We start from the raw sequence: 57671 nt of genomic DNA on the forward strand, positions 1-57671 counted from the left end.
GAAAGCTATCTAATAGTTAGCCCTTGTGTATGCTAAGGAATTACCTGAGAGATTGAGGGGGTTTTCGCCGTGAGCAATTTGAAAAATCTCATTGGAATTGTCGCTGACGGAAACACGTTGGACCGATCTCAGGCCCGCGAGGCCTTCGAGATCATCATGTCAGGTGCTGCAACTCCCGCACAGATCGGCGGCTTCCTCATGGCCCTGCGCTTGCGCGGCGAAACCATCGACGAAATTTCCGCTGCTGTAGAAACCATGCGCGCCAAGATGATCCCGGTGAAAGCACCAGATCACGCTATCGACATTGTTGGTACAGGTGGCGACGCATCCGGCTCCTATAACATTTCAACCTGCACAGCCATTGTTGTGGCGGGCTGTGGCGTGACCGTTGCAAAACATGGCAATCGGTCCCTGTCCTCCAAATCCGGCTCAGCAGAAGCACTTGCCGAGCTTGGCATCAACCTGGACCTGGATGCAAACGGCATCAGCCATTGCATTCATGAGGCCGGTATCGGCTTCATGTTTGCGCCAAATCACCACAAGGCCATGCGCCATGTCGGCCCTGCCCGCATTGAGCTGGGCACCAGAACGATCTTCAACCTGCTAGGCCCGCTCGCCAATCCGGCAGGAGCAAAGCGCCAGATGACAGGCGTATTCGCACAGCAATGGGTTGAACCACTCGCCAACACCCTTCAGGAAATGGGCACCGAAAAAGCCTGGATCGTCAACGGCTCCGATGGAATGGACGAAATCACCACCACCGGAACCACCTTTGTCGCCGAACTGAAGAACGGAAACATCAACACCTTCATAGTGTCTCCTGAAGATGCAGGCCTGCCGCTTGCAAAGACAGAAGAGCTGAAAGGTGGCGATCCAAAAGAAAATGCTCAGGCACTGCGCGAAGTGCTGCAAGGAGCAAAAAACGCTTACAGGGATATCGTCCTGCTCAATTCAGCGGCCTCCCTTATCGTCGCAGATAAGGTCTCCACCCTCGCTGAGGGTGTCCAGATGGCTGCGCAGGCGATTGACCAAGGTGCAGCCCTTTCCCGACTGGACAAACTTGTTGAAGCCTCCGACGCTGCAACAGCTGCCAATATGAAACTCTAAGACCACGGATCCCATGTCAGATATCCTTAAGAAAATCGAAGCTTACAAACGTGAAGAAATTGCTGCTGCCAAAGCGCAAACTTCATTGGCTGATCTGAATGAGGCGATTAAAGCAGCAACACCAACACGCGGCTTTGCAGATGCTTTGAAAGCCAAGCATGCGAACGGTGAGTACGCCCTGATCGCAGAGGTTAAAAAAGCAAGTCCATCCAAGGGGTTGATCCGCGCTGACTTCAACCCGCCCGCACTCGCCAAAGCCTATGAAAACGGTGGCGCAGCATGCTTGTCCGTATTGACAGACACACCATCCTTTCAGGGCAAACCAGAATATCTCGTCACAACTCGCGCTGAAGTCTCCCTGCCAGTTCTGCGCAAGGACTTCCTTTATGACACCTATCAGGTTCATGAAGCACGTGCATGGGGCGCTGACTGTATTCTGATCATTATGGCAGCTGTTGACGACCAACTGGCCAAAGAGTTGGAAGACGCCGCATTTGAACTGGGCATGGATGCGCTTATCGAGGTTCATGACGACGCTGAGTTGGAACGCGCACTGAAGCTCTCCTCTCCGCTTGTTGGCATCAACAATCGCAATCTAAAAACCTTCGAGACATCTCTGGAAACCAGCGAGCGGCTCGCACCACTGATCCCGCAAGATCGGATCATCGTTGGCGAGAGCGGCCTGTTCACTCCGGAAGACCTCTCCCGAATGGAAAACTCCGGCATCTCCACCTTCCTCATCGGCGAAAGTCTGATGCGTCAGGAAGATGTGGAAACCGCAACCAAAGCTTTGCTTAAACGCTAAAAATCAACTGCTTGGCAAAAGCAGACACCTGAACAAACTGTGTCCAGAGGCAAGAAAATGTCAGAACTTTCTCCAAAACTCACTCACTTAGATGACAGCGGTGCGGCTCATATGGTCGACATTTCGGAGAAAGAGGTTACCTCACGCATTGCCCGTGCAGGCGGTCAGGTAAAAATGCAGCCTGAGACTCTGAACATGATCCTTTCAGGCAACGCCAAGAAAGGCGACGTACTTGCAACAGCGCGCATCGCTGGCATCATGGCTGCAAAGCGCACACACGAGCTGATCCCTCTCTGCCATCCTCTGGCGCTTTCCAAGGTTCAGGTGGACTTCACACCCAACCCTGAGCTGCCAGGAATTGAGATCGAAGTCTTCGCAAAAGTGTCAGGCCAGACTGGCATCGAGATGGAAGCACTTACAGCCGCCTCCGTTGCCTGCCTGACAATTTACGACATGGCAAAAGCCGTTGACCGTTCTATGGAGATCGGTGAAATCCGGTTGCTGGAGAAGAAGGGCGGCAAGTCCGGTCACTATCTGGCTGAGGAGGATAACTCCCAATGAGCTTGATCAGTATTGAAGAAGCGCTGGACCGCCTCCTGAAAGATGTGAAGCCAACCAACACCGAGCAGCTTCCACTACTTGAAGCTGGAAAACGCATTCTGGCAGAAGATGTTGCCGCAACACGAACGCAGCCTCCATTTTCCGCCTCAGCGATGGATGGATATGCCGTCAAAGCTGCTGATACGGTCGATCCAGAGACTGCCTTGAAAGTTATTGGAGAAATTGCTGCCGGGCATAACTTCGATGGCACGCTGCAAGCCGGAGAAGCTCTGCGCATCTTTACAGGTGCACCTGTTCCAGCAGGCGTCGACGCAATTTTGATGCAGGAAAACGCTCGCCGTGACGGGGATAACCTGTTTTGCGAGGAAGCCGTTTCTATTGGTAAGTTCATCCGCCCAGCAGGCCTCGACTTCAAAGAAGGCCAGACCCTCCTGAAGGCGGGCGCACCACTCGGCTTCCGTGAATTGTCTCTTGCAGGCGCCATGAACCACGCAACCTTGCCAGTGCGCAAAAAGCCAGTCGTTGCGATCCTCGCAAATGGTGATGAACTCGTCGAGCCAGGTCAGATACCAGGTCCGAATCAAATCATAGCGTCCAATCAGGTCGGCATCGCAGAATTCGTCAGAAACTGTGGCGGAACGCCAATGATGCTGGGCATTGCACCAGACCAGCCTGAGGAAATCACGGCACGCGTGAAACAGGCTATTGAAGCAAAAGCCGATGTACTGGTGACACTCGGCGGTGCCTCTGTGGGCGACCACGATCTCATTCAGGACGTACTGGGCGCTGAAGGCATGGAGCTAGGCTTCTGGCGCATCGCCATGCGCCCGGGCAAGCCCCTCATGGCCGGAGCCCTTGGCCCCATGAAAGTCCTCGGCCTTCCTGGCAATCCAGTCTCCAGCCTTGTATGCGCACTCCTCTTCCTTGGCCCGCTTCTGGATAAGATGCTAGGCCGCACGGTCTCTGTGACAAATCAAGGCGTTACCAAAGCCACATTGGCAACTGATTTGCCTGCAAATGATATGCGCCAGGACTACCTGCGCGCTAGCCTGAGTACAGATGAACACGGAGATCTGATAGCAACGCCGTTTGGCAAACAGGACTCTTCCATGCTTGCCTTGCTGACAAAAGCAGATGCCCTGATCATTCGCCCACCACACGCACCAGCTGCAAAGGCAGGTGAAAAAGTGGAGCTGCTCAAGCTACGCTAAATCCAGTCATCAGGAGTGGGCAACCCCTGCCCACTCACCCACCAGAAACCAAATCCCCCAGTTCTAGCAGGGCTTAACCTCAACAAACCCATTGCAGAACACAATGAGAACAGGTAGAGTACGTTCGTGTTTTGTCCTTCCAATCGCAGAAGTTGAAGTCTTTTAGCTTCTTGGAATTACAAAACCGCGATTGGTCAGGAATGGCCGCTCACTTTCAATCAGCGCCTTAGGAGCGAACGGGGATAAAAGATGCTTACACAGAAGCAACACGAGCTTTTGATGTTCATCCATCAACGCTTGAAGGAAGCCGGTGTTCCGCCCTCCTTCGATGAGATGAAGGACGCGCTGGACCTCCGTTCCAAATCCGGCATTCACCGGCTGATCACAGCTCTGGAAGAGCGCGGCTTCATTCGCCGCTTGCCGAACAGAGCTCGTGCACTTGAAATCCTCAAACTGCCAGACTCCATTTCTCCGGGCCTGAAGCCTGCCGCCAAGGAAAAAGGCTTTGCACCTGAGGTGATTGAGGGCTCCCTGAGCAAGAAAGTAGCAACGCCGCCACCTCCACGCGCCACATCACCAGACGAAGTGCCAACGCTGGAAATCCCGGTCATGGGCCGCATTGCTGCAGGCGTCCCAATCGAAGCAATCCAGACACAAAGCCATACCATCGCAATGCCTGCTGATCTGATGGGTCGCGGCGAGCATTATGCGCTGGAAGTCAAAGGCGATTCCATGATCGATGCCGGTATCTTCGATGGAGATACCGTGTTGATCAAACGTGGTGACACGGCTGATAACGGCGAGATTGTTGTGGCGCTGATTGATGAAGAAGAAGCAACCTTGAAGCGCCTGCGCAAAAAAGGCGCCTCAGTCGCGCTGGAAGCGGCCAACCCCGCCTACGAAACTCGCATCTTCGGCCCGGGCCGCGTCCACGTGCAAGGCAAGATGATTGCGCTCTTCCGCCGCTATTAAATCATTGGTTGCCTGAGGCAATTTCGGATTCCAAGGCCTGCGCTGAGCATCATATGCCCAGCGCACTTTTTTTATTCTTTCCCCGCCCTCAGCACCAACAGAAAGCCAGATGTAAGCTGAACCGCGCTCTCCGAAAACCTTCTGGTCAATAACCAGCTCAGCCCGGCAAGCCGGAGGCGCCTGAACCTGCGTGATGACGATGGTGGCAAGATGGCAGTCAGCCTCCAAAACATCAGCCACTTTGGACTGTGCCAACAGGATCGGCGCAGAGCTTATCCTCCCTCCCTCTGCAGGCTGCTGAGGGAATATCTCAATCACACAGCCGCGATCATCACAGGACCGATCTGAAGCCCTCACCTTGTGTTGCTTGAACGAACCCGCCGAAACTCCACCAGCGCGCAACAGGCTGTCAGCAGCAAACGACATACGTGAGGACGTCAGTCGAAACGCACCATCCTGCCCATAATAAGCAATGTGCTTGCCCGCATCCGCAATCATCAGATCAGGCGCCTTGCCACCGGCAAACATCAGGACACTCACCGTAAATGCCGGAAGTGAAAGCCATTTCAGGCGCAGCGGCATCACACACAGTACGACAATCGCTAGGATCACGAGCAGATACCCTGGAGCACTGGAAACCCCGAGACTGGTCAGCCCCTCACTGAGTGAGCTCACCCAGTAAGCAGCTTTCAGCACCAGCGCCAACCCAGCCTCCATCCCTTGCAGAAAGAACGCATCCGCACCAAACGGGATCGCCAACAGACTCAATAACCCAAGGGGCATAACCACAAAAGTCACCAATGGCATAGCAAGAATATTCCCCAGAACTCCATAAGGCGCAACCTGCTCAAAATGCATCGCCGCAACTGGCCCCGTGGCAGCACCTGCAATCAACGAGGTCAACGCACAAGCTAGAATCCACTTTAAGATTACACGACTAATCCTATGAAACCATGAGGTATTCCGTCTTCGCGAACTATCTCGATTACCGAGCAACCAATCCTTCCCAAGCATATAGGCTGAGAGCAAGGCGAGCACTGCAATGAAGGACATCTGAAACCCGGGAGCCAGAACCTCCTCCGGCCTCAGGCTTAAAAGCACAAGGCAAGCCAGCGCCAGACCACGCAGACTGAAGGCCCGCCGACCAAGCAGACCCGCGCATAAAATCATCGCCGCCATCAAAAAAGCCCGCTGCGTTGCCACAGAAGCTCCTGACAAACCAAGATAAACAATCGCCGCAATCAGTGCTGCCACGCTGGCATAAACGTGAATATGTCCTTTCAGCGCAAGCGACTGGCTGAGGGATAGGATCAGGCGGGCACCAAGGAAGACCAGAGAGGTCACAAGTCCCATATGCATGCCGGAGATAGCGAGCACATGAGCAAGCCCTGCATTGCGCAAGGCATCCTTGTCAGCGGTGGCAAGATAGTCTCGCTTGCCCACCAGAAGTGCAACAGCAAACGCACTTTCCGGGCTGTTATCCAACACCCGCCGGATCCGCTGTGCTATCCCACTGCGCACACGCTCTATCCCTTGCAGAAAACTTGTGCCCTCTACCTGTGCCACAACAACCGGTTTGGAAAGCGCATAGCCGACCGCACCAATCCCACTGAAAAACGCAGTTCGGGCAAAGTCATACCCACCGGGGCGCACCGCACCTCCCGGCGGCAACAACCGAGCCTTCAGCTGCATCCTGTCCCCCATCACGGGTGCCTCTTTCATCCCCTTGATGCTAATCCGGATGCGATAAGAAAGAAGAGTTACGCCCTTCTGCGAAAGTGTTGTCACATCTGCAAAAATGACGGAGTAAGCCCCTTTGCCAGAATGCTTCACTCCAGCAACCACACCCTCCACTTTGCGTGTAACCGGGCGCTCCAGCGGGTCACCGCGCGCATACTCCACGCGCAAATCAGCAAGGAAGAACCCGGCAGTAAAGAACAAAAGCGCGGTCAGCCCAACCGTTAACCGCCCGATCTTCCAACGACGAAAAGCGAATACTCCCAATAAGATAAAAGGAGTTCCGCTTAAAACACTGTAAGGCTCGGCGGGGAGTGAGAAATAAACCAGCACACCAGCTAAATGGCAAAGCGCATACCAGAGGATGCCATGCCCCTTGTTCCAATCCTGCACGAGCGCAGAGCGGGCATAAGTCATGACAGCTGACCAATCCGGCCTCAGCACGAAACCCAGCAGCTTACGTGCCCTTTGAAGCACATCACGAAGACTAAGGCGCTGTTTCTCTTCAGCAAAACGCATGCTTGCGTTGCTATGTGCGTTTTTTGCGTTGACTTGCGTTTTTGTGCGTTGCTGTGTAGTTCGCCCAGCAAGCGCCGTATCGGTCTCAAACGGCGCAGAAGAAAACTTATCCTCCTCAAGGCAAAGCTCACCTATTCTGGGAGCACAGCCACCAGATTGCGTCTTGTCTGAGGATGATTGCCCCTCGCGCACCCTTAAGTCCCTTTCTGCCACTTGGGAACTTTTCAATGCTATGGTACACAGCCCGCAGAGGTACGGCGCCCCGCCGTAATTACCCCAAACTATTCGAAGTAACTTGAAACTTTTCCGGAACACCTATGACTAAACCTGTTGTGACGCGCTTCGCGCCTTCTCCTACTGGCTACCTGCATATTGGCGGCGCCCGTACAGCCCTGTTCAACTGGCTTCTGGCAAAACACAGCGACGGTAAAATGCTGCTGCGCATTGAAGACACCGATCGCTCCCGCTCCACTGAGGAAGCCGTAGATGCGCTGCTGGACGGTCTGTCCTGGCTGGGCATGGACTGGGACGGCGAGCCGATCTCCCAGTATGGCCGCGTTGACCGCCACCGCGAAGTTGCTGAGCAGATGGTCAAGGACGGCACTGCGTACTACTGCTACTGCTCCCCGGAAGAAGTGAACGAGATGCGCGAGAAGGCCCGCGCAGAAGGTCGCCCGCCGCGCTATGACGGCACCTGGCGTGATCGTGACCCATCTGAAGCACCAGAAGGCATCGCCCCTGCCATTCGCCTGAAAGCACCGCTTGAAGGTGACACCATCGTGGAAGATCAGGTTCAGGGCACCGTCAAGTTCGCCAACAAGGATCTGGACGACCTGATCCTCGTGCGTTCTGATGGCAACCCAACCTACATGCTGGCCGTTGTGGTAGACGATCACGACATGGGCGTCACCCACATCGTTCGTGGCGATGACCACCTGACCAACGCAGCACGCCAGTCCCTGATCTACAAGGCTCTGAACTGGGATGTCCCGGTCATGGCGCACATTCCGCTGATCTACGGACCAGATGGCGCAAAGCTCTCCAAGCGCCACGGCGCAGTAGGTGCAGAAGCGTACCGGGCTATGGGCTACTTGCCATCCGCCATGCGCAACTATCTGGCACGCCTCGGCTGGTCCCACGGCGATGACGAGATCTTTTCTACCGATCAGATGATCGAGTGGTTTGGTCTGGACGCTGTCGGCAAATCCCCGTCCCGTTTCGACTTCAAGAAGCTGGAAAACCTGAACGCTCACTACATGCGCTCAGAAAGCGATGAGGAGCTGCTCGGTCACTTCCTCACCTATCTGATGGACGTGGAAGGCGGCGCAGACGTCATGGCGTGGATTGCAGGCGATGGAAACCAGGACAAACTGGTTGAAGCTCTGCCTGGCCTGAAAGAGCGTGCAAAGACCCTTGTCGAACTGCAGGAATCTGCTCGTTACCTCTGGGTTCAGCGTCCGCTGGATCTGGATGCAAAGGCTGAAAAGATCCTCTCTGACGAGGCACGTGCTGTTCTTGGCAAGGTTCTGGTTGCTCTGGAAGCACTGGACGAGTGGACCGTGGAGAGCACCGAGACTGCCGTTAAGGCAGTTGCTGAAGCAGAAGAGCTGAAACTCGGCAAAGTTGCTCAGCCATTGCGCGCTGCACTCACTGGTCGTGGCACATCCCCAGGCATCTTTGACGTGCTCAAAGTGCTCGGAAAAGACGAATCTTGCGCACGCATTCGTGATCTTTCAGCTTAATTCGCTGAATTCTAAAAGAAACTACCGCTGCAAATACTAGTCATTCGTAGCGGTAGTTACACTTATAGCTAAAAGCATTGGTTGCGGGCGCTTGCCCCATCGCGGCAAATGATATAGGCAGTTCCACGACAACACTCTCCTCCGGGCGGAAACGTCAGATCATGCAGTGTATTCATTTGTACACAAATGAAGCAAGTCGCATGAGGAGATACAAAATGGGGGTTGCCTGATATGAGCGACAAAACAGCGAAACTGACTATTGGAGACAACAGCTGGGACTTTAACGTCCACTCTGGCTCCATGGGCCCTGATGTTCTGGACATCGGTTCGCTTTATAAGCAAACTGATCACTTCACACTGGACCCTGGTTTCACATCAACTGCCTCATGCGAATCCAAGATCACTTACATCGACGGTGACGCAGGCGTTCTGCTTTACCGCGGTTACCCGATTGAACAGCTCGCCGAACACGGCGACTTTTTGGAAAGCTGCTATCTGCTGCTGTACGGCGAACTGCCAACACGCGCAGAGAAGGACGATTTTGTTCATCGTGTAACTTATCACACCATGATCCATGATCAGATGAGCTCTTTCTTCAAGGGTTATCGTCGTGACGCCCACCCAATGGCAGTCATGACCGGTACCGTTGGAGCTCTCTCTTCCTTCTATCATGACAGCACCGACATCTCTGATCCACACCTGCGCATGGTTGCATCCCTGCGCATGATCGCAAAGATGCCGACCATTGCTGCAATGGCCTACAAATACCACGTTGGCCAGCCATTCGTTTACCCAAGAAACGATCTGGACTACGCATCCAACTTCCTGCACATGTGCTTCGCAGTTCCATGTGAGGAATATAAAGTAAATCCGGTTCTGGCACGTGCCATGGACCGTATCTTCATCCTGCACGCTGACCACGAGCAGAATGCTTCCACATCCACCGTACGTCTTGCTGGTTCTTCAGGCGCAAACCCATTTGCATGTATTGCAGCTGGTATTGCATGTCTGTGGGGTCCATCTCATGGCGGTGCGAATGAGGCAGCTCTGAACATGCTCTCCGAAATCGGTTCTGTTGACCGTATTCCTGAGTATGTAGCACGTGCAAAAGACAAGAATGATCCGTTCCGCCTCATGGGCTTCGGTCACCGCGTCTACAAAAACTACGACCCACGCGCGCGCATCATGCAGAAAACCTGTCATGAAGTGCTTGCAGAGCTGGGCCACCAGGACGATCCGCTTCTTGAAGTGGCAATGGAACTGGAAAAAGTTGCTCTCACCGATCCTTACTTCGTTGAGAAGAAGCTTTATCCAAACATTGACTTCTACTCCGGCATCACCCTGCGTGCTCTGGGCTTCCCAACCACCATGTTCACCGTGCTCTTCGCACTGGCTCGTACAGTAGGTTGGATCGCACAGTGGAAGGAAATGATTGAAGATCCTTCCCAGCGTATCGGTCGTCCACGCCAGCTGTACACCGGCTATTCCGAGCGTGATTATCAGCCAATCGACCAGCGCCGCTAAGAACATTCTCCGAAAAACGGATACCGGTTTTCGGGAAGTGTAGCAAAGCTGCTTGAGCTGATAGACAGACTTAGAAAAAGGAGGCATTTTGCCTCCTTTTTATTTGAATAGCGCCCATTGCGTTCAACACACGCAAACCATGAGGCGGCTTAATCCTGTTCATGCCTCACCACATCCCTATCCTTGATGTTTGACCAAGTGCCCGGCACTACCACTGGCATCAGAAAAGGATGTATTGATGCGTCTTGCCCCCCTCCCTGTTTTTGCAGCTTTCACGCTCCTCTCTGCTGGTCTGGCAAGCTATTCCTTAGCAAACACCGACACCACACAAGCCTCCAGAGACGTTGTCTTTTCAAACCTGAGCATGCAGGACGGCACATCAGACAATTCCATCTGCGTTGAGCGATATGGTGACGGGTATACAGTCTCCCCCTCCAAGGAAGCCCCTAAGCGCACCTACATCAGCGATAAAGGGCACACGGTAACGCTGGTCGATACAAACGAGATCCTGGGACACGGCATTTTTGCAGAGCACGACCGGTTTATGATGACGTTTCCCGGCAATAAAGAGGAAGAGATCGAGGTCACTCAGTTCGTAACCGGCCTGATTGGCGGAGACCATTACAGCGGCGTATTCACAGACGGCACATGCACCGGCAAGGTCTTTGTTGGCCCGCTGAAACTCCAGTAAAGCCCGCTCACCACCGTTCCGTTGAACTGACACAGACAGAGCCAGATAATCTGAGAGGTTCCCCAAACCGAAATGGTCCGGTGCAAAAGGCACGTCCGGTTCATCGTCCAACAGCATTTCGCAGCCGCACCAATCCTGACCGTTCAGGTACAAGAGATGGGACGCAACAGGTTTAAAACGAGAGAAAGCATGCGAGTTAAAAAGCTGAAGCAGTCCGGTGTTGTTCTCCTCATCACCTTTGGACTGCTAGGGCCAGCCAGCAGTCAGATCGTCAATCGCGTCAATAAGGCCAATCCGTTTTCCGACATGAAGCGCGCGCTTCCAACACGGCAAGTCTTAATTGACAACCTGACAGTCCTGACTGATGCCGTGGGAATTGAGTTTTGCGAGGGACGTTATGGCAAAGGCGGCACCATTTTTCCTGACCAAAACGGGAAACAAGGGCAGTTTATCAGCAAGTTGAACGACAAAGTCTCCCTCTACGATCGCAGTGAGTGGCGTCAGGATGGCATTTATGCAGAACACTCAAAACTGCTGATCACCTTCCACAATGCCCCGGACGTAGAGGTCGAGGTGACTGCCTTCATCACCGGCTTCGTCAACTCCAAGATGTTCAGCGGCGTCTTCTCTGATGGCGTCTGTAGCGGGCACTTCTCCATCGTAGCCGCCAATTGATCCCGCAAAACGCTGCTTCGAGAAATTGATTAAATCCGGACAATCGCGCGAAACACATTCTTCATCCTAAAGAAAATCAAATTGAACCCAGAGCATTTACATTAACGCAGCAGGACTATTCTTTGCGGGTCGTAAGGCCTGAACAGCAACGAGTGGAAGCTCCCCATGAAGAAGATTTTCTGTGCAGCAACAAGCCTCAGTCCTGTCGCCGACAGATCCGGGACGAGAGGTCAGGCACAGCAGGTTTGAAATGGGAGTAGACATGCGCCTTACAAAACTGAAACAGTCCGGTGTAGCTCTCATCCTCACCATTGGGATGCTGGGGCAAGCCAATGCTCAGATCACCCACCGCGACAACCGGGGCAATCCCTTCACAGACCTGAAACGCCTGTCTGTATCACGGCAAATCGCCATCCAGAACCTGACAGTCCTGACAGATGCAGTTGGGGTCGAGTTCTGTAAAGAGCGCTATGGCAACGGATACACTGTCTACCCCGATCCAAACGGACGGCGCGGACAATTTGTCAGCGACAAAGGACACAAATTCTCCCTCTACGCCCGCAGTGAGCTTCGCGGTGACGGCATTTATGCCGAACACTCACAAGTCCTCATCACCTTCCCCAATGATCCAGATGAAGAAGTCGAGAACACCCAGTTCATAACCGGCTTCGTGAACTCAAAAATCTTCACCGGCGTCTTCTCAGATGGCATCTGCTCCGGAAGGTTCTCTGTCGTCGGCGTCAAATGATCATTTCTGGACAGGCGCAGTTGCCTCAGTCAGCTCAAAACATTTACTGACAGAACTCTCGTTGGTCTTATAGGTGCGAAAGCCAACCGCCTCATAATAACCCAACCCCTCCGGGTTGGAGGCACCAATCGTGGCATCAATCTTCTCAAGACCGGCTTGTCTGGCAGCATCAAGCGTTGCAGCAAACAAGGCCCGCCCGACACCGCGGCGCCCAGCACTCGGGCGCACATGGGTGCCGATCATGCCCCAACCCGGCGTCACACCATAAGTGTTGCCCTCTGATGCCCGTTTCAGGATCTGCAGCCCAAGCAGGGTCCCATCCACATCTTCAACCACAGAACAGCGGACTTTATCTGCATGAGCAATATAGTGAGAGGTCACATAGGCCTCATCACTCGGCAAACTGCGCTTTCCCAACGCAGCAAGTTCCTGCAAAAAACTGCTGATTTCTTCAACATCGGCCAGAACCGCGTCTCTGACTTTCATAAAAACCTCAAAATCTGTAGCTGACCTGCACACTCATTCTCAAAACAAACACGACAGGCGAAAACCCACGATGCATCAATGCAATGAAGAGCATAGCCTATCACAAGCCCCGGATTTTCCAGCCCCTGCACTGCGTAAATCTTCAGTTTTCACGGATGTTTATGCGTAGTGCATTAGAAACTGGCTAAATCCAGCAGTATCCCCAAAACCCATTCTTCATCCTAAAGAAAATCGAAGCTCAGCAAAAACATCTACGTTAACGCAGCAGGACTACTCTTTGCGCGGTTTTAAGCCTGAAAATAACAAGTGGTGGCACCCATGAAGAAATTTCTCTGTGCAGCAGCAAGCCTTGGCGCAATTGCCTATATCAGCAGCACGGCTCTGGCAGACGATCACAGTCTGGGCAATGACAATGAATCCGTCACATTCTCCGAGCTGACATTGGCAGACGGCACGCCAGACGACGGCACCTGCGCAAAACGCTACGGAACAGGTTACAAAACCGCAGACCATCCCGACACATCTTCACCAAACGCTCAAAAGACGACGACAGAAGGCCACGACATCATCATCTCCTCCACCGGAGGCACCATTGGGGATGGCATCCTGTCCATCGAAAATGAATACGAGATCATCTTCCCCAATGACGAACACAAAGAAACAATTGATGTGAAGATGTTCGCAACCGGCCTGATTGGCAGCGGAACAGCCTCAGGCGTGTTCTCGGATGGCACGTGCCGCGGCAAGGTCACCATTCAATCGGCCCAGCAGTAGGACCCGAGCCCGATGAAAGCCGCCCTTTGCACAGTGATATCCCTGACAGCCCTGACGCTCACAAGCATCAATGCAGACGCGATGAGCCTGCGATTGGGGCGCGGCGACAAGTTTTCCGCATTCACCGACCCGTCACTGGTGGACGGAAGTCCGGACAACGGGATCTGCACAAGGCGCTACGGGAAGGGCTTTACTGTAAAAGCACACCCCGGCTCCCTCCCTGAACAGCGGGAATTCAACACTTATGAAGGGCACATTATCAAGATGACCCATGTAGGTGGCAGCTTGGGAGATGGCGTATATTCGCTGGAAAATGAATACTTCTTCACCTTCCCCGATGACACCGAAGCTAAACCTATCAAATTTCAACTGATAGCAACCGGCCTCATTGGAGACAGACAAGCTTCCGGAGTTTTTTCTGACAAAATATGCCGCGGCACCGTACAGATCATGCTCGTAAAGAATACAGCAGCACAATGATACAACACTGCACCATACCACTCAATAAAACGGGACGGATAGAACAATGAAACCATTCCTCCTGACTTCCGCCTGCATTCTGGCTATGACCATTGCCAGCACATCAGCACAGGCCCTCACACAACGATTAGGCCCCGGCAACAGAACAATCACCTTCTCTGAATTGTCCATGACCGATGGAAGCCCTGATGATGGCACCTGTGAAAAGCGCTATGGCACCGACTTCACAACGCAAAGTAATCCAGATTCAGCAAGCAACCCACTCAAGCGGACAACCAAAGAAGGACATAACATCGAAGTCATTGCACTCGGCGGAAACGTAAGCGAAGGTATCTTCTCCATCGAGAACCAATATGAAATCATCTTCCCCGATGATGAAACCAAAACACCTGTAGATGTGGAACTGGCAGCAACAGGATTGATCGGCAGCCAGGAAGCCTCCGGTGTCTTTTCCGACGGTACGTGTAGAGGCGTCATTCAGGTCAAAGTGGTCAGCAACTAAGCCACCATATAAAAAGGCCTGAAGATCCCTTCAGGCCTTTAAACTCATAGCTTAAAGCATCACTTTAAGCGCAACGCCAAATGACTCTTGGTTTTCAAAGAGCTACACCCATTTAATGAATCACTTTCAAAAGCACCTAAGCTGAAACTCCAGCCGTTTCCAAAATGATCCGGGCAGCCTTGCCTGCCTGGCTTTCCCCTTCAGGCAAACGCATCTTTTCATCAATACGAGAGAACGCGTCCAGCTGCGCCCGCCGCTCTGGACTATCAGACAGCAGCGCAAGTACGGCCTGACTAAGCACTTCAGGGGCCGCTTCGTCTTCAATATATTCCTTGATGCTGTGATCTCCAAGCACAAGGTTGGGCAGCACAATGGTGTCCACCGCAACAATCTTGACGAACCGGTTGATCTGCTTCAGGCGGCGGAAGAACCAGTCCAGCTTGTAAGCTATGACCATAGGCACACCAGCAATCGCCAGCTCCAAAGACACAGTACCGCTGGCCGCAAGCGCTGCATTTGCCTGTCGCAATGCCGCAAACTTTTCCGCTTCACCCGTCACAATACGCGGCTGCACCTTCCAGGAAGCCACACCATCGCGAATGCGCTGTTCCTGATGAGGCACTGCTGGAATGATCACATCCACATCTGGGTCTTGTGCGCAAACCAGCTCAACAGCCTGACCAAACGGCTCCAGCAACCGCGAAACCTCACTGGTACGCGAGCCAGGAAGCACCACCAACTGCTTTCTGCCTGTCCCGAGCTCTGCGCGCTCCCCCGGAGCAGGCCGCAAATCCGCAAGCCGTTCAATCAACGGATGTCCCACATAATCACAGGGCGGTCCACCAAGGCGCTTGTGGGCCTCAGGCTCAAACGGCAACAGAGCAAGCAGCTGATCCACATAAACGGCCATCTTCTTCGCACGTCCCGGACGCCACGCCCACACAGACGGGCTCACATAGTCCACCACCCGAATATGAGGCGCTTTTTTGCGCACGCGCTTTGCCACATTGTGAGTGAAATCCGGAGAGTCGATGATCAGCAGTAAATCAGGTTGCTCGGCAATAACCGCATCAACAGTTTGATGTACACGGCGAATAATTGTCGGCAAACGTTCCAGCACCGCCGTAATGCCCATCACAGCAATATCATGCAGCGGAAAGATCGACTGCACACCTTGAGCCGCCATGCGCTCACCGCCCAGACCACAGACCTGAAGACGATCGCCAATTGAGGCGCGCAAGGCTTTTATGACTTCGGCACCCAGCTGATCGCCAGACTCCTCACCAACAACAAAGAAAACCTTGAAGGGTTTGACAGCTTCCAATTCGCTCATACCTCAGCGCTCACCAGCTTCAAAGTCTTCATCACGTGCGCAGCCATAAAGGAAAACACCCAGCTCATCGCAAAGGCGCTCAACCTCATCACGATGAGCAACCAGCACACGCCCAGCCTCAACACACACGCCTTTTAATTGCGCGTCAAAAGCTTTCTGTATGGTTTCCGGTCCAACGGTCGGCATATCAAGACGAAGGTCCTGCTGAGGCTTAGAACACTTTACAAGCACACCCGCAGCCCCCTTGGACCGGACACGGCCATTTGCACGCAAGCCAGCAACTCGCTCAAGCATGGCATCCGTGCCTTCAGCCCCCTCAACAGCCACAACACGCGCGCCAACAGCAACAGCACCCTGCCCGATATCCAATCGGCCCACAGCATCGACAGCCTCAATGGCAAGCTTCATGTCGCTCAGAGCTTTGGCATCAGGCTTTGGCCCAGCCACATGACCCGAACCTGCGACCAGCCCCGGAGCAACTTCATGAGCACCAACCACGTGTAATCCCTCTCGTTCAAATATTCCGGCTACCTTCACCAGCAAATGATCATCGCCGCCAACAACAGCCTTGATGATACGCGGCAAACGCCAAATCGTTCCAAAATCACCAAGGATCGATGTGAAGTCAGGCCGCTTCCGCACAGCGCCGATCAACACCACATCCTGAACACCATTAGATTTCAGCGTTGAGAACAGTTTGCCGATTTGCCCCCAGCCAAGTTCAACGGGATTAAACGCAGAAAGGGAGGCATCTGCCTCCCCCTTGATTGCGATGGTCACCACATCGCGACCTTGTTCCATAGCGGAGCGAATGACCAGACCGGGCAAATCGCCGCCGCCAGCAATCACAGCAATAGGTGCCTGTTTCACCATGAATTCAAAACAGACCCTTATTCACCGGTGTTGCGCGGCGTACAGAACCGGCGCTTTTCATCTTCTAGCATGAACGACGTCATCGTCTGCACACCTTCAAATTCAGCGTACTTGGTCCGCGCAATGTCAGCACGAGCACGCAACGTACCCTCTTCACTGTTGAAGACTTCCTTATACGCACCGCGCAGGGCGTGGATTTCTTCGCGAGAGAAGTTGCGGCGCTTCAAACCAATCAGATTCAGCCCTGCAAGACGTGCACGATCACCAATCACAGATCCATAAGGGATCACGTCAAACTCAACGCCAGTCAGACCACCAATGATGGAATGAGCACCCACACGGCACCACTGACGCACAGCAGACAGTCCGCCAAAGATCACATGATCTTCAACTTCAACATGCCCGGCAAGCGTCGCGTTGTTGGCCAGAATAACGTTGTTGCCCACGATGCAATCATGCCCGACATGAGTACCCATCATGAACAGGCCACCATTCCCAACGCGCGTCACACCACCACCGCCGGCAGTACCAGGGTTCATAGTGGAGTGCTCGCGGATCTGATTGTCTTCACCGATTTCCAGTAGCGTATCTTCGCCGGAAAACTTCAGATCCTGCGGCTGATGCCCCAAGCTGGCAAACGGGTAGACCTTCGACCGGGCACCGATCGTTGTCCGTCCAGCGATCACCACATGGGAAACAAGCTCTACATCATCGCCAAGGGTTACCTTGGGACCCACCATGCAGTAAGGACCGATCTTGACATTCTCTCCAAGTATGGCCCCGTCCTCGATAATCGCGGTGGGATGAATCTGTTGCATCAATGACCTCAATTCGCCTCGTCAGAATCGACAAGCATTGCGCTGATTTCCGCTTCAGCAACCTTCTGCCCGTCTACCATTGCAACACCTTCAAACTTCCAGATGGTCGCGCGGTTGCGGACTTTTTTCACATGAAAGTGCACCTGGTCACCAGGAACCACAGGCTTGCGGAACTTACACTTATCAATGGTCATGAAGTAAACCAGAGAAGGCACATCTTTCTTTTCACGACCATGGACGCAAAGCGCACCAGCAGTCTGAGCCATCGCTTCGATAAGCAACACACCTGGCATTACAGGCTGGCTTGGAAAATGTCCCTGAAAATGTGGCTCATTGATGGTTACATTCTTAATACCAACACCTGAGTTGTCGCCATCCATATCAACGATACGGTCAATCATCAAAAACGGATAACGATGGGGCAAAAGCTCCATAACCCGCATGATATCAGCGCTTTCAAGTGTTCTGGTCTCTACATCACTCATAATAATGCCTCAGCAATATCGGTTTGACTGGCATATGTCTCACTTGGAGCATCTGAGGACACGCCCTCCTCATTCACCAGCCAATCTAGTTAACTATCGGGATCAGATCCCGGGTCTAATCTGTTATTTCTTGCCGCCTTGAGCGGTCAGGCGGCGAAGCGCCGTCATTTCCTTGAACCACTCACGGATCGGCCGTGCCGGTACACCACCATAACGCCCACCTGGCGCCAGATCGTCGTGTACAGCACTTACGCCAGCAACTTGCGCGCCCATTCCAATGCGAACGTGCCCGGAAACACCGGTCTGTCCGCCAAGAACCACATAATCCTCAAGGCTGGAACTTCCAGAAATCCCTACCTGAGAAACAATGACGCAATGCTTTCCAATATTAACGTTGTGACCAACCTGAACCTGATTATCAATCTTGGTTCCATCACCCACAGTCGTATCACGGTTTGCACCGCGGTCTATACAGGAGCCAGCGCCAATTTCAACATCATTTCCTAGCACAACTCGGCCCAGCTGGGGAACCTTGATATGTCCACCTGGCCCCATCGCAAACCCAAAGCCATCCTGCCCTATGCTAACGTTTGGGTGAATAATGACACGGTCACCAAGCACTGCGTGCTGCAAACTGGAATTTGCTCCAATGGAGCAGTTCTCACCCAACTGACAATTGGCAGCGATCACCGCATTGGGTCCAACACGAGATCCAGCCCCAATCACCACATGCGCGCCAATGACAGCACCAACTTCAACAACAACACCTTCACCCAGCTGCGCGCTCTCATCAACAAAAGCACGCGCACTGACAGACGTCTCGCTGGTTACCGGAAGTGGCCGCATTGCGGTTGGGTAAAGCTCAGCCAAAACTTTCGCCAGTGAGCGGTACGGCTCCTTGGCGAGCAAAGGAACAACACCCTCGGGCACCTTGTCAACATGCTTTTTGCTCACGAGACAAGCTGTTGCCTTCGTGCTCTCAAGCTGATCCAGATATTTCGGATTATCGATGAACACAAGCGTTCCGGGAACGCCTTCATCAAGAGGAGCAACACCAGTAATGGCAAGCTCACTATCACCACGAACAATCTCCGCCCCAGCCCATTCAGCTACTTGTTTCACTGTTATTGATCGAGCTTCAGGGAAGAAAACCGGGCTAACTTCAGATTGATTTGATGGTTCTGTCATAGGATCCTACAAAAAAACGGCCGCCGAGGGTATCGGCGACCGATTATAATCAAATTTTCACTAGATCAGAAGCGTGTACCACCACTGAGCTTGAATACCTGCGTTTCATCAACATCGTTTTTGAGCACAGGCCAAGCAAAGTCAGCACGCAGCGGCCCAAACGGCGACTGCCACAACACCCCAACACCAACGGAAGCACGAAGATCGAAGTCTTCAGACTGGATACCGCTTCCGATTACAGAAGACAGTTCGCTATCCACACCCCAGAGAGAACCCGCATCAGCGAAGACTGCGCCCGACAATCCAAGTTCTTCAGGGAAGACTGGGAATGGGAACTGACCTTCAACGGTACCTGCAACGTAGTATTTACCACCCAAGGCATCGCCACCGTTTTCATCACGAGGACCATAACCGTTGGTTGCAAAACCACGAATTCTGTCAGGTGAACCCTGGAACTGATCAGTCACGCGCAGACGGTTACCGATAGATTCGATGTAACCGGCAGAACCCTTCACAAAACCAACAAGACCCCATTCAGCGTAGAGCTCTTCAAATGCGCTACCCTTAAACTGACCACGAACATACTGAGACTCTCCGCCGAGACCCGCAACTTCCTGCTCGTAGGAAGCGACATAACCGTCACGTGGGTTCAGGTTGTTGTCCAGAGTATTGTAGACGAGCGAGAAGCCCGCAAGTGAAGTCGTGTACTGCCCAAGGGAGTCACAGACACCCAAAGACACACCAGGCTCACAATCGCTAATGCCAGTAGAGTCACTACGTGTCAGATCGCGCTGGTAAAGCTTGTAGAACAGGTTAAGCGTCAGTTCGTCTTCGCGAAGCGGAAGGCCGAAGTTAATCGCACCACCAGTTGTCTGCTCTTCATAAGCACGGGAGCTGTTCTGATCGTATACGCGGCGGTATACATCCAGACCTGCGGAGATACGACGCCCCATGAAGAACGGCTCAACGAATTTGAACTCATACTTCTGGTTATCGGTACCACCACCAACAGCAGCTTTAACGTACTGACCGCGACCAAGGAAGTTGCGCTCGGTGATGGAGATATCACCAATCACACCGTCAGAGGTGGAGTAACCCACACCGAATGAAACTTCACCGGTTGGCTGCTCTTCAACATCCACGTTGATGATCACACGGTCAGGAGCACTGCCCTGCTGACGCGTAATACGCACATTCTGGAAGTAACGCGTGTTGCGCAGACGACGCTCAGCCTTATCCAGAAGGATACGGTTGTAAGCATCACCTTCAGCGAGATCGAATTCGCGGCGGATCACGTACTCACGTGTACGGTCGTTACCACGAACGTTGATACGCTCAACATAAACGCGTGGACCTTCTTCGATCAAATAAGTAATCGAGACTGTCTTGTTCTCATAATCACGCTCACCACGAGGGCGAACCTGAGCAAACGCATAGCCTGCCTTGGAAACTTCCAGCGTCAGAGCTTCAAGCGTCTTTTCAACTTCTAAAGAGTTGTAGGTATCACCAGACTGAGTGCGCAGATACTGGCGCATCGCCTCTGGGTCAACAGCAGACAAGGAGGTATCGATTTCGATATCACCGAACTCGTACTGCTCACCTTCATCAACAGTGAACGTCACGTAGAAGATGTTTTGCTCACGGTCCAGATCTGCAACAGCAGAAACAACGCGGAAGTCAGCGTAACCCTTCTGGTAGTAGAACTGACGCAAAGATTCTTCATCTACATCGAGACGATCAGGATCATAAACATCAGTTGTACGCAACCAGCCGAGGAAGCCACTTTCGCGGGTCTGGATCTGCTCACGCAGGTAGCCGTCAGAGAAGGCTTGGTTACCGATGAAGGAAATACGGGCAACACCCGTCTTATCCCCTTCTTCGATTTCAAAAACCAGATCCACACGGTTATTAGCGCGCTCAATAATCTTCGGCTCAACAGACGCACGATAGCGACCGGAGCGACGATAAGCTTCCAGAAGGTTCTGAGCATCAGACTGAACACGCGCACGTGTCAGCATGGACCGTTCAGAAGAACGAACGACTGATTGCAGAGCTTCGTCTTTCAGTCGCTTGTTACCCTCAAAGGAGATTTTGCCGATAACTGGATTTTCTTTAACATCAACAACAAGAGTGCCGCCGCGTTGCTCGATGGAAACATCAGCAAACAGACCGGTCGCATAAAGCGTGGTCAGGCTCTCGTCGATATCAATTGCAGAAAACGATTTCCCTGGACGGATAGTCAGGTAGTTGCGAACTGTTTCGCTTTCGATGCGCGTTGCACCGTTAACGACAATCTTGTTAACCACCGCGGCCTCGGCAACCCCTGTTCCGATAAACGGAACCCCAACCGGAGCAACTGTAGTAGTAGCTGCAACGGCCATTGCCAAAAGCGACACACGTGACAGGTTCTTAAATGACTGCATAGAACTGCTATGCCTTTTATTTTCAGCCTAAAGTTGCATTAGTCCCCTGATCCTCAGATCACTAATGCGCCTCAGGGTAATGGATAGAATCTGAAACACCTAGGAACTTTGTACAAGGTTTTCAGAGTAAAGCAAGGCGACACAACTGGATTTAATGCAATTTGCCCAATCCTTTGCCCAACCTTTGGTTACGCAACTTACCTAAGAGCCGATTATCGACCGCAGATCATTCCAGGTCGCAAAAACCATTAGAAGCAGAACCAGAGTGATTCCTATCCGGAACCCGAAATCCTGCAGTTTTTCACTCAACGGCTTACCCCTTACGATCTCGATGATGTAGTACAGCAGATGCCCGCCATCCAGCATGGGAACAGGCATAAGGTTGAGTAAACCAATAGAAATTGACAAAACTGCGGTAAGGTTAATTAGCGGTAAAATACCATGGGTCGCAACTTGCCCGGAAATTTGTGCTACGCGAATCGGACCACCTAGTTGGTCCGGATCTTCTTTACCGAGGAAAAGACCGCCAATATAACCTAATGTCCTATCAAGAATGTACCATGTCTCTTTTACCCCTTCACCCACAGCTTCCACCGGGCCAAAACGCTTGACTATGATATCTTCCTGAGAAGTATTTCGCTGAATTCCAAGAATTCCAACCTTCTGCGTATTCCCAAAACCATCACTGATTTCCTGTAGTTCTGGCGTTGCAGTAAGGCGCTCGACAGCATCCCCGCGCTCCACATCGATCTGCATCGGAACGCCCGCACTCGCCGTCACGACCCGCTGCACATCATTGAAACTTTCTACTGGATTGCCATCAATCGAGAGGATCAAATCCCCTGGCAAAATGCCGGCCATTTCAGCCGCACTACCAGGTCGCACCTGATCCACACGCGGCAATGTTTCGAATTTTCCTAAAAATCCAAACATTCCTGCAAAGATAAGAATAGCGAGGATAAAATTGGCAATAGGCCCTGCGGCCACAATTGCGGAGCGCTGCCACGGGTTCTTCGCAAAGAACGCAGTCCGGCGCATCTCCTCATCCATTTTGGCTTGCTCATCACGGTCTGGCACGCTTGCAGCATTCTCATCACCTGAGAACTTCACATAGCCACCCAGCGGAATGGCACAGACCTTCCAGCGCGTCCCATGCTTGTCATTGCGACCCAACAGTTCCGGTCCAAACCCGACTGAGAATGCAAGAACCTTCACCCCGCACCAACGCGCGACGAGGAAATGCCCTAGCTCATGGAAGAAAACAACCACAGTAAGCACAGCCAAGAAGGGAATGATGACTCCGAGCGAACCACCAAGAACTGAACTCAGAACGTCCATGCGAACAGCCTTACCTTATTTTTTAAAGGAAGCGCCGGATTAGGCGGCCATCTTCCCAATAACTTCGTTTGCAACTCGACGCGCTACCTGATCCAACTGAAGAATCTCCTCCAGCTGATCTGAACAATCTAGCATATTTTGCGTATGAAGCCGATTCAGAACATCCTCAAGAAGCTCTGGGATCTGGAGGAAGCCGATCTTCCGTCCAAGGAAGGCTTCCACCGCCACTTCGTCAGCTGCGTTAAAAATCGTCCCTGCCCCATCGCCAAGTTCCATCACTTTACGTGCAAGTGACAGCGCAGGAAAACGCTCAAAATCAGGCTTTTCAAAGTCCAGACGCCCAATCATCCCCAGATCAAGATCCGCAACCGGAGCCGTCTTTCGGGTTGGGTATGCCAGACAATGAGCAATTGGCCCGCACATGTCCGGAACCGCCATATGGGCCAATAATGACCCATCACAATATCTAACCATGCCATGGACAATTGATTGTGGATGGACAACCACATCCAGCTGATCAGCGGTAATAGGGAACAGGTGATAGGCTTCAATCAGCTCAAGACCTTTGTTCACCATAGAAGCACTATCAATGGTAATCCGCCGCCCCATGGACCAGTTTGGATGCTTCAGCGCCACCTCAGGCGTGGCAACACGCATCTCATCCAGTGTCGATGTCCGAAACGGTCCACCGGAAGCTGTGACAATCACTTTGTCGACAGCTTTGGGGTCATCCTGCTCAAACACCTGAAAAATAGCGTTATGCTCTGAATCCATCGGCAGCAGTTTGGAGCCATGCTTTTCAGCCAGCTCACACACAATCGTACCTGCACACACCATGGTTTCTTTATTGGCAAGAGCGATATTGCTGCCTGCCTTGATCCCCTCAATGGTCGGCTCCAGCCCTGCGGCTCCCACCATAGCAGAAACCAGCACATCTACCTTCTGGCTAGCCGCCTCCAGCACAGCCTCACGACCTGCAGAAACCTCAACGCCAGTACCGGCGAGTGCTGCTTTAAGATCTTCGTATTTAGAGGCATCACCAATGACCGCATGCTTTGCGCCAGTCTCCCGGCACGCCTTCGCAAGCGCATCAACATTGCGGCCTGCAACAAGTACATTGACTTCATAACGCTTAGGGCTGTGCGCAATAACTTTGAGCGTACTGGCTCCAACCGATCCGGTTGCTCCCAACACAGTGAGAGATTTTGTCATATCAACAACCCTTGCAAATCAACAGAACCGTGGGCGAAGCACAAAAATCAGCAGTATCAGGATGCAAACAGCATCAACCCTGCATTTGGATCAAACAGCTGACCGCCAAACACTACACCAACCACATAGGCAAACACAGCGGCAGCGACAAGGCCATCAACGCGATCAAGCAGCCCACCATGCCCGGGAATAAGGCGACTGGAGTCTTTCACCTTAAAGCGGCGCTTCATGGAGCTTTCAAACAGGTCTCCAAGCTGAGAGACTGCAGAAAGAACAACAGCAAGCCCAAAAGCCCAGACCAGCTGAGAACCACCCGCAACAGCAACAAAGCCCATTCCTAAAAGCGAAGAAAAGACCACGCCGCCAATAGCACCGCTCCAGGTTTTGTTTGGAGAAACAGCAGGCCAAAGCTTAGGTCCGCCAAAGCTGCGACCACACACATAGGCCGCAATATCGGTCCCCCAGACCACAAGGAAGAGATAGATGATGAAGAACAGCCCTTCATCCCCTTCCCGCAGCGCCAGCAATGAAACAAATGTCAGGCCAGCGTAAACGTAGCCCTCACTCACCCAGCGCGCCGTCCGGTCAAAGCCACCAGCACCGTAAAGTACCACAGCACCAGCAATCAGCGCTCCGGCAATCCAGAGCGGCTGCGCCTGAAAGTAACTAAAGCCAATGAAGAGAAGAAACAGGTAGCCCAGCAGCACAACAGGTCGCTGAGCATTTTGCAAAATGATCTTGTACCATTCCCAGTAAACAATCAGCATGCCAACAAGCACGAGGCCAGCAAACCAGAAACCACCTGCCCATGTCAGCGCCAGCGCGACAGGAGCAAGAATAACTGCAGAAAGAGCGCGTACCAGCAAATCAGGATTTGCATTTAGCACGCGCCGGATAATTCCTCCGGAAGCGCCTTCAGAATTGTTCTGATTGTTTTTGTCAGGCATTACGTCCCAGTCGCGTCAGAGCTCAAACCCCCATACCGCCGGTCACGGTTAGAGAACGCCAGCAAAGCATCATCAAAAGCATCTGAGTTAAACTCAGGCCAGGGCGTAGGAGCAAAATAAAATTCGGCATAAGCAGCCTGCCACAACAGGAAGTTGGAAAGTCGCTGTTCTCCCCCTGTGCGGACTATGAGGTCTGGATCCGGAATATCACGGGTATCCAGACAAGTACTGACATCATCCTCCCCAATGTCAGCAGCTCTCAACTCACCAGCTTCCACGCGCTGCGCCAGTTGCCGTGCAGCTCGGACGAACTCGTCCCGCGCTCCGTAGTTAAAAGCAATAACCAGCACCAGCCCGGTACAATGAGCGGTCTCTCGTTCCGCATCATTAAGCAGGGTCAGCATGGATTTATCGAGATTTTCTTTGGACCCGATGACACGAACCCTCACATTAGTCTTAGTGAGTTCCTTAATGTCATCGCGTACAAACCGGCGCAGCAAGGCCAACAGGAAAGAAACTTCCTGTTGCGGGCGCGCCCAGTTCTCAGAAGAAAAGCTAAAAAGCGTCAGGTAGGAGATCCCGCGCTTTTGTGCGTGTTTAACGGCTTCGCGCAGTGTTTTCACACCGCGCCGATGCCCTTCAGTGCGCGGAAGGCCCCGGCGAGTTGCCCAACGGCCATTACCATCCATAATGATGGCGACGTGACGAGGCACACTCAAAAGTCCGATTTCGGAATTTGCATCAACTGCCTCAAATTCAACGCTCGCCGCCATATAGCCCCCGCTTGCAAACAGGATTAAACCTGCTTGATTTCCTGTTCTTTTTTGGCAAGTACAGAATCAACTTCACCAATAATGTCGTCAGTCATCTTCTGAACCCTGTCAGAAGCTGACCGCGCATCGTCTTCCCCCATCTCACCAGCTTTTTCGAGCTTTTTGATGGTTTCCATGCCATCGCGGCGAACATGACGTGCAGCGATCTTCGCTTGCTCGGCAAATTTATGCGCAACTTTGACAAGTTCTTGACGACGCTCTTCATTAAGCTCAGGAATTGGCAAACGCAGCACCATGCCATCCACAACCGGGTTTAGACCAAGGCTGGATTCACGGATAGCTTTTTCAGTGGCCTGCATCATGGAACGATCCCAGACCTGAACAGAAATCATGCGCGGCTCTGGAACACTGACTGTCGCGACCTGGTTGATCGGCATTGGAGCGCCATAAGCCTCCACAGTGATTGTGTCCAGCATACTTGCAGAAGCACGACCAGTACGAAGACCAGCAAATTCATGCTTCAAAGCTGTGATCGCACCATTCATGCGGCGGTCAAGATCGTCATAGTCCAGCTCTGACATAATTTCCTCTTTCACCTATCATTTTAACGGACCGGCATTCCAAAACAAAAACCGGCCCGGGTCAAAATCCGACAGTTAAGACACCAGCTGATGCCCGTTAGTCTTCAATGACCGTAAACAGCCCCTGCCCGCGCAGCACATTAACAAGCGCGCTGGAGGTCTTGATGGAAAAGACAACTACAGGAATAGAGTTGTCCCGGGCAAGTGCAATCGCGGTCGCATCCATGACTTTAAGGTTCTTTTCAAGAACTTCCCCCGGTGTAAGCGTGTCAAAACGCTTTGCATCAGGCTTAAGCTTAGGATCAGCGTCATAAACGCCATCAACACTGGTACCCTTGAGGAACACATCACACTGCATCTCTGCCGCACGCAGTGCCGCACCAGAATCAGTGGTAAAGAACGGATTGCCCGTACCACCGGCAAACAGAATAACGTCCCCGTCTTCCATGTAACGCTCTGCGCCGCGCTGAGTAAAGCTCTCACAAATCGACGGCACAGGAACAGCGGAAAGCACACGCGCCTGAATACCGCGCTGACGAAGCGCATCGGCAAGCGTGAGCGAATTCATAATGGTTGCCAGCATACCCATATGGTCGCCGGTCACACGGTTAGCGCCTTTGGCTGCCAGAGCCACACCGCGGAAGATGTTACCGCCACCAACAACGATGCCGAACTGGGCACCCAGATTTACAGCCTCTGAAATTTCCGCTGCTACCCGTTCAACCACCTTTGGATCGATACCAAAGTCCTGGTCGCCCATCAGCGCTTCCCCTGAAAGTTTCAGAAGAACTCGTTTCCAGCGAACACCCTCAGACATAGTAAACCTCTTTTCATGCATCCAGATACAAAGAGGGCGTCGACTGAGTCGACGCCCTCAATAAATTAGTTACCAGCAGCAGCAGCAACTTCAGCTGCGAAGTCTGATTCTTCTTTTTCAATACCTTCACCAAGGGCGATGCGAACAAAGCCGGTGAGTTTGATTGGAGAACCGATTTCTTTAGCTGTTTCTTCAACGGCCTTCTCTACAGTCAGATCAGGGTTGATAACGAAAGACTGCTTAACCAGCGTAACTTCTTCATAGAACTTACGCAGGCGACCTTCAACCATCTTCTCGATGATGCTTTCAGGCTTACCAGACTCACGAGCCTGTTCCATGTAAACAGTGCGCTCACGCTCAACAGCGTCTGCATCCAGCTCGTCAGTGTTCAGTGCCATTGGGTTGGTCGCTGCAACGTGCATTGCAATCTGTTTACCCAAAGCTGCCAGCTTGTCTGCATCACCTGCAGATTCAAGAGCAACCAGAACACCGATTTTGCCAAGGCCGTCGCCAGCAGCGTTGTGCATGTAAGAAGCAACAACACCTTCAGAAACAGACAGACCAGCAGAACGACGAAGGGTCATGTTTTCACCGATGGTGCCAACAGCTTCCTTCAGTTCGCCTTCAACGCTCTTGTCAGAACCTGGGTAAGGTGCTGCAGCAAGCTTCTCAACGTCACCATCAACAGTAAGCGCGGTTGCAGCGATATCGCGAACCAGCTTCTGGAAGTTTTCGTTACGAGCAACGAAGTCTGTTTCGGAGTTAACCTCAACAACAACAGCTTTGTTGCCATCTGCAGCAACTGCAACAAGACCTTCAGCCGCAACACGGCCAGCCTTCTTAGCAGCCTTTGCAAGGCCTTTGGTACGCAGCCAGTCAACAGCTGCTTCCATATCACCGCCTGTTTCTTTCAGGGCAGCTTTACAATCCATCATGCCAGCACCGCTTGTTTCGCGGAGCTCTTTTACCATAGCAGCGGTAATGCTCATCGTACGCCTCATGGACGGGAGTGTGTCATAAAAAAATCAGAGGAAGCCGACTTCCCTGCGGATTCATCCGATTTATCGCATAGCGACCGTGACCCTTCGCAGTAAAACAGACGAAAAATCACATAAAAACTGGAGGGGAAGCGCATAAATGCGCTTCCCGAGAGAAAACCTTAGCCTTCGCTCTTGTCAGCTTCAGCTGCAGGAGCAGCTTCTTCAGCAAGAACAGGCTCTTCAAGGAGTTCTTCAGATTCGCCGAGATCGATACCCATAGAACCGGATGCGCGTGCGATGCCGTCAATAGCAGCGCGTGCGATCAGGTCTGTGTAAAGAGTAATTGCACGACCAGCATCATCGTTACCCGGTACAGGGTAAGTAATGCCATCTGGATCACAGTTGGAATCCAGGATCGCAGCAACCGGAATGCCCAGACGACGAGCTTCCTGAATTGCGTTAGCTTCGCGGTTGGTGTCGATAACAAAGATCAGGTCGGGAATACCGCCCATGTCTTTAATACCACCAAGGTTGCGCTCAAGCTTCTGACGCTCACGGTCAAGGAACAGACGCTCTTTTTTGGTCATGCGGTTTGCATCACCACCGTCGAGCAGTTCTTCAACTTTACGCAGACGCTGGATGGACTGAGAGATCGTCTTCCAGTTGGTCAGCATGCCGCCGAGCCAACGAGCGTTTACGTAGTACTGAGCAGAGTTGCGAGCAGCTTCTGCAACAGCTTCCTGAGCCTGGCGCTTGGTACCAACCAAAAGCACGCGACCACCAGCAGCAACAGTGTCAGACACAGCTTTAAGAGCCTGGTGCAGAAGCGGAACTGTCTGACCAAGATCAAGAATGTGAATGTTGTTGCGAACACCGAAGATGTAGTTGTTCATCTTTGGGTTCCAGCGGTGCTTCTGGTGACCAAAGTGGACGCCTGCTTCAAGAAGCTGACGCATAGTAAAATCAGGCAAAGCCATGCCTTTATTCTCCTTAGTTTTCCGGTTTAATCCTCCGCAGGGCAGCACAACCGTGCAACTCTCTAACCGGATGGAGCTCGCCACAAGGACAAACCCCGCCCTGCGTGCGGGATGGGGCGCTTATAGAACCCCTTTTCAAGAAGATCAAGCACTCAAGGATTAAGATCAACACATAGGCCCGAATTAGTAAAACAGATGCTCTCCAGCCCTGTTTGCACAACTCCAAATTTTATCATCTCTACCACAGCAACCAGACACCAAACCAAACTGTGGGTATGCGCATTACATATTAGTAATTCCGAAAAGTTATAGTTAACAAAACATCAACAAAATGACTCAATTCGGACACATTTTAAAATGGCACCAAACAAACTGATAGTAGCAGCACTTGTGGCTTTGACATTGGGTGGCTGCGCCAAAACCGTCAAGCTCTCGGACATTGATGCAAAGACGATCTCCAAATCCTCAGTAAAGCCCATCAAAAACCGACATGTGAGAGAAGGCCACATCAACACCCATGGCATCCAGCATGGTCTGCTGGGTATTGTTGTGACCACAGCCATGAATGCAGCCTCTGGCGCCTATGGCGAGATGGCCTCCATTCCCGCAGCGAAACACGATCCACAAACCGCCATGCGCGACCGGTTGACCAAATATCTGCAGAGCACCCACAAGTTCCGCTTTAAGGGCACGATCAAGGGCCCATATAGCAAACCGACCATCAGCGAGGAGAAACGCGCAAAAGCTCTCACAAAGCTCGCCAGAGAAACCGGTTACTCTGGTTATTACTTGGATGTATCAACAGTCACCTATCAGTCAGAAATGCAGGGCGCAGGCTGGTTCGCAAATCTCGCTTACCGCTACCGCGGACGCGCACTCCTGGTTTCTGCCAAGGATGGCAAAATCCTCGCTGCCTCAACCTGCAACGTTACTGATCATGCCGATTTAACTGATCTGGCTGAGAAAGGACAAAAGAGCGTAGACCGCTTCGCCAGAAACCTTGGTTACTCCTGCGCTGAACAGGTCATACAGAAAATCTTTTAGTATCGGAGCAGCTGGCATGAACACCAATAAACGCAACATGCTCTAAAATAGAAAACCCCGCCGAACATCTTCCGCGGGGTTCTTTTTTGCATATACCGAAGCATCCTAGGACATCTGGACGTCCATCACGCCCGGTAGGGTTTTCAACGCACCAGACAGTTGCGGTGAAAGCTGATAATTGCCGGGGAGTTTGACCTCCACTTCGCGCTGACCGTTATCCAGCAGCACAACGCAGCTCACTTCACCATCACCGCCGCGGCGGAGTTGGCGCTGCAGGCTCTGGATCGGTTCACTGGACCCGAGGAAAATCCGCAGGGTTCGATGCACCCTGCCCGCCACTTTCTCCAGCGGCTCTACCTGTGAAATGCGAACACTGACTTCCTCATCGCGCATATCTGCCTGCACCAGCAGCACAACAGATTGCCCTGGCTCCAGCAAATCGCGGCATTGGTTCAGCGTCTCAGAGAACATCACCGCTTCATACTGCCCGGTCGGATCAGAAATACGAACGATGCCCATCTGGTTGCCGGTACGGGTTTTGCGCTCCTGCTTTGCCGTGACAGTTCCCGCAAGCCTCCCCGCGGAAGACCCAGCTTTCACAGAGCGCTCAAAATCCTTCCAAAGCTGCACACGCAACTTGGTGAACAGCTCGCGATACTCATCGAGCGGATGGGCTGAAATGTAAAAGCCGACCGCCGCATATTCTTTTTGCAGCCGCTCGGATGGCAGCCACGGATCCGTCGGATTAAGGATCAAAGGCTCAGGCGCATTATCTCCGCCAAAGAAATCATTTTGACCAGATGTCTTATTCTCTTCCGTCCGCTGTGCCATGCCGATGATGCGATCCAGACCGTCAAGCAACTGCGCACGGTTTGGATTAAGTTCATCAAAGGCTCCAGCGGCAATGAGATTCTCGATTGTGCGCTTATTAAGAACCTTCGGACTGATGCGCGTTGCAAAGTCACCCAGATCCTTAAACGGTTCATCTCCACGCACGTCAACAATGTGTTCAACCGCCTGCTCGCCCACACCTTTGATCGCACCCATGGCGTAAACGATCTTGCCGTCAAGCACGCCAAAATGCACACCGGATTTATTGACGGAGGGTGGCACGACCTCGATGCCCATACGCACCGCTTCCTGACGGAAGTCACTCAACTTGTCCGTATTACCCAGATCAAGCGTCATGATGCCGGCAAGGAACTCAACCGGATAGTTCGCTTTCAGCCACGCAGTTTGATAGGCCACAAGCGCATACGCAGCCGCATGGGATTTGTTAAAACCGTAGTTCGCGAACTTGGCCACCAGATCGTAGATCATCCCGGCCTGATTTTTATCGACCTTCTGCTCAACCGCCCCCTCAACAAAGCGGGCGCGCTGGATCTCCATTTCAGCCGCAATCTTCTTACCCATCGCACGGCGCAGCAAATCCGCTTCACCAAGAGAGTAACCAGACAGCACCTGAGCAATCTGCATCACCTGTTCCTGATAAACGATAATGCCGTTTGTCTCGGTCAGAATTGGCTCCAGCAACGGGTGGAGATAATCAGGCTCCTGCTCGCCATGTTTTACCGCGTTGTAGATCGGGATATTGTCCATCGGGCCCGGGCGATAGAGCGCCACCAGAGCAATGATATCCTCAAACCGGTCAGGCCGCATACCAGCAATGGCGCGGCGCATGCCCTGACTTTCCAGCTGGAACACGCCAACCGTCTCACCAGCAGCCAGAAGCTTATAGGTCGCGGGGTCATCAATCGGTATTTCATCGATCTTAACTTCAATGCCACGCTTCTTGATGTGCGAAACCGCAGTATCAATCACTGTCAGCGTTTTCAGACCCAAAAAGTCAAACTTGACCAGACCGGCTGCTTCAACCCACTTCATGTTGAACTGAGCAACAGGCATGTCAGAACGAGGATCTCGGTAAAGCGGCACCAGCTGCTCCAGCGGACGGTCCCCAATCACCACACCCGCTGCGTGGGTAGACGCGTGACGATAAAGTCCTTCCAGCTTCTGCGCCATCTTCAGCAGGCGGTCGACAACTTCTTCCTGCTTGGCTGCTTCACGCAGCCGCGGCTCCTGCTCCAATGCCTCTGGCAGTGTGCACGGATTGGCCGGGTTGCCGGGAACCAGTTTACTTAGGCGGTCCACCTGACCGTATGGCATCTGCAGAACACGGCCCACATCACGCAACACCGCCTTGGCCTGCAACGTTCCATAGGTGATGATTTGTGCCACCTGCTCGCGGCCATACTTGCGCTGTACATACCGGATCACTTCTTCACGACGGTTCTGGCAAAAGTCGATGTCGAAATCCGGCATGGACACGCGGTCCGGATTCAGGAAGCGCTCGAACAGCAATGAGAACCGCATTGGGTCAAGATCGGTGATGGTCAGTGACCAGGCAACAAGCGACCCCGCACCAGAACCACGCCCCGGCCCCACAGGAATGTCCTCGTTCTTCGCCCACTTGATAAAGTCCGCAACGATCAGGAAGTATCCAGGAAACTTCATACGGATAATGATGCCAAGCTCATAATCCAGACGGTCCCAGTAATCTTTCTCTTCAAGGTCGGGTGCCAGACCATGCAGATCGAGACGCGCCTGCAAGCCTTCCTTCGCCTGCCGCGTCAGCTCTTCCGCCTCAGCACGCTCCGCTTCGCCAGCATCAGCATCCGCACCAGCAAAGCGCGGCAGAATAGGATCTCGCTTCAATGGCCGGTAATGACAGCGCCGTGCAATCACCACGGAGTTCTCAAGCGCCTCCGGAAGATCGGAGAACAGCTCCATCATCTGCTCACGGGTTTTGAAGCAATGATCTGGCGTCAGCTGACGGCGATCCGTCTCGACAAGAACACGACCTTCGGAAATCGCGATCAAGGCATCATGCGCTTCATAATCATCCGGATTAGGGAAATAAGCCTCGTTGGTCGCAACAATTGGAATATTCAGATCATAGGCAAGGTTCAGGAGCGCAGGCTCAACATCTTCCTCGCCTTTCATATTGTGGCGCTGCAACTCCACATATAGACGATCGCCAAATGTGGATTGCAAAACCTCTAGGCGAGACTTGGCAAGATCAACATGCCCCTCTCGCAGTTGCGAGTTAATAGGACCATCACTTGCACCGCTCAGAACAATCAGGCCATCGGATTTATCCAACACACGAGAAAGGGGAACATTGGCTTTGAGTCCCGGCTCTGTATCAAGAAAGGCTCTTGATACAAGATCCATGAGGTTCTCATAGCCCCCTTTATTCACGGCGAGAAAAACCAGATCGCTAACGGCTTCATCTCCCACCGCGTCAGGTTGATCGTCAAAGGTCACTGATATCTGACAACCAATGACAGGCTGTATACCCGCGCCAAAAGCTTTTTCAGAAAACTCAAGCGCACCAAACAAGTTCCCGCTGTCAGTAATGGCCAGCGCCGGTTGCTCATCCTTGGAAGCCAGATCAAGCAGCTTTCCAATTGGGAGAGCCCCTTCCAGCAAAGAGTAAGCCGAGTGAACACGGAGATGGACGAAACCTGGAGATGACATCTGGAGCCTTTTGGTTCGCAAGGTATGTGCGACAGTAGCACCTCATTTGGAGGACCCAAAAGCAAAATGCAATTGCCTGGCAAATCGCACCACCGGTTATCCCGAGTTTCCCAACCTCTCTTCCTCAGTATTTTCTAAGGAAGCATCCGGGTCAGCGCATCACCCCACATCAGGCAGCTGCTTGCAAAAAGAACGATAGAACCGAATGCTGCTGCTTCACGAAGTACAAATGACATAACAAACACCCTTATTTTGAACCCTATTTGTATTTGTTATGTTCTATCAATGTTCTCATTCTTTCAACCCTTAATTTGGCTGGGTCAAACTCATAGTTAATGAGTGGTATACGCATTACTCCCCCAACATCACCGCTCAAACACAGCAAGGTATTTCCCTCAGCAACTCAATAAGTTGCAGTGCCAGTCAGCGTTAACACGGCAGGTATACATCACGAAACACCAGCCTCGCTTGAGCGATCAGACAGAGAGAACAACAGGCATCAAAACAAGAACATCCCCTCAAAACAAAAATGCCAGCGAACAGGTCGCTGGCATTTGATTCTCAATGGAACGCACTCTCATTTCCAATTTAAGGAAGCTCGACCACCTTGCCTTCGCGCAGTGTAATCCGTCGGTCCATCTGTTTTGCAATTTCCAGATTGTGGGTTGCCAGCAAGGCCGCTACACCGGAGGCGCGAACCAGCGCGGTCAGCGCCTCAAACACATACTGCGAGGTGTTCGGATCAAGGTTCCCCGTTGGCTCATCCGCCAACAGAACACGCGGCGCATTGGCAACTGCACGCGCAATCGCAACACGCTGCTGCTCACCACCGGAAAGCTCCGCAGGACGATGAGTTTCCCGCTCAGATAGACGCATATAAGAAAGCAGCTGACGTGCACGTTCTTCCGCATCCTGACGTTTCAGTCCGCAAATCATCTGCGGCAATGCAATATTTTCCAGCGCAGTAAACTCTGGCAGCAACTGATGGAACTGGTAGACAAAGCCCACCTCAGTCCGCCGAATGGCTGTGCGCGCATCATCATTGAGCTTGGAACATTCCCGCCCGCCAATCAGCACCTCACCGCTCTGCGGCATTTCCAAAAGGCCAGCCAGATGCATCAGCGTCGACTTACCTGCGCCAGAGGGTGCCACGAGCGCAACCATTTCCCCTTCATAGAGGTTAAGGTCAGCGCCCTTAAGAATTTCCAGTTTGCTGTTGCCCTCAACATAACCGCGGACAACATTCTTCAAACTCAGAACAGGAACGCGTTCCTCACCCTTAAGCGAAACACCAGCAACCGGTTTTGTTGGTTTATTCATCATTCGTAGCGCAAAGCCTCAACAGGATCGAGCCGGGCTGCGCGCCAGGCAGGGTAAATCGTAGCAAGCAGGCTCAATACCAAAGCCATAATAACAACACTGGTCGTCTCACTTGGATTCATTTCAGCCGGCAGCTTTGAAAGGAAGTAAAGCTCAGGCGAGAACAGCTCGGTCGAGGTCAACCAGGAAATCCCCTGACGAATGCTCTCAATGTTCCAGCACACCACAGTACCCAAAATAAACCCGGCAAACGTACCAATGGTTCCAATGCTGGCCCCCGTGATGATGAAGATCCGCATCACCGCGCCGCGAGTTGCACCCATCGTACGCAGCACGGCGATATCACGGCCCTTATCTTTCACAAGCATGGTCATGCCGGAAATGATATTCAGAGCGGCCACAAGAACAATCAGCGTGAGGATCAGGAACATCACGTTACGCTCAACTTCAAGCGCTGAGAAGAACGTCATATTGCGCTGGCGCCAGTCAGAAACGAACACAGGCCGTCCAGCCTCTTCTTCAATGACAGGTCGCAGCGGACCAACAGCATCCGGGTCATCAGCATAGACCTCAATGCCCGTCGCCAGACCTTCTTTATTGAAGTACAGCTGTGCTTCATTAAACGGCATGAAGGCAATCGTGCCATCATATTCGCTCATACCAATCTGGAAGATCGCAGAGACCGGATAGCCCTTCACGCGCGGGGTCATCCCCATCGGCGTGATGCTGCCACGCGGAGTAATCACGCGAACCGTATCACCAACAGTAACACCCAGCTGACGCGCAAGACGGGAGCCAATGGCAACACCTTCACCATCATCAAACCCATCCAGCGTTCCAAGCAGAACATTCCCGGACACCAGATCCAGCTTATCAAGATCAGCCTTATGAATGCCGCGGAACAAAGCGCCCAGATCAGCGCTTGGCCCGGAGATCATCGCCTGCCCTTCAACAAACGGCATAGCAAAATCAACACCGTCAATGCCAGCTAGTTTGACCGAGGTCGCCTCATAGTCATTGAGCGGACTATCGATGGGCTGCACAAGTACATGTCCGTTGATGCCAAGAATTTTGGTCAGCAGCTCCGTTCGGAACCCGTTCATCACCGCCATAACGATGATCAGAGTTGCAACGCCCAAAGTGATGCCCAAAAAGGACAGACCGGCAATAATTGAAATGAAAGTTTCTTTGCGTCTGGAGCGCAGATAACGCCCTGCCAGCATCCACTCAAAGGGTGCAAACCACCGGTTCTTTCCGGGATGAGCCGCCTGAATCTCTGCCGTCATACTAGACTATTCTCCGTTTCCGCCTGTTCAACTACCCCGTGGAATATAGGGAGCATGAAGAGCAAGTGCCATAAGCTCTGGCAAAAAGGCCCGGCAGCAGAAAGGCCGCCGGCACCTAGCATACCATTGAAGCTACTGAGTTACCCCAAGCTTCGCTGATATCAGCCTTTTAAGGCAGAAATCAGTTTGTTGACAGCCGCTTCCGGGGTCAACATTTTGCGATCACCAGTTGCACGGTCTTTGACTTCCACTTCACCAGTCTTCAGACCACGTGGGCCAACAACCAGCTGATATGGCAGACCAATCAGATCCATGCTTGCAAATTTCTGGCCTGCACTGGTCTTGCGGTCATCATAAAGAACCTCAACGCCAGCCTTTTCCAGCTCCGCGTAAACGCTCTCACAAACGTCATCGCACTCAGAACCAACCTTCATGTTGATCAAACCAACATGGAACGGCGCAACTTCTTTTGGCCAGACAATGCCATCATCATCATGGCACGCTTCAATGATCGCACCCAGCAGACGAGATACACCAATGCCGTAGGAACCCATGTGAACAGGCTGTTCCTTGCCTTCAGCAGTCATCACTTTCGCGCCCATAGGCTCGGAATATTTGGTGCCGAAGTAGAAGATGTGGCCAACTTCGATACCGCGTGCAGACACTTTCTTGTCTTCTGCAACAGCCTCAAAGGCAGCCTCATCATGCATCTCATCAGTTGCAGCGTAAGGCGTGGTCCACTGGTCAATAATGCCGGAAAGGTCACCATTGAAATCAATGTCTTCCGCCGGAGTTGGCAGGCCAAGAATATCCTTATCAAGGAACACTTCGCTCTCACCGGTAGACGCCAGCACGATGAACTCGTGAGACAGGTCGCCGCCGATTGGGCCAGTGTCCGCCTTCATAGGAATTGCAGTCAGACCCATGCGGGCAAAGGTGCGCAAATAAGCGACAAACATGCGGCGGTAGGCTTCTGTTGCCCGCTCTTTGTCCAGGTCGAAGGAATAAGCATCCTTCATCAGGAACTCACGACCGCGCATCACGCCGAAACGAGGACGCACTTCATCGCGGAACTTCCACTGTATGTGATAAAGGTTCAGCGGCAGGTCCTTGTAGGAGCGCACATAGCTGCGGAAGATGTCAGTGATCATCTCTTCATTGGTTGGACCAAAGAGCATTTCCCGTTCATGACGGTCTTCTATGCGCAGCATTTCTTTGCCGTACGCATCATAGCGGCCACTTTCGCGCCACAGGTCAGCAGGCTGAATGGTTGGCATAAGCAGCTGGACAGCACCGGAGCGGTTCTGCTCTTCTTCAACAATACGCTGAATCTTGTTGAGCACACGGTGGCCAAGCGGCAGCCATGCATAAATCCCGGCTGACTGCTGACGGACCATACCCGCACGCAACATCAGGCGGTGCGATACGATCTCGGCTTCTTTCGGAGTTTCCTTCAAAATAGGCAGGAAATATCGGGACAAACGCATTAGTTTAACTCTTCAGGTTTAAAGGCACGCAAGCTCTGGCTCACCACCAAACATCATTTCTATGTCTTCTTAGCAAGCAGAACGCCTGTTGTAACTGCCAACATGGCTATATGCCAATTTTCTAAGACATATTTCCCCATACACGCAGCTTTTTGCCTACACCTTTGGGTTCAACTCATGGAATCTCCGAAAAATTATAGCTAAAATTTTAGGCAAGCAAAAAATTGCGGCGAATTGATACAAAATGATGACAAACTAATGTGATTACGTTAGTGTCTGTTCAACAACAAAAACAACACCCTTAAGCGGTGTTGCAAGGTATCGCGATCTTTAGTCTTGGGAGGAAGGTTCTCGGGCGCCCGTTTGGTTGCAGCCGGCACTCTACGCAAGTGCAAAGAGAACATTTAGACGCGGAACTCGTTCTAACAGCAAGGCTTCGGCCTTGCTTTTTTTTCGCCAATTTCTGCCGTTTCACTCCATGATATTCTATGAATACCGCATTCAGTTTACTCATATCAGCATACTCACCAGAGTCTGAATACAGCAGGGACAAGTGTCTCTCTAACAACACCCCTCTAAACGCAAAAAAAGCGATTCTAGAGAATCGCTTTTTTTGACACTTGATGGATTTGCTCTGTAACTCGCTGATTTTACGCCACACAATTGATGTGCAAAACCAAAATCAGGAAGGAGCGTTGCCCATTAATTGATCAACAAGTGGAAACAGATGCGCGCCAAGGCCGGACTCAAGGAACCAATAGAAGGCAACGAACACAATTGTCGTTACAATCGTGTTGATGATCACCTTCTTCAGCATCTGAGGATTTTTGGGCGCGCTCTCAGTCGTTCCCGGAACTACTTCGCCCTCTTCCGCCTGAGTGCGAACACCAAACGGCAAAATGGCCAGAAACAAAATCCACCACATCATGAAGTAGAGTGCAACGAGTAGCGGCGTAGCCATAAATGTGCTCCTGGAACGTTCTTGTTTCTTCTGCGGCTGGTCACCTTACTGTTGTATCACAAAGCGACCAGCGCACTACAGGTTTTTACCTACAAGAATTAGGCCCGAACCGAAAGCCTTCCAGTTTCCTCAAACCACAAGTCTTTCAAGGCAAACTTAAGCCTGTTCCAACTCGGTCAATGTTCCAAGGAAGTCTTTTGGGTGCAAGAACAACACCGGCTTGCCATGTGCACCAATCTTCGGCTCACCATCACCCAGAATCCGGGCTCCGTTAGCAACCAGCTGATCGCGCGCTGCAAGAATGTCATCAACTTCATAACAGATGTGATGGATACCACCTTGCGTGTTACGCTCCAGAAACTTGGAGATCGGAGAATTCTCGCCAAGCGGCTCCAGCAGTTCGATCTTCGTGTTTGGAAGCTCGATAAACACGGTCGAAACACCATGATCCGGCTGTGCCACTTTTTCTGAGGCAATGCCGCCGAGTGCATCACGATACACCTTCAGGCCTTCTTCCATATCCAACACGGCAATCGCGACGTGGTTCAATCGTCCAATCATGACGGTCCTCCCAATAACTCTTTGTTCTAGAGCGCGTTCCATTCGATTGCACACAATCAAATGACAAGAAGCTGCTCAAACAAAATGTCAGAGCACAGCACCTATCTGCAGATGAACGCCTATGAGTTCTAAGGAACAGATTTCATTCACAAAGTCCATTGGATCAAAAGTCAAAGGCCGCAGATGATATGCTCATCTGCGGCCTTTGACTATCTCAAAAATGTGTCTGAGGATCAGACGCGCTGCACCAATGCCTTACAAAGAGGCTTCTTGCCCCAATGCTCTACAACTGCATAACGCCCCGCCCGTCTGGCAGCTTCACGCACCAGTTCCACATCACGGCGGCGGCTCTTTGGAATGGAAATCACCGCACCATAAACGGCATCACGAACGGCATCCTCAAACGGTGTCCCGTTTTCAGTTTCATCCGGCATCCCGAACAGAACCACATCGATATCACCAAGCAACTCGCCGCGACCATCCACAATCAGAGAGACCGTCACGCAGCCGCCATAAGAAAGCTTCCGGCGTTCCTGAACACCAGTTTCCTCAGGCGCTGCAATCAAATGGCCATCGCGAACCAGAATACCGGCAGGTGCTTCATCAATAACCTCAAGCCCACCTGGATGCAGGCGCACCATGTCGCCATCACGGATGATCTTAACGTCCTTCACGCCTTTGCTGATCGCAAAGTCCTTATGACACTGCAGGTGCAGCGGCTCACCGTGAACCGGTAGAACTTTCTTCGGGCGCACAAGATTGTAAACCTGATCCAGCTCACCACGACGCGGATGCCCAGACACGTGCACCAGCGCATCACGATCTGTCACCACCTTCAACCCTTCGTGGGTCAGCTGGTTGATGATATTGGAAACAGCCTTTTCATTGCCCGGAATAGTCCGACTGGAGAAGATAACCATATCACCAGCAGACAGCGCGACCTGACGGTGTTGATCACCTGCAATACGGGCCATCGCAGCGCGCGCTTCGCCTTGCGAACCAGTGCAAAGAGCAACAACCTTATCACGCGGCAAAGATCCATAGGTCTCTTCATCACGGAATGGCGCCAGTCCATCAAGATAGCCCAGATCACGTGCAATCTCGACAGTGCGCTGCATACTCCTGCCAATCACAACAATCTCACGCTCTGCCGCCATCGCCGCTTCAGCCACCGCGCGCATACGCGCAACGTTGGAGGCAAACGTGGTCACAGCAACGCGGTTCCGTGCCTCTTTGATAATCCGTGTCAGCTCTTCCTTCACATCCGCTTCACTCGGGCTGACCCCGTCACGGACTGCATTGGTGCTGTCACAGACAAAGACATCAACGCCTTCATCTCCCAGTTCACGCAAACGCTGAAGGTCGATCGCTTTACCAATGCCCGGTGTCAGATCGATCTTCCAGTCACCGGAATGCAACACCAGCTGACCGCCAACACGAATAGCCAGAGCACACGGCTCCGGGATCGAGTGGGTCATGGTCACCATCTCAATATCAAAGATACCGGCTTTGAAACGATCTCCCTGATTAACAACAGTCACCGGAATTTCATAATCCGCACCATCGCCAATCAGCTTGGCTTCCAGAAGGCGAGCAGTGAACTCGGTCGCGTAGACCGGTAATTCGAGCCGCTTCCAGAGGTAGGACAATGCGCCGTAATGGTCTTCATGAGCATGCGTGATGACGATGCCATCGATGCGAGAACGCTCTTCTTCCAGAAAACGAATATCTGGCAGAACAAGGTCCACACCCGGTAATTCCGGTCCGGCAAATGAGACACCAAAATCAACAATCAGCCAGCGACGGTCGTCCTCAGGTCCATATCCATAAAGACCAAGGTTCATTCCAATTTCGCCAACACCGCCCAAAGGCAGGAATACGAGCTCTTGAGTGCCCGACATCTAAGACTCCTTCAAAGCATATTCTCAATAAATGGTTCCGGTTCCCGGAATGAGCATATGCGTATAAACTCTAGAGCGCGTTCCGTTTGATTGGGAACAATCAAGCGACAAGAACTAGCTCAAACAAAAGAACTAAAAGCGAGATGCGTGAATGCAACTTGCTCTATGCCCTGACAGACGTGTGGCCTTAGTATTCAAAAAGCCAGCAGAACACGCTTTGCACGTCTTCAGGAAAAGAAAACATCTCCGGCTGTCACCAGCCGCTCGCCCCCATGATCCATTTTTACGATCAGGCGACCCATTTGATCGATGTCCATAAAGACACCGGAAAACTCTTCATTGCTCAGGCGGACACGGATCGGTTTCCCGCGCCCCACGGCGCGTCGCAGCCATGCAGATCTGATCTCTTCAAACCCACTGGCAGCTTTCCACGTTTCCAGCCATCGTGCAAAACTTTGCGCAAGAGCGTCAAAGACCTGTTGCGGCTCACACATGTATCCCATGCTGCGTAAATCTGTAACAGCATAATCACCCAGATCCGGGTGATGAGACACGTTGACGCCAAAACCGCACACAAGGCACAGCTCACCATTAGGCCCACTTTCGCTCTCAAGCAATATGCCAGAGACTTTTTGTCCGTCGATGAGCACATCATTCGGCCACTTCAGTTGCACCAGATTGTGCGCACCAGTTGCCCGTTCAATAGCCTCTCCAAGAGCAAGGGCTGCTACAAAGGGCAGCTGAACGATCTTCTCGTTCTGTACATCCACCCGCAGCAACACCGAGGCAAACAGATTGCCGGTCTCCGAAGTCCACGCCCGTCCACGACGTCCGCGCCCGCTCAGCTGAATATCGGAGCGGACCCACAGATTACCCGGATGCCCTTCCCGTGCCTTGTGCAGGCCGTGAGTATTGGTGGACCCGATCTGGTCGTAGTACTCAAAACAAAAGCCCGGTGCAGATCGCACCGGGCCTTCGTCTTTTAATTGTCCAAGGTTCATCATAGGAAACTAGAACAGAACGCCAGCCGCATTGGCAGCCGCATTCATAATTGGTTCCGGCATGATGAAGAACAGTCCGACAACTGCGCTGGAAAGACCAAGCACAATTTTCATTTCACCAGACATTGGCAGGAACTCGCCAGTTGCATCATCAAAGAACATGACCTTGATCACACGCAGGTAATAGTAAGCAGCCACAACGCTGGTCACCAGACCAATCACGACCAATGGAGCAAGACCTGCATCCATCGCAGCGATGAACACGTAGAACTTACCAAAGAAGCCGATGAGTGGTGGCAGACCGGTCAGGGAGAACATGATCACTGCAAGCAACACTGCCATTGGCAGGTTGGTCTTGGAAAGACCAGCAAGATCGGAGATCTCTTCAACCATACCTTCCTTGCGGCGCATGGACAGAATGCAAGCAAACGCACCCAGTGTCATCGCAAGGTAAGCAGTCATGAACACGATCAGACCGTGGACACCAGCTTCAGTACCAGCTGCCAGACCAACCAGAGCGTAACCCATGTTACCAATGGAAGAGTATGCCATCAGACGTTTGATGTTCTTCTGACCAATCGCAGCAAAGGCACCAAGACCCATAGACGCAATAGCGATGAACACAACGATCTGCTGCCAATCCGTGGTCACATTGCCCAAAGGCTCAACCAGCACACGGATCAGCATACCGAACGCAGCAATTTTAGGCGCTGCTGCAAAGAACGCAGTAACCGGTGTTGGTGCACCCTCATAAACGTCCGGGGTCCACATATGGAATGGAACCGCAGAGATCTTGAAGGCAATACCTGCCAGCATGAACACGATACCGAACACCAGACCAAGGGATGCACGATCGTCTGTCAGAGCCGCCGCGATGCCAGTAAAGTCAGTGTGGCCGGTAAAGCCGTAGATGAAGGACATACCGTAAAGCAGCATACCGGAAGACAACGCGCCAAGGACGAAGTACTTCAGGCCAGCCTCAGTAGAGCGAACAGAGTCACGGTTAATCGCAGCAACCACGTAAAGAGCCAGAGACTGCAGCTCAACACCCAGATACATGGAGATCAGATCGTTGGCTGAAAGCATCAGCATCATACCAACGGTCGCGATCACGATGAGGATCGGGTATTCAAAGCGGTCAAAGTTCTGAGAACGTGCATAAGCAACGGACATCGCAATCGCAAAGCCGGACCCGATCAGCACCAGTATTTTCATATACTGGGAGAACGCGTCCTGTACGAATGCGCCGTCAAATGTTGTGCCGTAATGCGGGCTCACCAGCAGGATCAGACCCGCAACAGTAAGCAACGCAACGCAGATACCAGTTACCAGCGGAGTGGATTTCTCTCCACCAAAAGCTCCAACCATCAGCAGGACCATTGCGCCGAGAACCAGAAGGATCTCGGGCAATACCGGCATTAGATCAGGAATAGCTAGAAGCTCAGCATTCATGAGTGCACGGTCCCCTGTTAATGGCTAGACACAGCAGCGGCTGCATGGGCAAGACCCCCTGCATCAAGCGCGGCATTGTAGTTTTCGATAAGGGCACCAACGGACGCGGACGTCACATCCAGCACTGCTGCTGGGTAGAACCCGAAGAAGATAGTCAAAATGATCAGCGGAGCCAGGATGAGCTTCTCACGGCCTGTCAGGTCCAGCATAGACTTGAGGCTTTCCTTCTCCAACGCACCAAACACGACGCGGCGGTAAAGGAACAGAGCGTAAGCAGCAGACAGGATCACACCAGTCGCAGCGAAGAACGCCACCCACGTGTTCACCTGGAACACACCAATCATAGTCAGGAATTCACCCACGAAGCCGGCAGTTCCTGGTAGACCAACGTTTGCCATGGTGAAGATCATGAACGCCACCGCATAACGAGGCATGTTGTTCACGAGACCACCATAAGCCGTAATCTGACGGGTGTGCATCCGGTCATAAATCACGCCAACACACAGGAACAGTGCGCCAGAGATCAGACCGTGAGCCAACATCATAAAGATCGCGCCTTCAATACCCTGCGCATTGGCAGAGAAGATACCCATGGTCACGAAGCCCATATGAGCAACGGATGAGTAGGCAATCAACTTCTTGATGTCTTCCTGAGCCAGCGCCACCAGTGAGGTGTAGATGATCGCCACAACAGACAGCGTAAAGATGAACGGTGCGAACATATCACTGGCAATTGGGAACATTGGTAGTGAGAACCGAAGGAACCCATAACCACCCATCTTCAGCAGGATCGCAGCCAGAACAACAGAACCAGCCGTCGGCGCTTCCACGTGAGCATCTGGCAACCAGGTGTGAACAGGCCACATTGGCATCTTCACTGCAAAGCTTGCGAAGAACGCCAGCCACAACCACGTCTGCATCGCAGCCGGGAATTCGCTCTCATTAAGCAGAGTTGGAATATCCAGTGTACCAGCCTGCCAGTACATGGCCATGATAGCCGCCAGCATCAGCACGGAGCCGAGCAAGGTGTACAGGAAGAACTTGTAGCTTGCATAAACGCGGCGCGGACCACCCCAAACACCGATGATCAGGAACATCGGAATAAGGCCAGCTTCAAAGAACACGTAGAACAGAACCAGATCCAGCGAACAGAACACACCGATCATCAGTGTTTCCAGTACGAGGAAAGCGATCATGTATTCCTTGACGCGGGTCTGAATGCTTTCCCAGCTCGCCAGAATACACAGCGGCATAAGGAAAGTAGTCAGGATCACGAACAGCATGGAAATGCCGTCAACGCCCATGTGGTAGGTGAAGGTGTCACCAAACCAGTTGTGCTTCTCCACCATCTGGAAGCCAGGGTTCTCGTTAGTGAACCCGCCCCAGATGAACAAGGAGACGATAAATGTGAAACTCGTCGTAATCAGCGCAACACGCCGAATATTCGTTTTCGCATCTGGGTCATCTCCCCGCACCAGCAGGATGAAGAACACACCGACCAGTGGGAGAAATGTTGTGATGGAAAGGATGGACCAGTCGTTCATTAATGAACTCCCCCACCGGAGAACATGGCCAGGGTCACGAAGAAGGCAACCCCGATCAACATGGCGAATGCGTAGTGATAGATGTAGCCAGACTGCAGGCGAACAACCCAACCGGTAACCTGCTGAACGCGTGAAGCAACACCGTCAGGACCAAGTCCGTCAATCACAGTGCCGTCACCGCGCTTCCACAGGAAGCGGCCAAGAGCCAGGGAAGGTTTTACGAACAGGAAGTCATAAAGCTCATCGAAGTACCACTTGTTCAGGAGGAACAGGTACAGAGGCTTATGACGCTCTGCCAGAGCCTTCGGCATGTCTGGTTTAGCGATGTAGAAGAGGTAAGCGATGATGAAACCGCCAGCCATTGCGAGCCATGGGGAAAGCTTCACGAGCCAATGGACGTGATGCATTTCTTCAATGACTGCGAGCTCACTGTTCGTACCGCCAAAGACATTCTTCCAGAAGCTGAGATAGTCAGCACCAATAAAGGCATCCTTGAACACCATACCGGCAAAAGCAGCACCAAGTGCAAGCAACAGCAGCGGTACAAGCATAACCCATGGGCTCTCATGGATGTGTTTCATCACATCAACAGAAGCACGGGTCTTGCCGTGGAAGGTCATGAACACCAGACGCCAGCTGTAGAAACTGGTCAGCGCAGCTGCAAGCACCGTTGCCCAGAAGGCATAGGAGGCAAACATGTTGTGACCAACATAAGCAGCTTCAATGATCGCATCTTTGGAGATGAAGCCAGCTGTACCGATGTAGGTAAACGGAATACCGAAACCAGTCAGAGCCAGCGTACCAATCATCATGGTCCAGTAGGTCCATGGAATGTGCTTACGCAGACCACCCATTTTACGCATGTCCTGCTCGTCAGACACAGAGTGAATAACGGAGCCAGCGCATAAGAACAGCAGTGCTTTAAAGAACGCGTGTGTGAACAGGTGGAAGATACCAACACCGAACGCACCAACACCCAGCGCAACGAACATGTACCCCAACTGAGAACAGGTGGAATAGGCAATCACGCGCTTGATATCGTTCTGCACACAGCCAATGGTCGCTGCAAAGAAGGCAGTCGTTGCACCAAAGAAGGTCACAACAGTCAGGGCCGTTGGTGCAAGTTCAAAGATTGGCGCAAGACGCGCAACCATGAACACACCAGCTGTCACCATGGTCGCTGCGTGGATCAGCGCGGAAACAGGCGTTGGGCCTTCCATCGCATCCGGCAACCAGGTGTGAAGCAGGAACTGAGCTGATTTACCCATGGCACCCATGAAGAGCAGCAGACAGACAACTGTCAGCGCCGCTTCAGGCATCAACTCATAACCAAGGAAATTCAGAACAGGCTCTTTGTTCTCCAGAAGAGAAGGACCGCTGCTGAAAATCGTTGCGAAGTCGATGGAACCGTACAGGTAGAAAACACCGAAGATACCCAGAGCGAAACCAAAGTCACCCACACGGTTGACGATGAATGCTTTCATCGCAGCCGCATTGGCAGAAGGTTTCTTGTACCAGAACCCGATCAACAGATAGGATGCCAGACCAACGCCTTCCCAACCAAAGAACATTTGCAGCAAGTCATCAGAGGTGACCAGTGCCAACATTGAGAAGGTAAAGAAGGACAGGTATGCAAAGAACCGCGGACGATGCGGATCGTGGTGCATGTACCCGATAGAGTAAATGTGAACCAGACAGGAAACGGAGTTCACAACCACCAGCATCACTGCGGTGAGTGTATCAACACGAATTGTCCAGTTAACCGATAGATCCCCAGAGGTGATCCAGCGGAAAATTGTCACAATCTGCGTGCTCTCCGACCCAAGGCCGTATTGAAAAAACACCACCCATGACAAAAGGGCTGCGACAATCATGAAGCCGCTGGTGATGTACTCGCTGGCTTTGACCCCAAGCCGATTGCCGAACATTCCGACAATCAGGAAGCCAAGCAACGGCAGAAAAACGATTGCTGAAAACATCCGCCCCTCAGCCTTTCATCATATTGATGTCTTCCACGGCAATAGAGCCGCGGTTACGGAAGTAAACAACCAGAATAGCAAGACCAATGGCCGCCTCTGCTGCTGCAACGGTAAGGACCAGGAGCGCAAAGATCTGACCAACCATGTCCTGCATGAAGTAGGAAAATGCCACCAGGTTGATATTAACTGCGAGCAATAAGAGCTCGATAGACATCAGGATCACGATGACGTTCTTTCGGTTGAGAAAGATGCCAAAGATCCCGATGGTGAATAGGATCGCTGCGACCCCGAGATAGTGCGCTATGCCAATTTCCATGGGCGCCTCTCAGTGCTCCCCGTGTTCTATTCAAATTCCGGAGAAGGAACCTTCAAGAGGAAGGCCTTTTCTCCGGCACGAATTAATGATGAAGACCCGTTACAAACGCGTCTTACAACCCCTTGCCTCTTTCAACTTTGACCACTTCGATCGAAGTTTCAGGACGACGGGCAACCTGCTCAGAGATGTTCTGACGGCGTACGCCCGGCTTATGGCGGAGGGTCAATACAATCGCACCGATCATTGCAACCAGCAGCACCAGACCAGAAACCTGGAACCAGTAAATGTAGCGGGTGTAAAGCAATTCACCGATAGCGGCGATATTTTGTGTCTGCTCAACAGGAGGTGTCGGGGCGGACCCTTCACCTAACATGCCAGGAGCGATGTACCAGCCACTGGCAACCATCAAAAGTTCAGCCAGCAGAATTGCACCAATCAGCGCGCCGATTGGCAAATACTGCAAGAACCCCTGACGCATTTCGGCAAAGTCAACATCCAGCATCATGACCACGAACAGGAACAGCACCATGACCGCACCCACGTAGACAACAACCAGAAGCATCGCCAGATACTCGGCACCAATCAGTACAAACAACCCGGCTGCATTAAAGAAGCACAGGATGAGGAACAGCACTGAGTGAACCGGATTGCGAGAAGCAATCACCATGAAGGCAGAGGCCACCGCAAGTGCGGCAAACAGATAGAAAAACAGGGCCTGCAAAACCATTTTTAGGTTGCCTTTGTCCTATTGTCTCGCCCGGTCAGTGCAAAGCCCCAACCGGACACAATCCACTCCCGTTACCTTAACGGTACGGAGCATCCAATTCGATATTGCGAGCGATCTCACGCTCCCAACGCTCCCCATTCGCAAGCAACTTGTCCTTGTCGTAGAACAGCTCTTCCCGCGTCTCGGTAGCAAATTCAAAGTTCGGGCCTTCCACGATCGCATCCACCGGACACGCTTCCTGACAGAACCCGCAGTAAATGCACTTGGTCATGTCAATGTCGTAGCGAGTGGTACGGCGTGTCCCGTCATTACGACGAGGTCCAGCTTCAATCGTAATGGCCTGCGCAGGACAGATCGCTTCACACAGCTTACAAGCAATGCAGCGCTCTTCTCCATTCGGATACCGGCGCAAGGCGTGTTCACCGCGAAAACGCGGGCTTACAGCACCCTTCTCAAAGGGATAGTTAATCGTCGGCTTTGGCTTGAAGAAGTAACGCATGGCAAGAAAAAACGCCGATACGAACTCCTTCAAAAGCAACGACTTTGCGGCCTGTCCCAGTCCCATAGCCTTTACAGCCCTTTCTTGATCGAACATGCCACCGGCATGGAAGATCGATTACAATCCAAGAGAACCTAGGAGCACTTCTAAGAAGTCATACTAGGTTCTCGTTACCCTTTCCTCTCGAATTAAGGAGCAATGCTAGCTCCGGCGAGATATCCGATAATCGGAATCCCGATTATCGTCAGGGTAAAAATGAGTTTGCGGATCGTCGGTTCCGCCAGCTCAATCCAACCTTTTTCAGCTGGGTTGCGCTCTTTTCCTTTGTTGATGGCTGCCTCCATAAATCCAAGAAGGAGACGGTAGTTCAGCCATCCAAGGTAAATTCCCATGACACCACCGATTAACCCGGCGATGGAAATCATGCTCCGAACCCACCCACTGGTGGGGTCCAGCCCATGAACATCAGCACGAAGGCCACGATGAACACCATTGCCAGTGATAGCGGCAGGAAGACTTTCCAACCCAGACGCATCAGCTGGTCATAGCGATACCGTGGGACCATTGCTTTGGCCATGGAGATGAAGAAGAACACCAACAGACACTTGAGCAGGAACCAGACGATACCAGGCACCCATGTGAATGGTGCGATATCCAATGGAGGCAACCAGCCACCCATGAACAGGATGGTCATCAGACCACACATCAAGGAGATCGCCACATACTCACCCAACATGAACATCATGTAAGGGGTAGAGCCGTATTCAACCATGAAGCCTGCAACCAGTTCGGATTCCGCTTCTGCCAGATCGAATGGCGGACGGTTTGTTTCAGCAAGTGCGGAAACAAAGAACACCACGAACATCGGGAACAGCGGCAACCAGTACCAGTTCAAAATAGACAACCATGGAACGCCCAGCACGTGAGCAAGCCCGCGAGCCTGTTGCGCATAAACGATCTCGGTCAGGTTCAACGAACCAACGCAAAGCAGAACAGTCACGATCACGAAGCCGATAGACACTTCGTAAGAAACCATCTGAGCTGCAGAACGCAGAGCTGACAGGAACGGGTATTTGGAGTTGGAAGCCCAACCACCGATGATCACGCCGTAAACTCCAAGGGAGCTGATCGCGAACACATACAAAATACCCACGTTGATGTTTGCAATCACCCAGCCATCCGCAACAGGCATAACCACCCATGCAGCGAGTGACAGAACCACTGTAATCAGCGGCGCAAACAAAAACAGGAACTTATCAGATCCCGATGGGATCACTGGCTCTTTCAATACGAATTTCAAAAGATCCGCAAAACTCTGCAGCAAGCCCCAGGGGCCAACAACGTTAGGACCACGACGGATCTGGACAGCAGCCCAGATCTTACGGTCAGCGTATAGAATGTAAGCAACGATCAGCAGCAGCACGACCATCAACAACACGCTCTGGAAGAGCATGATGATCAGCGGCCAGCCATAATCCCAGAAAAAAGCTTCCATGCTCACCGTCCCCTTATTCCGCCGCCTCAGCTCGGCGCTGCATGGCAAGTGCGGAACACTCGGCCATCACCGCTGAAGCTCGGGCAATCGGGTTGGTTAGATAAAAATCACTGAATGCCTGTGCGAAACCGGCACCATTCATGTCACCACCGCGTGCGGTAAGCTTGGAAACATCCGAAGCAACACCGGTCGCGATGCAATTTACATTCGCCATATGAGGAACTGCCTCGACAACAGCACCGCGCAACTGCGCAAAACTGTTGAAGGAAAGCGGCTTACCAAGTGCACCGGAAAGTGCACGAATGATCGCCCAGTCCTCACGTGCATCACCAGGAGGGAATGCAGCGCGGTTTGCCAGCTGTACACGGCCTTCCAGGTTCACAAATGTCCCTGGTTTTTCAGTGTAAGCAGCACCTGGTAAAATAACGTCAGCGCGGTGTGCACCGCGGTCACCGTGTGTACCGATGTAAACAACAAACGCATCACCGAAGGACGCCATGTCCAGTTCATCTGCACCAAGCAGGAACACAACATCAAGGTCGCCTTTGGCAGCTGCGTCTTGAATACCACCAGTATCCAGACCGCCCTCACCCGGAACAAGTCCGATATCCAGACCACCAACGCGGCTGGCAGCAGTGTGCAGAACGTTAAAGCCGTTCCACTCATCGCTCACAGCACCAACGCTTTCAGCAAGCTTGGCAGCAGCAGCCAGCACAGCTGCACCGTCTTCACGGGCAATCGCGCCTTCACCAACGATAATCATTGGATTCTTCGCGTTCTTCAGGACCTCTGCAAATGCATTCTTGCCAGAAGCAAGATCCGCCAGAGTGTCCGGACCAGCACCGAGGTAATCCACATCGTAGGTCAGGTCCGCAGGCTGGCCAATCAGACCAACTTTTGCACCGCTATGACGCCACACTTTACGGATGCGAGCATTGAGAACAGGTGCTTCAACACGTGGATTAGCACCCACGAGAAGAATTACGTCAGCGTCTTCAATACCTTCCACGGAAGAGTTAAACAGATAGGTTGTCCGGCCAAGCGATGGATCAAGCTGTGCACCATCCTGACGACAATCCATGTTGGCGGAACCAACACTCTCCATCAAAGCCTTCAGAGCAAACATCTCTTCAACAGTTGCAAGGTCACCGGCAATTGCAGCAGTTTTAGAACCACCAGCCGCTTTCACCTTGGCCGCAACCGCGTTCAGAGCGTCAGTCCAGCTAGCAAGAGCCAGCTTGCCCCCCTGCTTCACATATGGGCGATCCAGACGTTGTGTCTTCAGACCATCCCAGATGAAGCGGGTTTTATCGGAGATCCATTCCTCGTTCACCTCTTCATTGAGGCGAGGCATGATGCGCATGACTTCTTTACCGCGTGTATCCACACGGATAGCAGAGCCAAGAGCATCCATCACGTCGACGCTTTCTGTCTTCACCAGTTCCCATGGACGAGCATTGAACTCGTATGGACGGGAAGTCAGAGCACCAACCGGGCAAAGGTCAATCACATTGCCCTGCAGCTCGGAAGAAAGCGCTTCTTCAAGATAAGTGGTAATCTCGGCATCTTCACCGCGACCAATCAGGCCCAGTTCGGAAACACCGGCAACCTCGGTCGTAAAGCGAACACAGCGCGTGCAGTGAATGCAGCGTGTCATGATCGTCTTCACAAGCGGACCGACATATTTATTTTCAACTGCGCGCTTGTTTTCCGCATAACGGGAACTATCTACACCGTAAGCCATGGCCTGATCCTGAAGATCACACTCACCGCCTTGGTCACAGATAGGGCAGTCTAGCGGGTGGTTGATCAGGAGAAACTCCATCACACCTTCACGCGCTTTTTTCACCATAGGAGATTTTGTAAAAATCTCTGGTGGCTGACCTTCTGGTCCCGGACGCAGATCGCGCACGCCCATTGCACAAGAGGCAACCGGCTTTGGCGGTCCACCCTTTACTTCTACAAGGCACATGCGGCAGTTGCCGGCTACTGAAAGCCGGTCATGAAAACAGAACCGAGGAATTTCCGCGCCGGCCTCTTCACAGGCCTGCATAACGGTATATTCCGCAGGAACTTCAATTTCTTTGCCGTCGACGACAAGCTTGGTCATGCGTTGGCATCCTCACCCTTAGCTTCTTTAGCCCGATAAGCTTCAAGAAGCTCAGTCACTTCAATTCCATCGATGGTCATGCCCTCAAGCCGGCAGCTTTTGAGTTTAGCGCCAGCCAGATTGGCATTTTCAAGGATCAGCCCAGAAAGATTGACTTTCTCGACTGACCAACCAGAAAGGTTTGCATCAAGGATAGACCAGCCCGAGAGATTAACGTCGTTGATGCGGCCACCGGACAGATTCACATTCGTGAAAGAGCAACCAGACAGATTGCAATCCACAAACAAAGAACCGGAAAGGTCGCTTTCGTTCACATTCAGACGTTTTTTCTCATTGCTGATCTTCATATCCCCTACTCCGCTGCAATCTTGTCGGTCGGTGTGCGCTGCGTAGCAACGTATTGATCGATCCGATCTTCAATCACAGGGCGGAAGTTTTTGATCAAACCCTGAATAGGCCATGCAGCCGCATCACCAAGCGCGCAGATCGTATGACCTTCCACCTGCTTGGTTACTTTGAACAGCATGTCAATTTCTTCATAAGAGCTCTCGCCCTTGACCATCCGCTCCATCACGCGCCACATCCAGCCCGTACCTTCACGGCACGGCGTACACTGACCGCAGCTCTCGTGTTTGTAGAAGTAGGACAGACGGGCAATCGCTTTGATGATGTCCGTGGAGGTGTCCATCACGATCACAGCAGCTGTACCCAGAGAAGAGCCAACTTCGCGCAGACCGTCAAAGTCCATCTTGGCGTCGCGGATCTCTTCGCCCTTCACACAAGGAACAGAGGAACCACCCGGAATAACCGCCAGCAAATTGTCCCAGCCGCCGCGGATGCCACCGCAGTGCTTTTCAATCAGCTCCTTGAACGGAATACCCATGGATTCTTCAACGGTACAAGGCTTATTCACGTGTCCGGAAACACAGAACAGCTTTGTGCCAGCGTTGTTTTCGCGGCCGATACCGGAGAACCATGCACCACCACGACGCAAGATGGTCGGAGCAACAGCAATGGATTCCACGTTGTTCACTGTGGTTGGGCAGCCATAGATACCCATGTTCGCAGGGAACGGAGGCTTCAGACGCGGTTGACCTTTTTTACCCTCAAGACTTTCCAGCAGTGCAGTTTCTTCACCGCAGATGTAAGCCCCTGCACCGTGGTGCACGTAGATATCAAAGTCATAGCCGTTCTTGTTGTTCTTGCCGATCAGGCCAGCATCATAAGCCTGATCAATCGCGGCCTGCAGGCGCTCACGTTCACGAATGAACTCGCCGCGCACGTAAATGTACGCCGCAATAGCACCCATCGCGAAACCAGCAAGCAAGCAACCCTCAACCAGATGGTGAGGATCGTGACGCATGATTTCACGGTCTTTACAGGTGCCCGGCTCGGACTCATCTGCATTGACCACGAGATAGGCCGGACGACCGTCGCTTTCCTTCGGCATGAAGGACCACTTCAAGCCAGTCGGAAAGCCCGCACCACCACGACCACGAAGACCGGAAGTCTTCATTTCGTCAATGATCCAGCTGCGACCTTTGTCAATAATGTCTTTGGTACCAGACCATGATCCACGCTGACGAGCTCCTTCGAGCCCCCAGTCATGCAGACCATAGATATTGGTGAAGATACGATCGGAATCGTTCAGCATCGCTTACCCCTCACCTTTCGCTTTGGCTTCCTGAGCTTTGCGGTGGCTCTCCAAGAACTCCGCAACACCAGCCTCAGCTGGACGAGGAACACCAGTATAACCAGCACCGCCAGTATTCAGAGCAGCACCTGCATGGTGCCGTGACGCTGCATCGGAACCGTCAACAACGATAGCTTCCTGAGGCGCACCCTTTGTGGTGTCCTCAATGTTCAGCAATGTGGTTGGACCACCCTCTGGCGCCGCGAAGATACGGTCAACACCCTGAGGGCCCGGCAGAACCGGCTTTCCGCCTGCAATGTCATCAAGAAGCTTTTCAAACTTCTCAACATCCAGATCCTCATAGAAGTCTTTGAAGATCTGCACCATCGGCGCGTTTACACAAGCACCAAGGCACTCAACCTCTTCCCAGGAGAAGTTTCCATCTTCGGAAAGGGTATGAGGGGTCTCAGAGATCTTGCTTTTACAAACTTTGATGAGCTCTTCAGAACCACGCAGCTGACAAGGGGTCGTACCACACACCTGAATGTGTGCTTTTTTACCGACCGGCTGCAGCTGGAACATGGTGTAGAAGGTTGCCACTTCCAGAACGCGGATGCGAGGCATATCGAGCATTTCAGAGATCGCACGGATCGCTGGCTCGGTCACCCAACCAACCTGCTCTTGCGCACGCCACAGAATTGGTACGACAGCAGATGCCTGACGCCCTTCCGGGTAACGCGCGATAACTTTATTCGCCCATTCCAGATTTTCTGGAGAGAACTCAAAAGACTCTGGCTGTTCGTGATGAAGACGACGCACTGACATTACCGGTCAATCTCCCCAAATACGATATCGATGGAACCGATGACAGCGGCAACGTCAGCCAACATATGGCCGCGACACAGGTAATCCAACGCCTGCAGGTGAGCAAAGCCAGGAGCCTTGATCTTGCAGCGGTAAGGCTTATTGGTTCCATCAGAAACGAGATACACGCCGAATTCGCCTTTTGGCGCCTCAACGGCTGCATAAATCTCGCCTTCAGGGACTTTGTAACCCTCGGTGTAAAGCTTGAAGTGATGGATCAGAGCTTCCATGGAGCGCTTCATTTCATCGCGCTTTGGTGGAACCACCTTACCATCGGTTGAAGAAACAGGGCCAGTTTCCTTACCCAGCATCTCCAGACACTGCTTAATGATGCGAACAGACTGGTGCATCTCAAACATGCGGATCAGGTAACGGTCGTAACAGTCGCCGTTCTTACCGATTGCAATGTCGAATTCCATCTCATCGTAGCACTCGTAAGGCTGCGACTTGCGCAAATCCCACTTCGCACCAGAACCACGAACCATCACACCGGAGAAGCCCATAGCCCAGGCTTCATCAAGATCAACAACGCCGATATCAACGTTACGCTGTTTGAAGATACGGTTGTCAGTCAGAAGGCCTTCAATGTCGTCAAGGGTTTTGAGGAACGGATCACACCAGTTCCACATGTCCTCAAGCAACTGAGCAGGAAGATCCTGATGCACGCCGCCCGGACGCACATAAGCCGCGTGCATACGAGCACCACAACCGCGCTCATAAAACGCCATAAGCTCTTCGCGAGGCTCAAAGCCCCACAGCGGCGGCGTCAACGCACCAACATCCATCGCCTGTGTCGTCACGTTCAAAAGGTGTGACAGCAAACGTCCAATTTCAGAGTAAAGCACACGGATCAGCTGACCGCGCTTTGGCACCTCAATGCCCAGCAAACGTTCAACTGCAAGAGCAAAAGCATGCTCCTGGTTCATCGGTGCTACATAGTCCAACCGGTCGAAGTATGGCACAGCCTGAAGATAGGTCTTGTGCTCGATCAGTTTTTCAGTACCCCGGTGCAGCAGACCGATGTGCGGATCAACGCGAGTGACCACCTCACCGTCCAGTTCAAGAACCAGACGAAGCACACCGTGCGCCGCAGGGTGCTGCGGACCAAAGTTAATATTAAAGTTTCGTACCTGAGCCTCAGCCATTCTCTACCCGTGCCTCAGTTCGATGCTTTTTCATCACCAGGAAGCACATAGTCAGTACCTTCCCATGGTGAGAGGAAATCAAAACTACGGAATTCCTGAGTAAGCTGCACAGGCTCATAAACAACACGCTTCTTGGTGTCGTCGTAACGAACCTCTACATAACCTGTCAGAGGAAAATCCTTGCGAAGCGGGAAACCGTCAAAACCGTAGTCAGTCAGCAAGCGCCGCAGATCCGGGTTACCGGTGAACAGAATGCCGTACATATCGTAGGCTTCACGTTCAAACCATTCAGCACCCTTGAAAATGGAGATAACAGAAGGAACCGGAGTGGCCTCATCTGTCTGAACCTTCACGCGAACGCGCAAGTTCTGAACGGGGGAAAGCAGGTGGTACACAACGTCGAAACGTTTTTCCCGAGCTGGCCAGTCCACACCGCAAATATCAACCAATGCTACAAAGCCGCACCGCGCGTCATCGCGCAGGAAACGCAAAACATTGATAATCTGATCATGGGACACATTAAGAGCCAGATCGCCATAAGCAACCGACCAGCCCTTAACTTTGTCTCCAAGCGTTAGCTCGATAAATTCACCGAGTTCGCTAAGCGTCTCGTCCATTACCTTGTTTCCTATAGGTTGGACATCTCACAAATGGCAAGGAACCCCATGCCAGCAATGTCGATAAGGCCGCGCACCATGAAAGTGCACGACCTGTAATTTATCTTTCAATCGTACCCGTACGGCGGATCTTCTTCTGCAGCAGCAGCACACCATAAAGCAGCGCTTCAGCAGTTGGAGGACAACCCGGCACATAGATATCAACCGGAACAACCCGGTCACATCCGCGTACAACAGAATAGGAATAGTGGTAGTAACCGCCGCCATTTGCACATGATCCCATGGAGATCACATAGCGAGGCTCTGGCATCTGGTCGTAAACCTTACGCAGCGCAGGTGCCATTTTGTTGGTCAGTGTTCCTGCAACAATCATCACGTCAGACTGACGTGGGGAGCCACGAGGAGCAAAGCCGAAACGCTCTGCGTCATAACGCGGCATCGACATCTGCATCATTTCCACTGCACAACAAGCAAGACCAAACGTCATCCACATGAGCGAACCGGTACGTGCCCACTGAATCAGACTTTCACTGGAAGTAACCAGAAAACCTTTATCAGAAAGCTCGTTATTCACATTCATGAAGAACGGATCATTTTCGCCCACCGGGCGACCTGTGTTGGGATCAATGATCCCTTTTGGAGCTTCAGAGACAAGAGGCTTGGAGCCGTCAGAGATCAATCCCATTCCAGCGCTCCCTTCTTCCATTCATAGATGAACCCAATCGTGAGCACGCCCAGGAAAATCATCATGGAAACGAAGCCAAACCAGCCCAGTCCGCCATAAGCAACAGCCCATGGGAAGAGGAAAGCAACTTCGAGATCAAAGATGATGAAGAGGATCGATACCAGATAAAACCGGATGTCGAATTTCATACGCGCGTCATCAAAGGCATTAAAGCCGCACTCGTAA

General features: G+C 52.3%; 54 protein-coding genes (1 of these 54 only partly in view). 14 read left to right on the forward strand and 40 right to left on the reverse strand.

Features of this window, described 5'->3' with window-relative positions:
* The first annotated feature begins 69 nt into the window (after positions 1-69).
* From trpD to lexA, 5 genes are all read left to right on the forward strand, one after another.
* Positions 70-1107 carry an anthranilate phosphoribosyltransferase gene (gene trpD, locus PsW64_RS24085; protein WP_063305274.1) on the forward strand — a complete coding sequence of 346 codons (1038 nt, stop codon included), beginning with the start codon at positions 70-72 and terminating at the stop codon, positions 1105-1107.
* Between the two features lie 13 nt (positions 1108-1120).
* The gene (gene trpC / locus PsW64_RS24090; RefSeq protein ID WP_063305275.1) at positions 1121-1912 is read left to right on the forward strand and encodes an indole-3-glycerol phosphate synthase TrpC; all 792 of its coding nucleotides are present in this window, start codon (positions 1121-1123) and stop codon (positions 1910-1912) included.
* Positions 1913-1969: 57 nt separating this feature from the next.
* Positions 1970-2473, forward strand: coding sequence for a cyclic pyranopterin monophosphate synthase MoaC (gene moaC / locus PsW64_RS24095; protein WP_063305276.1), 504 nt, complete (start codon positions 1970-1972; stop codon positions 2471-2473).
* Positions 2470-3684, forward strand: coding sequence for a molybdopterin molybdotransferase MoeA (locus PsW64_RS24100; RefSeq protein WP_063305277.1), 1215 nt, complete (start codon positions 2470-2472; stop codon positions 3682-3684). Before moaC ends, PsW64_RS24100 begins: the two co-directional genes overlap by 4 nt.
* 249 nt (positions 3685-3933) lie before the next feature.
* Positions 3934-4656 carry a transcriptional repressor LexA gene (gene lexA / locus PsW64_RS24105; protein WP_063288996.1) on the forward strand — a complete coding sequence of 241 codons (723 nt, stop codon included), beginning with the start codon at positions 3934-3936 and terminating at the stop codon, positions 4654-4656.
* On the opposite strand, the gene PsW64_RS24110 is transcribed toward lexA, so the two are convergent.
* On the reverse strand, positions 4552-7104 hold the full coding sequence (locus PsW64_RS24110; protein WP_063305278.1) for a ComEC/Rec2 family competence protein: 2553 nt from the start codon (positions 7102-7104) through the stop codon (positions 4552-4554). The genes lexA and PsW64_RS24110 overlap by 105 nt on opposite strands.
* 125 nt (positions 7105-7229) lie before the next feature.
* On the opposite strand from PsW64_RS24110, the gene gltX reads away from it, so the two are divergent.
* The 5 genes from gltX (at position 7230) to PsW64_RS24135 (ending at position 12292) form a co-directional block, all read left to right on the forward strand.
* Positions 7230-8654, forward strand: coding sequence for a glutamate--tRNA ligase (gene gltX / locus PsW64_RS24115; protein WP_063305279.1), 1425 nt, complete (start codon positions 7230-7232; stop codon positions 8652-8654).
* Between the two features lie 231 nt (positions 8655-8885).
* Complete coding sequence (gene gltA / locus PsW64_RS24120) at positions 8886-10178, forward strand: citrate synthase (protein ID WP_057465514.1); 1293 nt, start codon at positions 8886-8888, stop codon at positions 10176-10178.
* A gap of 238 nt (positions 10179-10416) precedes the next feature.
* Positions 10417-10869 (forward strand): hypothetical protein, encoded by a 453-nt coding sequence (locus PsW64_RS24125; protein ID WP_063305280.1) that lies wholly within the window; start codon positions 10417-10419, stop codon positions 10867-10869.
* A gap of 189 nt (positions 10870-11058) precedes the next feature.
* Positions 11059-11544, forward strand: coding sequence for a hypothetical protein (locus PsW64_RS24130; RefSeq protein WP_063305445.1), 486 nt, complete (start codon positions 11059-11061; stop codon positions 11542-11544).
* A gap of 262 nt (positions 11545-11806) precedes the next feature.
* Positions 11807-12292 (forward strand): hypothetical protein, encoded by a 486-nt coding sequence (locus PsW64_RS24135; protein WP_057465516.1) that lies wholly within the window; start codon positions 11807-11809, stop codon positions 12290-12292.
* Here PsW64_RS24135 and PsW64_RS24140 read toward each other — a convergent pair whose 3' ends face one another.
* A complete protein-coding gene (locus PsW64_RS24140) occupies positions 12293-12778 on the reverse strand; it encodes a GNAT family N-acetyltransferase (RefSeq protein WP_063305281.1) in 486 nt (161 codons plus the stop codon).
* Positions 12779-13096: 318 nt separating this feature from the next.
* Here PsW64_RS24140 and PsW64_RS24145 point away from each other — a divergent pair, with 318 nt between their 5' ends.
* Genes PsW64_RS24145 through PsW64_RS24155 form a run of 3 tightly spaced genes read left to right on the forward strand, consistent with a single transcriptional unit; the run spans position 13097 to position 14534 of the window.
* Complete coding sequence (locus PsW64_RS24145; protein ID WP_063305282.1) at positions 13097-13552, forward strand: hypothetical protein; 456 nt, start codon at positions 13097-13099, stop codon at positions 13550-13552.
* Between the two features lie 12 nt (positions 13553-13564).
* The gene (locus PsW64_RS24150; RefSeq protein ID WP_063305283.1) at positions 13565-14032 is read left to right on the forward strand and encodes a hypothetical protein; all 468 of its coding nucleotides are present in this window, start codon (positions 13565-13567) and stop codon (positions 14030-14032) included.
* 46 nt (positions 14033-14078) lie between these two features.
* Complete coding sequence (locus PsW64_RS24155) at positions 14079-14534, forward strand: hypothetical protein (protein WP_063305284.1); 456 nt, start codon at positions 14079-14081, stop codon at positions 14532-14534.
* Positions 14535-14670: 136 nt separating this feature from the next.
* Here the strand turns inward: PsW64_RS24155 and lpxB are convergent, their stop codons facing one another.
* From lpxB to rpsB, 14 genes are all read right to left on the reverse strand, one after another.
* Entirely contained in the window at positions 14671-15867 is a 1197-nt protein-coding gene (gene lpxB / locus PsW64_RS24160; protein ID WP_063305285.1) for a lipid-A-disaccharide synthase, read from the reverse strand.
* Positions 15868-15870: 3 nt separating this feature from the next.
* Positions 15871-16740, reverse strand: a complete 870-nt coding sequence (locus PsW64_RS24165; protein WP_063305286.1) for an LpxI family protein — start codon at positions 16738-16740, stop codon at positions 15871-15873.
* 17 nt (positions 16741-16757) lie between these two features.
* A complete protein-coding gene (gene lpxA, locus PsW64_RS24170; RefSeq protein WP_063305287.1) occupies positions 16758-17558 on the reverse strand; it encodes an acyl-ACP--UDP-N-acetylglucosamine O-acyltransferase in 801 nt (266 codons plus the stop codon).
* 8 nt (positions 17559-17566) lie between these two features.
* Positions 17567-18043, reverse strand: coding sequence for a 3-hydroxyacyl-ACP dehydratase FabZ (gene fabZ, locus PsW64_RS24175; protein ID WP_063289006.1), 477 nt, complete (start codon positions 18041-18043; stop codon positions 17567-17569).
* 123 nt (positions 18044-18166) lie between these two features.
* Positions 18167-19231 carry a UDP-3-O-(3-hydroxymyristoyl)glucosamine N-acyltransferase gene (lpxD, locus tag PsW64_RS24180; RefSeq protein WP_063305288.1) on the reverse strand — a complete coding sequence of 355 codons (1065 nt, stop codon included), beginning with the start codon at positions 19229-19231 and terminating at the stop codon, positions 18167-18169.
* Between the two features lie 65 nt (positions 19232-19296).
* Positions 19297-21654, reverse strand: a complete 2358-nt coding sequence (gene bamA / locus PsW64_RS24185) for an outer membrane protein assembly factor BamA (protein WP_063289008.1) — start codon at positions 21652-21654, stop codon at positions 19297-19299.
* A gap of 201 nt (positions 21655-21855) precedes the next feature.
* Positions 21856-22992, reverse strand: a complete 1137-nt coding sequence (gene rseP / locus PsW64_RS24190; RefSeq protein ID WP_063292464.1) for an RIP metalloprotease RseP — start codon at positions 22990-22992, stop codon at positions 21856-21858.
* 39 nt (positions 22993-23031) lie between these two features.
* Complete coding sequence (dxr, locus tag PsW64_RS24195; RefSeq protein ID WP_063305289.1) at positions 23032-24204, reverse strand: 1-deoxy-D-xylulose-5-phosphate reductoisomerase; 1173 nt, start codon at positions 24202-24204, stop codon at positions 23032-23034.
* A 56-nt stretch (positions 24205-24260) separates the two neighbouring features.
* Complete coding sequence (locus PsW64_RS24200; protein WP_063305290.1) at positions 24261-25151, reverse strand: phosphatidate cytidylyltransferase; 891 nt, start codon at positions 25149-25151, stop codon at positions 24261-24263.
* Positions 25151-25924, reverse strand: coding sequence for an isoprenyl transferase (locus tag PsW64_RS24205; RefSeq protein ID WP_063289012.1), 774 nt, complete (start codon positions 25922-25924; stop codon positions 25151-25153). Before PsW64_RS24205 ends, PsW64_RS24200 begins: the two co-directional genes overlap by 1 nt.
* A gap of 23 nt (positions 25925-25947) precedes the next feature.
* Positions 25948-26505, reverse strand: coding sequence for a ribosome recycling factor (frr, locus tag PsW64_RS24210; RefSeq protein ID WP_057465533.1), 558 nt, complete (start codon positions 26503-26505; stop codon positions 25948-25950).
* A 97-nt stretch (positions 26506-26602) separates the two neighbouring features.
* Complete coding sequence (pyrH, locus tag PsW64_RS24215; protein WP_057465535.1) at positions 26603-27322, reverse strand: UMP kinase; 720 nt, start codon at positions 27320-27322, stop codon at positions 26603-26605.
* 65 nt (positions 27323-27387) lie between these two features.
* Positions 27388-28311, reverse strand: a complete 924-nt coding sequence (gene tsf / locus PsW64_RS24220; RefSeq protein ID WP_063289013.1) for a translation elongation factor Ts — start codon at positions 28309-28311, stop codon at positions 27388-27390.
* Positions 28312-28481: 170 nt separating this feature from the next.
* Positions 28482-29279 (reverse strand): 30S ribosomal protein S2, encoded by a 798-nt coding sequence (gene rpsB / locus PsW64_RS24225; protein ID WP_057465538.1) that lies wholly within the window; start codon positions 29277-29279, stop codon positions 28482-28484.
* 357 nt (positions 29280-29636) lie between these two features.
* On the opposite strand from rpsB, the gene PsW64_RS24230 reads away from it, so the two are divergent.
* On the forward strand, positions 29637-30323 hold the full coding sequence (locus PsW64_RS24230) for a hypothetical protein (protein ID WP_063292461.1): 687 nt from the start codon (positions 29637-29639) through the stop codon (positions 30321-30323).
* Between the two features lie 105 nt (positions 30324-30428).
* Here the strand turns inward: PsW64_RS24230 and dnaE are convergent, their stop codons facing one another.
* The 24 genes from dnaE to PsW64_RS24350 form a co-directional block, all read right to left on the reverse strand.
* Positions 30429-33863, reverse strand: a complete 3435-nt coding sequence (dnaE, locus tag PsW64_RS24235; protein ID WP_063292460.1) for a DNA polymerase III subunit alpha — start codon at positions 33861-33863, stop codon at positions 30429-30431.
* Between the two features lie 588 nt (positions 33864-34451).
* Positions 34452-35183 (reverse strand): ABC transporter ATP-binding protein, encoded by a 732-nt coding sequence (locus PsW64_RS24240; RefSeq protein ID WP_063289363.1) that lies wholly within the window; start codon positions 35181-35183, stop codon positions 34452-34454.
* Positions 35183-36406, reverse strand: a complete 1224-nt coding sequence (locus PsW64_RS24245; protein ID WP_082831219.1) for a lipoprotein-releasing ABC transporter permease subunit — start codon at positions 36404-36406, stop codon at positions 35183-35185. Before PsW64_RS24245 ends, PsW64_RS24240 begins: the two co-directional genes overlap by 1 nt.
* Before the next feature lie 224 nt (positions 36407-36630).
* Entirely contained in the window at positions 36631-37956 is a 1326-nt protein-coding gene (gene proS, locus PsW64_RS24250; RefSeq protein ID WP_063305292.1) for a proline--tRNA ligase, read from the reverse strand.
* A 682-nt stretch (positions 37957-38638) separates the two neighbouring features.
* Positions 38639-38917 carry a DUF1467 family protein gene (locus tag PsW64_RS24255; RefSeq protein ID WP_057465597.1) on the reverse strand — a complete coding sequence of 93 codons (279 nt, stop codon included), beginning with the start codon at positions 38915-38917 and terminating at the stop codon, positions 38639-38641.
* A gap of 156 nt (positions 38918-39073) precedes the next feature.
* Entirely contained in the window at positions 39074-39478 is a 405-nt protein-coding gene (gene mce, locus PsW64_RS24260; RefSeq protein ID WP_057465598.1) for a methylmalonyl-CoA epimerase, read from the reverse strand.
* Between the two features lie 233 nt (positions 39479-39711).
* Positions 39712-41379 carry a ribonuclease J gene (locus PsW64_RS24265; protein ID WP_063305293.1) on the reverse strand — a complete coding sequence of 556 codons (1668 nt, stop codon included), beginning with the start codon at positions 41377-41379 and terminating at the stop codon, positions 39712-39714.
* Positions 41380-41606: 227 nt separating this feature from the next.
* Positions 41607-42347, reverse strand: coding sequence for a biotin--[acetyl-CoA-carboxylase] ligase (locus tag PsW64_RS24270; RefSeq protein WP_208981006.1), 741 nt, complete (start codon positions 42345-42347; stop codon positions 41607-41609).
* A 42-nt stretch (positions 42348-42389) separates the two neighbouring features.
* Positions 42390-43832 (reverse strand): NADH-quinone oxidoreductase subunit NuoN, encoded by a 1443-nt coding sequence (gene nuoN / locus PsW64_RS24275; protein WP_057465600.1) that lies wholly within the window; start codon positions 43830-43832, stop codon positions 42390-42392.
* A gap of 17 nt (positions 43833-43849) precedes the next feature.
* Entirely contained in the window at positions 43850-45376 is a 1527-nt protein-coding gene (locus tag PsW64_RS24280; RefSeq protein ID WP_057465601.1) for an NADH-quinone oxidoreductase subunit M, read from the reverse strand.
* On the reverse strand, positions 45376-47355 hold the full coding sequence (gene nuoL / locus PsW64_RS24285; RefSeq protein WP_057465602.1) for an NADH-quinone oxidoreductase subunit L: 1980 nt from the start codon (positions 47353-47355) through the stop codon (positions 45376-45378). The genes PsW64_RS24280 and nuoL overlap by 1 nt, the downstream gene beginning before the upstream one ends.
* Before the next feature lie 7 nt (positions 47356-47362).
* Positions 47363-47671: an NADH-quinone oxidoreductase subunit NuoK gene (gene nuoK / locus PsW64_RS24290; RefSeq protein WP_057465603.1), complete on the reverse strand. Its 309-nt coding sequence runs from the start codon at positions 47669-47671 to the stop codon at positions 47363-47365.
* Between the two features lie 112 nt (positions 47672-47783).
* Complete coding sequence (locus tag PsW64_RS24295; protein WP_057465604.1) at positions 47784-48398, reverse strand: NADH-quinone oxidoreductase subunit J; 615 nt, start codon at positions 48396-48398, stop codon at positions 47784-47786.
* A 76-nt stretch (positions 48399-48474) separates the two neighbouring features.
* Positions 48475-48963, reverse strand: coding sequence for an NADH-quinone oxidoreductase subunit NuoI (nuoI, locus tag PsW64_RS24300; RefSeq protein ID WP_057465605.1), 489 nt, complete (start codon positions 48961-48963; stop codon positions 48475-48477).
* Positions 48964-49085: 122 nt separating this feature from the next.
* On the reverse strand, positions 49086-49322 hold the full coding sequence (locus tag PsW64_RS24305) for a hypothetical protein (RefSeq protein ID WP_063305295.1): 237 nt from the start codon (positions 49320-49322) through the stop codon (positions 49086-49088).
* On the reverse strand, positions 49319-50392 hold the full coding sequence (nuoH, locus tag PsW64_RS24310) for an NADH-quinone oxidoreductase subunit NuoH (RefSeq protein ID WP_057465607.1): 1074 nt from the start codon (positions 50390-50392) through the stop codon (positions 49319-49321). Before nuoH ends, PsW64_RS24305 begins: the two co-directional genes overlap by 4 nt.
* 13 nt (positions 50393-50405) lie before the next feature.
* Positions 50406-52502, reverse strand: coding sequence for an NADH-quinone oxidoreductase subunit NuoG (gene nuoG / locus PsW64_RS24315; RefSeq protein ID WP_063305296.1), 2097 nt, complete (start codon positions 52500-52502; stop codon positions 50406-50408).
* Complete coding sequence (locus tag PsW64_RS24320; RefSeq protein ID WP_063305297.1) at positions 52499-52849, reverse strand: pentapeptide repeat-containing protein; 351 nt, start codon at positions 52847-52849, stop codon at positions 52499-52501. Before PsW64_RS24320 ends, nuoG begins: the two co-directional genes overlap by 4 nt.
* Positions 52850-52854: 5 nt before the next feature.
* Positions 52855-54156: an NADH-quinone oxidoreductase subunit NuoF gene (gene nuoF / locus PsW64_RS24325; protein ID WP_063305298.1), complete on the reverse strand. Its 1302-nt coding sequence runs from the start codon at positions 54154-54156 to the stop codon at positions 52855-52857.
* 3 nt (positions 54157-54159) lie between these two features.
* Complete coding sequence (gene nuoE, locus PsW64_RS24330; RefSeq protein WP_057465611.1) at positions 54160-54960, reverse strand: NADH-quinone oxidoreductase subunit NuoE; 801 nt, start codon at positions 54958-54960, stop codon at positions 54160-54162.
* Positions 54960-56144 carry an NADH-quinone oxidoreductase subunit D gene (locus PsW64_RS24335; protein WP_063305299.1) on the reverse strand — a complete coding sequence of 395 codons (1185 nt, stop codon included), beginning with the start codon at positions 56142-56144 and terminating at the stop codon, positions 54960-54962. Before PsW64_RS24335 ends, nuoE begins: the two co-directional genes overlap by 1 nt.
* A 14-nt stretch (positions 56145-56158) precedes the next feature.
* Positions 56159-56761, reverse strand: coding sequence for an NADH-quinone oxidoreductase subunit C (locus PsW64_RS24340; RefSeq protein WP_057465613.1), 603 nt, complete (start codon positions 56759-56761; stop codon positions 56159-56161).
* A gap of 100 nt (positions 56762-56861) precedes the next feature.
* Positions 56862-57446 carry a NuoB/complex I 20 kDa subunit family protein gene (locus PsW64_RS24345; protein WP_057465614.1) on the reverse strand — a complete coding sequence of 195 codons (585 nt, stop codon included), beginning with the start codon at positions 57444-57446 and terminating at the stop codon, positions 56862-56864.
* Positions 57437-57671, reverse strand: partial view of an NADH-quinone oxidoreductase subunit A gene (locus PsW64_RS24350; protein ID WP_057465615.1) — the 3' portion only. Its footprint extends 131 nt past the window's final position; 235 of the gene's 366 nt are visible here — the last part of the coding sequence; the start codon falls outside the window, past its right edge — the gene reads right to left on this strand; its stop codon occupies positions 57437-57439. The genes PsW64_RS24345 and PsW64_RS24350 overlap by 10 nt, the downstream gene beginning before the upstream one ends.

It is taken from the genome of Pseudovibrio sp. W64 (assembly GCF_001623145.1).
In the GTDB taxonomy this organism is placed as follows: domain Bacteria; phylum Pseudomonadota; class Alphaproteobacteria; order Rhizobiales; family Stappiaceae; genus Pseudovibrio.

Excerpts from the sequence above, each read along its gene's own strand:
- pyrH (WP_057465535.1), bottom strand. The coding sequence starts at position 27,322 with ATGTCTGAGGGTGTTCGCTGGAAACGAGTTCTTCTGAAACTTTCAGGG.
- PsW64_RS24345 (WP_057465614.1), bottom strand. The coding sequence starts at position 57,446 with ATGGGATTGATCTCTGACGGCTCCAAGCCTCTTGTCTCTGAAGCTCCA.
- nuoF (WP_063305298.1), bottom strand. The coding sequence starts at position 54,156 with ATGCTGAACGATTCCGATCGTATCTTCACCAATATCTATGGTCTGCAT.
- nuoN (WP_057465600.1), bottom strand. The coding sequence starts at position 43,832 with ATGAATGCTGAGCTTCTAGCTATTCCTGATCTAATGCCGGTATTGCCC.
- PsW64_RS24135 (WP_057465516.1), top strand. The coding sequence starts at position 11,807 with ATGCGCCTTACAAAACTGAAACAGTCCGGTGTAGCTCTCATCCTCACC.
- fabZ (WP_063289006.1), bottom strand. The coding sequence starts at position 18,043 with ATGAGTGATGTAGAGACCAGAACACTTGAAAGCGCTGATATCATGCGG.
- PsW64_RS24245 (WP_082831219.1), bottom strand. The coding sequence starts at position 36,406 with ATGCTGGCAGGGCGTTATCTGCGCTCCAGACGCAAAGAAACTTTCATT.
- gltX (WP_063305279.1), top strand. The coding sequence starts at position 7,230 with ATGACTAAACCTGTTGTGACGCGCTTCGCGCCTTCTCCTACTGGCTAC.
- PsW64_RS24340 (WP_057465613.1), bottom strand. The coding sequence starts at position 56,761 with ATGGACGAGACGCTTAGCGAACTCGGTGAATTTATCGAGCTAACGCTT.
- mce (WP_057465598.1), bottom strand. The coding sequence starts at position 39,478 with ATGATTGGACGATTGAACCACGTCGCGATTGCCGTGTTGGATATGGAA.
- rpsB (WP_057465538.1), bottom strand. The coding sequence starts at position 29,279 with ATGGCTTTGCCTGATTTTACTATGCGTCAGCTTCTTGAAGCAGGCGTC.
- lpxD (WP_063305288.1), bottom strand. The coding sequence starts at position 19,231 with ATGACAGAACCATCAAATCAATCTGAAGTTAGCCCGGTTTTCTTCCCT.
- PsW64_RS24140 (WP_063305281.1), bottom strand. The coding sequence starts at position 12,778 with ATGAAAGTCAGAGACGCGGTTCTGGCCGATGTTGAAGAAATCAGCAGT.
- nuoH (WP_057465607.1), bottom strand. The coding sequence starts at position 50,392 with ATGGAAGCTTTTTTCTGGGATTATGGCTGGCCGCTGATCATCATGCTC.
- proS (WP_063305292.1), bottom strand. The coding sequence starts at position 37,956 with ATGCGTTTGTCCCGATATTTCCTGCCTATTTTGAAGGAAACTCCGAAA.
- PsW64_RS24125 (WP_063305280.1), top strand. The coding sequence starts at position 10,417 with ATGCGTCTTGCCCCCCTCCCTGTTTTTGCAGCTTTCACGCTCCTCTCT.
- rseP (WP_063292464.1), bottom strand. The coding sequence starts at position 22,992 with ATGGACGTTCTGAGTTCAGTTCTTGGTGGTTCGCTCGGAGTCATCATT.
- frr (WP_057465533.1), bottom strand. The coding sequence starts at position 26,505 with ATGTCAGAGCTGGACTATGACGATCTTGACCGCCGCATGAATGGTGCG.
- PsW64_RS24230 (WP_063292461.1), top strand. The coding sequence starts at position 29,637 with ATGGCACCAAACAAACTGATAGTAGCAGCACTTGTGGCTTTGACATTG.
- bamA (WP_063289008.1), bottom strand. The coding sequence starts at position 21,654 with ATGCAGTCATTTAAGAACCTGTCACGTGTGTCGCTTTTGGCAATGGCC.
- PsW64_RS24205 (WP_063289012.1), bottom strand. The coding sequence starts at position 25,924 with ATGGCGGCGAGCGTTGAATTTGAGGCAGTTGATGCAAATTCCGAAATC.
- nuoE (WP_057465611.1), bottom strand. The coding sequence starts at position 54,960 with ATGTCAGTGCGTCGTCTTCATCACGAACAGCCAGAGTCTTTTGAGTTC.
- nuoI (WP_057465605.1), bottom strand. The coding sequence starts at position 48,963 with ATGGGACTGGGACAGGCCGCAAAGTCGTTGCTTTTGAAGGAGTTCGTA.
- nuoK (WP_057465603.1), bottom strand. The coding sequence starts at position 47,671 with ATGGAAATTGGCATAGCGCACTATCTCGGGGTCGCAGCGATCCTATTC.
- tsf (WP_063289013.1), bottom strand. The coding sequence starts at position 28,311 with ATGAGCATTACCGCTGCTATGGTAAAAGAGCTCCGCGAAACAAGCGGT.
- PsW64_RS24280 (WP_057465601.1), bottom strand. The coding sequence starts at position 45,376 with ATGAACGACTGGTCCATCCTTTCCATCACAACATTTCTCCCACTGGTC.
- PsW64_RS24145 (WP_063305282.1), top strand. The coding sequence starts at position 13,097 with ATGAAGAAATTTCTCTGTGCAGCAGCAAGCCTTGGCGCAATTGCCTAT.
- PsW64_RS24295 (WP_057465604.1), bottom strand. The coding sequence starts at position 48,398 with ATGGTTTTGCAGGCCCTGTTTTTCTATCTGTTTGCCGCACTTGCGGTG.
- trpC (WP_063305275.1), top strand. The coding sequence starts at position 1,121 with ATGTCAGATATCCTTAAGAAAATCGAAGCTTACAAACGTGAAGAAATT.
- lpxA (WP_063305287.1), bottom strand. The coding sequence starts at position 17,558 with ATGCAACAGATTCATCCCACCGCGATTATCGAGGACGGGGCCATACTT.
- nuoG (WP_063305296.1), bottom strand. The coding sequence starts at position 52,502 with ATGACCAAGCTTGTCGTCGACGGCAAAGAAATTGAAGTTCCTGCGGAA.
- dxr (WP_063305289.1), bottom strand. The coding sequence starts at position 24,204 with ATGACAAAATCTCTCACTGTGTTGGGAGCAACCGGATCGGTTGGAGCC.
- PsW64_RS24255 (WP_057465597.1), bottom strand. The coding sequence starts at position 38,917 with ATGGCTACGCCGCTACTCGTTGCACTCTACTTCATGATGTGGTGGATT.
- PsW64_RS24165 (WP_063305286.1), bottom strand. The coding sequence starts at position 16,740 with ATGGTGAAACAGGCACCTATTGCTGTGATTGCTGGCGGCGGCGATTTG.
- dnaE (WP_063292460.1), bottom strand. The coding sequence starts at position 33,863 with ATGTCATCTCCAGGTTTCGTCCATCTCCGTGTTCACTCGGCTTACTCT.
- moaC (WP_063305276.1), top strand. The coding sequence starts at position 1,970 with ATGTCAGAACTTTCTCCAAAACTCACTCACTTAGATGACAGCGGTGCG.
- PsW64_RS24240 (WP_063289363.1), bottom strand. The coding sequence starts at position 35,183 with ATGAATAAACCAACAAAACCGGTTGCTGGTGTTTCGCTTAAGGGTGAG.
- nuoL (WP_057465602.1), bottom strand. The coding sequence starts at position 47,355 with ATGTTTTCAGCAATCGTTTTTCTGCCGTTGCTTGGCTTCCTGATTGTC.
- PsW64_RS24320 (WP_063305297.1), bottom strand. The coding sequence starts at position 52,849 with ATGAAGATCAGCAATGAGAAAAAACGTCTGAATGTGAACGAAAGCGAC.
- gltA (WP_057465514.1), top strand. The coding sequence starts at position 8,886 with ATGAGCGACAAAACAGCGAAACTGACTATTGGAGACAACAGCTGGGAC.
- PsW64_RS24335 (WP_063305299.1), bottom strand. The coding sequence starts at position 56,144 with ATGGCTGAGGCTCAGGTACGAAACTTTAATATTAACTTTGGTCCGCAG.
- PsW64_RS24305 (WP_063305295.1), bottom strand. The coding sequence starts at position 49,322 with ATGATTTCCATCGCCGGGTTAATCGGTGGTGTCATGGGAATTTACCTT.
- lpxB (WP_063305285.1), bottom strand. The coding sequence starts at position 15,867 with ATGAGCGAATTGGAAGCTGTCAAACCCTTCAAGGTTTTCTTTGTTGTT.
- PsW64_RS24130 (WP_063305445.1), top strand. The coding sequence starts at position 11,059 with ATGCGAGTTAAAAAGCTGAAGCAGTCCGGTGTTGTTCTCCTCATCACC.
- PsW64_RS24200 (WP_063305290.1), bottom strand. The coding sequence starts at position 25,151 with ATGCCTGACAAAAACAATCAGAACAATTCTGAAGGCGCTTCCGGAGGA.
- lexA (WP_063288996.1), top strand. The coding sequence starts at position 3,934 with ATGCTTACACAGAAGCAACACGAGCTTTTGATGTTCATCCATCAACGC.
- PsW64_RS24100 (WP_063305277.1), top strand. The coding sequence starts at position 2,470 with ATGAGCTTGATCAGTATTGAAGAAGCGCTGGACCGCCTCCTGAAAGAT.
- PsW64_RS24265 (WP_063305293.1), bottom strand. The coding sequence starts at position 41,379 with ATGTCGGGCACTCAAGAGCTCGTATTCCTGCCTTTGGGCGGTGTTGGC.
- PsW64_RS24155 (WP_063305284.1), top strand. The coding sequence starts at position 14,079 with ATGAAACCATTCCTCCTGACTTCCGCCTGCATTCTGGCTATGACCATT.
- PsW64_RS24150 (WP_063305283.1), top strand. The coding sequence starts at position 13,565 with ATGAAAGCCGCCCTTTGCACAGTGATATCCCTGACAGCCCTGACGCTC.